Genomic DNA, 53,317 nt, shown 5'->3' with positions numbered 1-53,317 from the left:
GAGGGGTGCGCGGCTGGTCTGGTCGGTCATCACATCACGCCCTCGGACAGCGCCATGGTCTCGGCGTCACTGCCGAGCTTCGGGATCGTGTACGAACGCTTGCCCTTGGTGATCCAGGTGAGCCACGCGATGAACAGGACTACGGCGAGGGCGACGCCCGCGTAGTTGAACGACTCTGCGGTGATCGGCGAGGCCTGGGGCAGGCAGAAGACGACGGTCAGCACGCTCACGTAGCCGACCGAGATCCAGCCGAGCGGCTTGCTCCAGGCGCCCAGGTGCCAGGGGCCCGGGGTGAACTTCTTCGGGTGGCGGCGCCGCAGGTAGACGGGGATCACGTAGGCGGGTGTGATGCCGATGACGTTGATCGCAGTGACGGCGGCGTAGGCGGTCGGCGAGTACAGGCTGGGCAGTGCCAGGAGCAGCGCGATCCCCACCGACAGCCACACCGCGGGGATGGGGGTCTTGGTGCGGCTGCTGACGCGGCGCCAGGTCGCGGAACCGTAGAGGGCCCCGTCCCGAGAGAACGCGTACACCATGCGCGATGCGGCGGCCGTCTCCGCGTTCCCGCAGAACAGTTGCGCGACGATCACCACGAGGAGCAGGCCCTTGGCCACGCCGGTGCCCAGGACGTCGATGAAGATCTGTGCGGGCGGCACGCCGGTGCTGGTACCCAGGGTGCCCGCGTAGTCCTCGATCGCGAACAGCAGGCCGGCCAGCAGCACGAAGCCGGCTGCCCAGGACCAGGCGATGGCGCGGACGATGCCCTTGGGCGCTGCGATCTGTGCGCCCTTGGTCTCCTCCGACAGGTGGGAGGAGGCGTCGTAGCCGCAGAACGTGTACGCGGCCAGCAGGCAGCCCAACGCGGCCACATAGACGGGGTTATCGAAGCCGGTGCCGTTGTTGAAGTGCGTGAACACGAAGTCCGCGCTCTGCCGCTCGCCCGGCGCGAAGGTGAGCAGTCCGACGATCAGCGCGACACCGAAGAGCTGCCACCACACCGAGATCGAGTTGAGGACGGTGACCAGGCGCACCCCGAGCGTGTTGAGGGTGCCGTGCAACAGCAGGATGCCGGCGAATATCAGCATCGTCGTCTCGGGCGTGGGCACCAGACCCCACTGCAGGTTCGCGAACGCCCCGACGAACAGCGCACACCCGTAGTCGATCCCGGCGATCGCGCCGAGCAGACCGAGCAGGTTGAGCCAGCCGGTGACCCAGGCCCAGCGCGGGCCGCCGAGGCGGTGGGCCATGTAGTACAGGCCGCCCGAGGTGGGGTAGGCGGAGGTGACCTCGGCCAGGCACATGCCGAGGATCAGCGTCATGAGGCCGATGCCGACCCAGCCCCACAGCATGACGGCGGGGCCGCCGGTGTTGAGGCCGTAGCCGAACAGGGTCAGGCCGCCGGCCAGGACGCAGATCACGCTGAAGCTGACCGCGAAGTTCCCGAAGCCGCCCATACCGCGCTTGAGCTCGGGCGTGTAGCCGTGCCCGCGCAGCGCGGCGTCGTCGTCGAGCGGACGGCGGCTAGTTGATCGTCTGTGCGACATCAGGCACCTCGGAGGAGAAGGAAGGGGTGGAGGGGGAGTGAGTGGCGGCAGCGTCATCAGGGAGGCCCTTGGTGATGAACGTCAGGCTGCTGAAGGGGCTGAACATCAGCGCGAGTAGAGGCGGGTAGCCGGTCCTGCGCAGTTCGGCCATGCCTGCCAGTACCTCGCTAGTCGATCGTCTGAACAGCACCGTGAACCTCCGGCGAGGAGGGAAGCGGGCAGAGCGTTCGTGTGCTGACGGATGCGCTGTAGGAGAGGCCCGGAAAGATCAGGGACACGCCGCCGGCCAGGTGCAGGGCCAGCGAGATACGGAACACGCAGCGGGCGGCACGGACCGGCTTGCGCGTGAGGCGTTGTAAGTGCAACGGGGAATTCCTTTGAACGGGTCGAAGGGGATGTGACGGCGGGCCTGGAGGCCGCGAGCGGGATGTGGAGGGCCTCGGATGGTCATCGGCGGCTCCGGTCTCTGAGGGCAGGGCGGCGGGCTTTGAGGAATTCCTCGCTCCATTCCTCCGGCGTATGGGCGACCTGGGACCAAGGAGCGGTGGTCACGTGAGGGCCGATCGCCTCGAACACCTCAGCCGCGCGGCCGACACCCGTGGCCGTCAAGCCCTGGGCGAGGTGGTTCAGATCGAGCAGCGACCTGGTGTCCGGCTCTTCCTGCGCGGGCTGGGTCACCTTGAACCAGTCCTCCAGCGCTCTGCGTGCGTAGTGGGCTTTGTCCTCGGTGGACCAGTACGCGAGCACGCTCAGGGTCTGTCGCTCCTCCCACTGCTTGCGGTACTGATCAACGAACGCGTACAGCGGCAGAACCTTCAGCGGGGACCCCACGGGGGCTCTGGCGGCCACCCACTGCGCGAAGGTGATCAGCTCATTGCCACGGGCACGGAAGACGGCGAGCATCCGGTGGAACGCCTCCCGGTTGTTGGGGTCCCGCTCGTTCACCTCGCGCCACAGCCTCCACGGCCCCATCGGCAGCATGTCCTTGCGTTCCAGCCAATTCATCGGGCTGTGCGGATCCCGCCAGTCGGTGTCCGCCTGCGCCAGAGCCATCCGGCTCAAGTGCGCCACGGGGCTCGCCGGCCACAACTCCTCAGCAACGTCACACGCGTACCGGGCCCCGAGGACGGCCTGCTTGAGATCCCGCCCGGACACCCCTTTGCGGTGGGCGACGACCACGCTCTCGGACCGTTGGCGGGCCCGCATCTGCCATGCGAGGTAGTTGTTGGGCTCCTCCTCGCACCACGCCGCAATGGCACGCGTTCCGACTGCGCCGCGGCCGAGGACCTGACTGCGGCTGCACCACAAATCCCAGGTATTCGTGTCCTGAAGCAGCGTTTTCGTTTCGAGCCACCGGCCCAGTCGGAGGTCTTCCAGAGCGCGACTCAGGTCTGCGTCCCGGCCGGCCGGGTGAGGAATCGCCAAGTTCATGTCACTTCTGACCATCGGGGCGCCCCTGCTTCGAACGAGGGGGGTGAAGCAGAGAGGCGCACTGGCCTGGTGCGCGTAAGAGGGTCATGGGGGTTGAGTCCTCAAAACAGGGGGGTGGAGAGCCGCCGAGCGACAACCCAGAGAGCTCTGATCTCTTGGGGGAGCCAGAGGTGAACGGCTGTGGCCCGGCGGCCGACTAGTGAGTGCCGCCTGACACGGGCGGGCCGTACCTGATCCGTGCTTGGACGGTCTTTGTGGTGCCGTCCTCCGAGACGAACCAGCTGAGTTCGCCGCCGAACCGCTGCACTCGGGCGAGACCCGAATCCTCTGCGGCCAGCGCTCTCTCGAAGTTCGGAAACCTGGGGCTCAGGTCTGTCACGTCGATCCGCAGCGTTTCGTCTTCATCAACGGACAGGACGAGGCCGATTTCTTCTCCGGGAGGACGCACCCCGTTGTGGCTGACGGCGTTCTCCACCAGCTCGTGGACAATGCGAACCGCCTCGTCCTGGTCCCCGCGCCAACTCGCAGCCGCCAACCGGGTACGCGCGAACATCCGAGCGCCCAGCGCGGTATCTTCCGTGATGACGAGGCACTTCGGCCAAGACTGCGGACGATGCGCCATAGGCAAGGCGGGACCGGTGGAGCCTTCATCCGGGATCAGGGCCGGCGCCGGGACGTGTTCCATATCGATCCTTCTCAGAAGGTGAGGGGGCGCCAGTGCGTGGTGTATGGATTACTGGGTTTCGTTGTGGAACAAGGTGACCCAGACGTCTTTGCCGCCATCAGCCGCCGGCGTCACGCCGTATTCGTCGGCGTACGCCGCGACGAGGTGCATGCCTCGTCCGTCCTCGGCGTCGAGGGAAGCGAGTGTCATGCGGGGAGGAGCCGGTTCCGTGTCGTGGACGCACAAGAACAGCCCGTCTCCGGGAACACGAGTCAGCACGAGACGGGCACTCGGGGCCCCGGTGTTCCCGGAGGGCGGGACGTGCTTCACGACGTTCGTGAGCAGTTCGGACAAGGCGAGCCGGGCCCGATCAACCAGTGGTTCGAGGTCCCACAGGCAGACGAGTTCACCGACAATCCGTCTCGCGCCTCCCACCGCTTTCGCAGTCACGGCGAAATCCATCTCGAACGTGCCTGGGGTGCTACGTGCCATGGCGGTCATACCCGTCGCTGGCGAGGTGTGCCGTTCTAGAAGTTCGGTCATCTCTCAGATCCACTTCGGTCTGCAAAACCTCTCCATCGAGGCCTGACAGCGGTGTGTACTGGTGTGGAGCCGTTCAGCAACTATTCAGTCAGGCCGTGAGGCCCGCGTGCACATCCGGATGCGGACACTTGAGGAATCCGCATCGCGAGGCGAGGAACCCCGATGCCACAGCCAGAGAAGGCGCTCACTCCAGATGCTTCACCGCGGGAATGGTTCGGTGCCGAACTGCGGTACTGGAGAAAGCGGAAGAATGGACTCCGGGCTGCGCAGTTAGGGCCGATGGCGCAGGTCAGCCCTTCAGTCATCTCAAAGATCGAGAAGGGTAGTTATCGCTGTCAGCGCGAACTCGCAGAGCGTCTAGATGACGTCCTGGAGACGGGCGGCGTGCTCGTCCGGGCCTGGGGGATGGTCTTCGGCGATGCGGATAAAAAGCAGCCTGATGCGGATAACGGCTCCTTCGCCCCCCTGGAAGGAACCATTCAGGTCCACGCGGGCCGCATCCTGGGCAGAGACCCCTCTGCCTCACGACCCAGGAGCCCCGACGTGGACCGACGTAAATTCTTCGTCACCGGCAGCCTTGCAGTGATCGCACCGGGTGAACTGGCGAACCTCGTGGCCCCCGCATCACCCCCGGATCTCCCGCGGGTGATCAGCCTTCGCGAGATCGAGCAACTGCACTACGCCGCCAACGCTCTCCACGTCGCAGACAACAAGCACGGCGGCGGCGGCCTCGTCAGCATCATGGCGAGCCGCAGCATGGAGTGGGCAGTCCGCTTGCTGTCCGTCCGATGCCCCGAACGGTTCCAAGCCTCGTTCCTCTCTGCCATTGCCCGACTAGGCATAGTCGTCGGCGCCTCACACTTCGACGCCTACGCGCACGACGACGCCCGCGTCGCGTTCAAAGTCGCCTCGGAATGTGCCACCGAGGCCGGAGATTGGCACTTGCGCGCCAAGACATACAGCTTCCTCGCGCGCCAAGCGATCTGGATCGGCGATCCCGACACGGGTCTCACCTACGCGGACACCGGCCTGGTGCGCGCAGAGCGGCTGACGGCCACCGAGAGGGCCATGCTGCACAGCGCCCGTGCCCGAGCCTTCGGGAAGCTCCACGACGTTCCAGGCACGCTCACCGCGGTGGGCCAAGCCGATGACGCTTTCGCCCACTCCGATCCGGCCAACGATCCGCCATGGATGGCCTACTACGACAGGGCGCAGCACGCCGGAGACACCGCTCACGCCCTGTACGACATCGCCATGCACATGCGTCAGGACCCGGGCCAGGCCCGGAGGCGTTTCGCGGACGCTGTCGCAGGCCACGACGGAACCCAGTGGAACCGCTCACGTGCGATCTCCTGCACCAAGCTGGCGTCACTCACCATGGCCAAGGGCGACCCCGCAGAGGCCGTACAGATCGGGCATAGAGCCCTCGATGACGCGGGGCTCCTCACCTCCCGCCGTGCAGCCGACGATCTCAGAGAGCTCGGCCGGCATGCCGCTCAGCACCGCACTCTCGAACCGGCCGTGGAACTACGTCACAGGATCAAGGGCATTCTCCAGACATGACGAACCCCTCGGCTCCTTCTCGCGCAGCACTGGAAAGGGCCTGCGCCATCGCGGGCTTCGACCCCGCTGAAGCCCGTGCCATCCGCGTCGCCGAAAACGAAATCTGGCGCCTCCCTGACCACGTGATCGTACGAATCGCGCGGGCCGGGCAAGGGGACGCTGCGGCCCGCGAGGTACGCGTGGCACTGTGGCTGGCTGACAATCAGGTCCCTGCCGTCCGACCACTGCGCATCGACCAGCCGGTGGACGCGGACGGCCAACCGGCCACGTTCTGGGAAGAACTTCCGGAACACGAGGCCGGATCAGTCCTCGACGTGGCCACGCTCCTGAAACCACTGCACGCACTACCGATCCCCGACGACCTACAGTTCGGCGAGCTCGACCCATTCGTGCGGGTCGCCGACCGAATCGACGCAGCAACGTCCCTGTCCGACGACGATCGCGACTGGCTGCACCAGCGCTTGGAGGACCTTGCTGCACGGTGGCAACGCCGCCCCAAGGGACTGCCCGAATGCGTCGTGCACGGTGACGCGTGGGTGGGGAACGTCGCCCGTACAGCAGAGGGGTCGATATTGCTCGACTTCGAGCGCGTCTCTGTCGGTCCTCCAGAGTGGGATCTCGTGTCCACCGCGGTGAAGATGACGACGACCGGCGCCGTCTCGCCCGCCGAGTACGCCCAGTTCTGCGACGTCTACGGCACCGACGTGACGTCTTGGGAGGGCTACGAACTGCTCGCAGGAGCACGCGAGTTGCGGATGACCACGTATGCGGCTCAGCACGCCGCCACGCGGCCGGAATGGCGCGCTGAGGCGCAATATCGTGTCGACTGCCTGCGCGGTCACGCCGCGTCACCTCCCTGGCGCTGGAAGGGCATCACGTAGTCGACGTCGACTCTGAAGTGGAGGTGCGACAGCGAATGCCTTGGCGACGATCATGTCGGTGTTCGGGCTCGCCCGGAGGCCGTGAGCGGTGAACTTCTGGTTTGCGATATAGGGGGTACCGGCCCGGTCTGCGAGCAGTTCCACGCGGTCGTTGAGCACGCCACCCTTCATGTGGTCACCGTGTTTGACGGCGAGCTTGCGGGACGCGAGATTGCCCTTGACCGTGCGTGTGTAGAACGCCGGATGCTTGGGATCATCTGCGCCCAGTTCCTTCAGTCCGGGGCTGAGGCCCGATGGCGTAGGCATACGTCCACGACCTCGGCATGCCGAATTCACCGGCCGCTGGGCGTCACCTTCTGGCGGACGACGATCACGGGCATCTGCTGGGACCGCCCTCTGCCATGGGGCGCCGTCCGCCGCCGTGTTCACCCGCATATCCCCGTCACAGTCGAACTCACGGACGCGCTGAGCAGCTCACACGTCGAAAACGTAACGCGGAGGGGCAGTTCGACGTACAGGACATGAGGGCTGGCTCGCTCTCGTCGCAACGAGGAGATGCCCCTCCATGAATGTCCGACTGCCCGTGTCCCTTCAGACGTCCTCCCTGTCCGTCCTCATCCTGTCCCCGGTTGCGGACGCCGCACACGATGCTGCGCACGAGACCGCGGCCCGGTTCCGGCACGGTGTGTACTCCGTCCCCTGCACGAAGTGTCACGTCCCGGCCGGCGAACTGTGCCTCGCCCGGCGGACCGTGCATGCCGCTCGCCGAAACCTGTACCGGCAGAACCCGAAGTCCACCGGCCTGGTGCCCCTCCTCGTCGGGCGCGGCCGATGAGAGCCCTTGCTGTCAAGGCTCCGGCCCGGCCCGAGCGGTCCGGCCGCCTGGTCGTGCCCTCCAGTGCACCGCCTGCCAGTTGAAGACGGCGTATGAGCAGGTCGGAAGTGATCTGCAGACCATCGCTCACCACAAATCGAGTGCACCGAAGGACTGCAACCGATGAACACCACTGTTGCCGAAGCCCTCGACAGCGTCGCGCTGGAACAGGTCATCGCACTGATCGCATGCGGCACACGGCCAGGTCAAACGCAGCCCTGCGACCGCCACCAGGGCCGTTCCCTGATAAACATCGCCTCGCACGGCACGGTCGACGCGCTCGCCGCGGCGATATGTAGTCACCGGGGGCAGTGCCAGCCGTGCACGGCCAAGGCCGCCGAAATCATCCGCGTCTACAACCAGGGGGACCATGTGACCACCGCCGTTGCCCCGCCGCGCACCGCGGTGGCGTTCGATCTGGAGGGCGGCCTCATTAATGTCTCGACCATCCGGAACCTGGCCGGGGACGCGTTCGCGTTCCACGCTGCGATGCTCGGATGCCCGCCCAACCCTCACGTCGTGGAGGCGGCCCGCGCGGCGCACGAGAGCGGGACTGCCGTCCTCATCATGACTGGTGCGGACCGGCGCCTGGAGCAGCTTGTGACTGTGTGGCTGGGCCGCAACGGGGTGTCCTCGACGCTCTTGTTCATGCGCGGCCGCGGGGACCACCGGCCCGGCGCTGTGGTGAAGCGGGAACGACTGCTCGCCGTGCACCGCCGGTTCTCGGGTCTGACGGTGTGGAGTGCCGACCCGAGTGTGGCCCGCTTGTCGGAGCGGGATGGCATCGATGTCAGGAAGCTGCGCGGCTACTGGGGTGAGACCCGGTGAACAGGCTTGGAGCCCAGGAACTCACCGCTGAGGAGCTGTCCCGACTCCTCGGCAGCGAGTTGCCGCGGACGCTGCCCCTGGGAGGCTGGACCAAGCAGACGCTGCACTGCCAGGTGGACGCGATCGGGCCGTCCGACATGCACCCGGACCTGGTGAAGGTCGAGCAGGGCTGGCGGTGCCGTGGCTACGGCACCGTTCCCGACTACACGCGGTGGGACGGCTACCACCACAACGAGGAACCGAAGTTCGTGCCGTGCCCGGTATGCCGTCCCGGCGAGAGCCCGAACAGCCTGTGTACGGCTACCGTGCTGCACGCCGTCGGCGGCCGGATGAGCTGCGCCCTGGTTGCGGGGCACTACGACGAGGCACGGCACCCGAGGACGGGCGACAACGACGACCCGGGCGGATGGCATCAGACGGCCCCCGCACCCCGCGGTGGGCTGCGGATCGTGTGGAACGACAAGGCGGACGCGGCGACACCGCACGGCTGAGAACGGCCAGACCACTCCTCGCACTTCTCGTCGAGAACCCAGCAGATCCTCAAGGTGTCGCTGCAGTTCTCGACCGGTTCGTCGGGTCCGCCGTTCGTCCCTGCAGCCGGCCGTCCCGGCTCCGTCCCGTGATCTCGCCCCGCAGCCGCTCATCGACCCGCTCGCTGCGTGCATGTTCGGTGGGGGAGTCGGAGCGGGGGCAGTTCCTCATCGAGCTGAGCCAGGTCGTCGCCGCGGCGGCCGGCATCGGCGGGGCGGTCGCCGTGTTCGCGCTGCTGCTGCTCGTCGCGAAGAGGTCGCCCGGCAAGGGCGAGACGGTCCACATCACGAACAGTGACCGGTGGGGAGACCGCTCCCGCACGAGCGCTTGACCTGTAGATCCGAGGGGCCTGGCCGCTGGTCGGGGCCCTTCTGCATACTTGCCGACTTGGGGTCCGCCCTGTTCCTGAGCAGCAAGAAGAACGGCAAGTGATCACAAACCGATAACGGTCCGGCAGGTCGGGACGAGGCGTCGCCTATCAGGTTTGAGGTGTCGGCTTTCGCGGATCTTCACAGACGGTCAAGCCGACTATCCCGTACGGTCTGGCAGGTCGGGGGCGTGGCGTCGCCTATCGGGTTTGAGGGAATTTTTTGTCGACTTTCTCGACCAACATCCCTTACCCGCGCGGGTCTTCACAGACGATCAAGTCGACTGCCCTATCTCGTCACGCAGTTCGGGCCTGGCCTAGGCCACAAGAGGTCGTATCCTGGGATTTGCTTCGCCTCGGAAGTGATCTGACGAGTGTGGAAGAGGCCCCAGCGCACACGCCCGGGACCTCTCCAACGCCCGTCAGGGCGCGAGTGCGAGGAGACGCAATGTCAAAACCCGATGCCCCCGGTGAAGAGCCGGAGCCGCAGGAGCCGGAAGATCCCGGCGAAGGCGGCGGGGCGAAGGAAGAGACGGAGCGTCACCGCAGGAAAAGCCACTTCAAGTGGCTCAGGGTCGTCATCATTACGGCGTCCACGTGGATCTTCTGGCTGATCGAAGAACCGGTCAAGGAGCGAATCCTCGACGGACTGTCCAGCTGGCTCTCCTGAAACGCAAAACGACCCGGTGACCGCCGGGCCGCTTGCTACTGCGGTGACATGAACAGAAGGGTCGTCCGATTCCCGAGGTCTCAAATCTGGGGATCGGGCGGCCTTTCGCACTTCATATTGCTCGCCCTCCAGGCTAGCAGCCATGCTGCATTTTCCTAACAGGTCCTAGCATGTCCCGCCTGACCTGCTGTTATTTGACCACCCACGAGCGCACGGACCCACAGAACGAGCGTGGGGCCCGCACGGTGCCCCACGGTGTCTACCGGCGGGGAAGTCGCCTACGTCCTGAGTCGGGCTGGTCGGCGCGTTCCACAGTCACCTGGTGGCCTTCCTGTGCGGCGAGGAGCAGTTCGTAGACGACGCGTTCCCCTTCGCCGCGCATGCTCAGTTGGCGGGTGCCGTTCGCCACGAACGCGGGGTGCGCCCGAAGCGGAGGCATCAGCACGTCCAGGAGCGCGGCGCGGCCGCCGCGGCGCGGGGCGTACGGAGCCGGGAGCACGTCCAGGACTCGGTCGAGTTCGTGCAGGGCGCGCGGGGTGGTGGGGACGGCTGTGCGGAAACGGTTGCTGATGGTCGGATTCAGTTCAGGAGGCCGCGGCGGCGCGGCGGGTTGATGGGCTCCGGCTCGTACACGGTGAGCAGGGCCGCGTCGGCACGGTCGGGGGACTTCATGCCGCGTTGCTTCATGGCCTTCTTCGACTCGACGACGGAGTGTCCGGCGCTGTTGGAGCCCAGGCGTGGGGTGGAGAGCTGGATGCCGGTCTGCCGGTCGACCCGCAGCCGCAGCCGGCCGAGGCCGGTCGACGGGTCCGGCTGCAGAAGACCGCGGGTGGCGAGCCACATCTCGTCGCGCTTGCGGTACGGGCGCATCTGGGCGCCCGGGTCGTCCTGTTCGGGCGACTCGGACACCATGACGCCGACGATCTGCGCCTGGTGGCGGCCGGTGTCGGCCCAGCGCTTCAGCATCGACACGACGCCGTGGCCGATGCCGTTCTGGTCGACCTTGACGCGCACGGCGTGCGGGGAGCGGAGCGCGTCGGCGAGGAGCTGCGCGGCCTTGATCTCCTCCAGGACTTTCTCGGCGAGCAGGACCTGGTCGTCGTTGATGGTGCCGGAAGAGTGATAGCGGGTCTCGATGGCGTCGCCGGCGATGCGGGAGATCACGAACTCATCGCCTCCGTCCGCCGCGACGTCGACGCCCAACCTGACCCAGGCGCCTTCCTTCACGGTGTGGGTGGCGGTCTCCTTGTCGATGCCGAGGTCGCAGATCCGATGCCAGCCGGGCCCGGTCGGGTCGTCGCTGGTCTGCGCGGACTCCACCCACGTGACGGGGATGGTGAGGCCGCCCCCGCCCTTGGGGAACTTCGCGTGGACCTTCGCGATGACGTACGGGTGGTCGGGCCCGTACTCGCGGATCGTGCGGTCCACCCATTCCTGGTCGGGGAGGTGGATGGCGAGGGAGTGCGCGGGCACTCCGTCGGGGCAGTCGTTGCAGAAGGGGACCCGCTCACGGGTGATGGCCGGGGAGTCGAAGGTGGCGATGGGGATGGTGACGGTCGTCGGCTCCTCGGGGTCCTCGCCCTCCTCGCAGAGCCCTTCGAACCAGCTCCGCGGGTCGTCCATGGCCGGGTTGCCGATCGCGAGCATCCGCGCGTCGCCGGTCAAGAGGTTGTTGGTGCCGTTGCCGATCATGCGGGCGATACCGCCAGCCTCGTCGACGACGATCAGCAGCTTCGGGGTGCCGTGGATGCCCTGCATGGCCGCTTCGTCGTTGTCCGGCGCGGTGAAGCCGTACGCGACGAGGACGTCATTGCCCCACTGGTCAGGCATTTTCCACTGCGTCGTGTCGCAGTACCCGGGCAGACCGGCGCGGGCGACGGTCTTCCTGATGTGCGGCCACAACTGGTTTCGGACCTGCCGGAACCGGGTCGCGGTGGTGACAATGACCATCGTCCCGGGAGCGTTGACCGCTCCGGCCCACGCGACCAGGCGCCCGGCGATCCACGTCTTCCCCACGCCGAAGCCAGCCGGGACGGCGATGCGCTTGTGGAAGGGGACCGCGTCGACGATCTCCCGCTGTTTGCCCCAGATCGATTCACCGAGGACGTCCTCAATGAACCCGGACGGGGTGTCGTGCCACAGCCCGTACAGGGAGCCGGTGGCCCGCTCGACTTCCCGCATGACGTACGGCCGCTCGCGGGCGCTGATGGTGTGCTTGAAGGCGTGGCGGCGGTCGGCGGCGGGGGCGCGCAGCAGGATGTCGGCGACGTTGGAGGCGTCCCGGGAGACGACTCCGGGCCGACGGGCCCTCTGCAGTTCCTGGCGGGCGGGAGCCACGCGAGGACTGGAGGCCGGGGGCTGCGTGCGGGGCATGGGCGGAAGGTGCCGCCCGCAGGGATCTAGTGTCGCGGCCTGGCCGGGGTCCATGCCCAGACCGCGGCCAGACCGCGAAGTTCCGGCAGTCGCATGATCAACGTGCCGCCCGCTGCCTGTTCAGGAGCAGCGCCCGTGCCGGAAGTCTGTCTCGGGGTGACGGTCCTGCCCCGGGGAGGTGGATCAGGACCGTCACCCCGATTGGGGGGCCTGGCTGGAGTGTCTTCCCCTGGAGGATCTCGGGGCGCAGAGCCAGCCGCACCAGTAGTACGTCGAGGGGCCGGTTTCTGTTACACCTTGCCGTCGGTCGGCGGCCGCATGGTCCAGGTGGTCGCGAAGGAGACCGGGTAACTGCGCGCGTACGGCTCGCGGAGGGCCTGCCTCATGGCGCGGTCGAGGTCATCCGGCGTGAGGGTCGCCGGCTTGGCCGCAAACGCCCCCGCGGACTCGGGCGCGACCCCCTCGAACCAGGAGCGCCGCCGCTCGGTCCACCTGCGCATGGACTCCCGGGCCGCCTTCTCCCGGCGGGCGACTTCCGCCGTGCTCATCCAGCCCTGGGAGGTGAGAGCGAACACGCCGACCCCGCCGTCTGCGGCGGCGTCCCAGCCGAGGGCCGCCTCCAGCCGCTCGCCCTCCGCGAGGCACTCGGCAAGAAAGCGCAGAACAGCGCAGCGGAGGCATGCACAGGGCGCAGCCGAGGGCTTGGGAGTCTCGACGGTCGACGCCTGTACGGCGGCCGGCGCGATGTAGTTCGTGACGAGGTCCTGCTCCTCCTCGGCCCGGAAGATGGCCCGCCGGAACAGCTCGACGTCGAGTTCCTCGGCCTGCTTCTGCTCGCTGGTGAGCTGGTACCAGTACGGGAGTTCCCTGCCCTCCCCCTCGGAGATGAGGCGCTTCACCTCGTAGTGGTTGCGGGTGAGGTTCGGCGGGAGCATGGCGCGCATGGGCCTGGGTGACGTCGTCATGGTGGGGGGAACGCCAGACGGCCGGGTTCTGTGACACCCCTGCTCTGCCGCTGCGCCTTGTCGGCGCCGAGCTCTAGCAAGCCCAGAGACGCGCCGATGCCTGAGCGAAGCGAAGGCATCGGATCACTACTTAATGGTGGTACTTGATCTTATTACTAAAGGGGCCCAGTCCTCCGGAAACCGGTTTTGCGGCGACCGGGAAACCGGCGCCCGGGAAATGGGCTCCGGTGACCGGGGCCCAGAAACCCGTCTCCGGTTTGACCAGCGCGGATGCAAAACGACGACCGGCCCCGATGATGCTGGGGCCGGTCGTCTTGGAACGGGTGGTGGCTACAGGCCGCGGCGTGCGCGGGCCGCGTCCCGCTGCCCGTAGACCAGGCGCCGCTCGATGCCGGCGTGCTCGGCGATCCGGTCAGGCTTCCAGCTGTAAGGCGGCTCCGACAGAGCGAACACCGACTCCTGCATGACCCGCACGGCGACATTCCGGCGGGCCCACGCCGCGTGGACGGGCGGGGCGGACTTGAGGAGCTGCCCCTCAGCGTTCTCGACCCGCTCAATACCCGCAGCTTCGGCGGCTTGGGCGAGTTCCTCGCGCGAGCCGGTCGGCAGCTCGTCGACGTGCTCCTTGGAGCCGAACATGACGGTGGCGAGCGCTTTTCGGTAGCCCGACCTCGTCAGGCCGATGGTCTTGGCCAGGCCGATGCGCTGCTCGTAGAACCACAGGTGCGCGAGTGCCAAGTCCCGCTCGTCGAGGTGTAGCGCGATCTCGGCGTCGGCTTGGTTGACGATGGCGGCGGCCTTGATGATCAGGTCTTCCGGGCGTGCGTGGACTGCGGCCTCGGGTCGTTCCAGGCCGAGGTCTTGGAGGACCTGCTTCTTGGAGGTCTCGTCGATCTGGGCGTAGTCCGGGGCCGGGATGCGCGGGCCGTAGGTGATGCCAGCCTTGGGCATGGTGGCTGTTCTCCGTCCAACTGTGGCGCGGTCTGTGCGCCGTGGCGGCGACTGGGGCAACCCCATGCCGCCTCATCGCGAGAATAGTATACCCAAGGGAATTGATTGTCGGGGGTGCCGTCCCGGCACCGGCACTGACCTGCAACGGAGCACGGCGAACGCGATGCCGCCGAGAACCAGAACGTAGCCATTCCCGTCGTGCACGCTCTTTTGCCCGGGAGCTGGGTTCCGGGGAGTGTCGGTCGTGGCGATCCGGCCGACGGCGAAAGCCGGGCCCTGCGGGACCTGTGCCGCCCACAGACGGAACGGGCCAAAGCCCAGCCAGCGGGGGAACCATACGTGGCGCCTCACCGTCGCCCCCACGAGAGCAGGAAATCGAGCAGCGCGTCGAGGGCACTCTCGAAGACGGTGGCGATCCACCCCGGCCCGGACCCAGTCGGCGCGTGCGCGCGGCGGGCGCGCTTGCTGCGCTTGAGCGAGACGTGCGCCCCTCGGCCCCGGGCGGCCCACAGCCGGCGCCTCATCGCGCGGTCTTCCTGTGCAGGTCACCGTGGCGTTCCCGGCTCGCACGCAGTTCGGCGCGGGTGGCGAGCTTGGCGAACATCAGCGTGCGAGAAGCGACCGTGACGATGCAGCCGATGCGGCTGTTGCCGCCGAACACCCAGCCGGTCGACACCGGCACGGACTCTACGGTTCGCCAGCCGCCGATCGTGTACCGGCCGAACCGGTGGCCGAAGTCCCGGAACCAGGAACGCGTGGTGCCGCACGGTCCGCAGTACACCCCGAGGGCGAGGGTGTACCCGAGGAGCGTCGCGGCGACGCCGATGATCCTCTCGCGACCGTTGACCGGGTAGCGGATGACAGCGGCATGCAAGCGGTACTCGTTGCGCCACCCGGAGAGATACCACTGGGCGGTCAACGGGAAGAACACGCGGGCGCGGCCGGGGGCGGTCATCGGGTGACCGCCGTCATCGTGTAGCGGAAGCCGTCCGGGGTGAGCCGGTACTCGCGACCGTCCGCGTACTGCACCAGGACCTCGCCGGGCAGCTCCGGCCGGCGGACCTTCCAGCCCGCCGCGTAGGACTCCCGCGGGTTGTCCTCGAACCAGCCGTTGCACGTCGTGCAGGCCAGCAGCAAGTTGTGCGCCTGGTTGATCCACTCCTCCCGGGCTCCGCCCATGCCGCGGTTCACCCTGTGGTGGATGGTCAGGCCGTCCCGGGTCCCGCAGCGCACACAGGTGCCGCCATCGCGGTCGTAGACGATCGCCTTCACCGTGTCGGTGGGGCCGGTTCGCCGTCGTGCCTTCACAGCACTGGTCTCCTAGCCTGCCCCGGGCGCCGGGCCGCGGGGAGCGCGGTCCAGGTGATCGCGTCCGGGGCGAGGCGGGGAGAGTGGACGGCGGCCGCGGCTTACGTCGCGTGCCCCAGGTGGTGGAGTACCGGCCCGGCCGGAGCGGTCAGGTACTCGGCGAGGTGCTCAGCCCGCTCCCGGCTGATGACCGCGGCGGGCATGGCGTCCGGGACGGCGCCGGCCGGGAGCTCGGGCAGGCCGGTCGCGAAGAACCCGATGTGCCGGTAGTCCAGGCCCCGCACGCGGCTGAGGAGCAGCTCGGCCGCGGCACCGTCCCACGGGCCGACGGTGTGCAGCGGCGACAGCGTGCGGTACGAGAAGTGCATCCGGTTGGAGAGATGGTCGTGGCCGGTCCGGGCGAGCACGGGTCGGGTGTCGCGGATCCGGCCCGGCGACAGCCGCACGGCCGGGTCGTCGACGGCGTGCTCCGCGAAGTCGGCCACGAAGTCGGCCAGGGGCTCCAGGTCGCGGATGGTGCCGCCGTACAGCGGGGCGGCGACACCGCGGAGCCGTCGGGGCCGCTCGTCGACACGGCGGGTCAAGCCCCTTGTCCAGACGCGGATCCCGCTGTCGAGGTCGTGCGAGAAGACGAACTCACCGCCCTCGTCGACGGGCGCAACGAGGACGTGTGTAGGCGTGGGCATCGAGGAGGTCTCCTCATCGGCGGCGGAGCGCGGCCGAGGACCCGGGCGCGCACGATCAGCCCGGTCGGAACGGGCTGTATCCCCGCCGCTGCGGGGCCCAAGAGGGGGAGTCCGACAAGGTCTCCGCGGACGAGCCTACCGAGGACGGCGGGCGGCGCGCAGGTGCTGCGGGCCGAAGAACCGGAGCTCCCGGCCGGCCGCCGCGGTGTCGAGGCCGCGGAGGACGTCCTGGGCGAAGCCGCCGGGGGTATCGACCCACAGCGTGTACGGGGTGCCGGTGCGCAGGTACGACAGGACCATCAGGTCACAGACGATGTCGTCGTCGAGGCGGGCGAGGAGCGCGCGCCGCACGGGGCGGGGGTCGCGGCCAGGTGTTCGAGGTGGTCCAGGCGGACGAGCCAGTCGGGGACGGACGACGTCCGCGTGCACAGGCCGGAGTCGACCACGTTCCGGGCGCGGACGGCGAGCGAGGCAATCCGGGTATGGGGCGGCGCGGCGGTCGTGACCATGGCCGCGGACCGTAGGCAGCGGCCCGCTTAGCGTCGTGCCGTGAGGTGACGTGATGAGGAACGGCAGCTCCGGCCGCGTCACGTCACCTCGTGGAGAGGCGGGCAAACAGGCTGCTCCCGGCCGGTCGGCGCAGCCCGAAGTGCCGTTCGGACTCGGCGTCGAGGTACTTCCGGCCCGCGCGCAGGAACGGCATCTCCAGGCCGCGGACGGACTCGTCGACCAGGCCGGCCGGGGCGTCGACGTCCAGGCCGTCGACGAGCCGCGCGCACGCGTCGAGGAGTTCCTGAGCGGCCGTCTGGACGTTCCGGTCGCTGTCGAGCATCACCACGCCCTGGCGGAGCCGGAGAGTCTTCAGGTGCTCGTGGGCCGCTTCCTTCTGGGCGCGGCGGGCCGCCAGAGGCAGGACGGGCCACGACTCGAAGATGTGGCCGATCTGCTGGGCGGGCTCGGCGAACTCGGCGTACGACTGCACACGCCGCTGGTGGGTCTCGCTCCAGGCCGCGCCGTCCTGGACGTACTGTCGGGCCGCGGCCGTGCCTACGCGGGTCCGGAAGTGCACGGCGGCCCCGCCCGCGGCGGTGACGGCGAGCGCAGAGATGAAGGCGGTGGTGGCGTCCATGCCGCCATTCTGCCGCCCGGCACTGCTAGCCGACAGACGGCTTCCGCCCCCTCATCGGCGCCCAGAACTGGTCCAGCTCCTCATCGGAGGCTCCGAAGGGCATCACCTCCTGCACAAGGTGCTCAAGAGCAGCTTTGACAGCGCCCAGCGTGTACGCCTCCCGAAGGTCGGGGCGGTCGGGGTGCTGGGCGGCGGCCTCTTCCTCGACCATGAGCAGACAGCGTTCCGCGCGGGCGACAGACGTACCGATCACCACACGGCGTGCGTACTCTGCCGCTACGACGTCTTCGCTGCTGTCAGTGTTCGTGTCCTGTTCCGAGGTCTCCACAACTGTGCCAACGAGGGCAGGACCGGGCAGGTGACGTGACGCGGCAGGGATTCAGGAACTGCGTCACGTCACCTCGGGCCGGTCAGGCTGTGCGCTGCTCGGCGAGGGCCCGCTCCAGAGCGTCGAGGATCGTCACGATGTCCTCGATCTTCACGTAGGAGATCGCGAACGAGGTGAGGCCGTCGGCGAGGACGTCGATGTAGTACTCGGCGTACGTCGACTCGTCCTCGTAGCTGTACTGGCCGGGCTCGGCCTCAGCGAATCCGCCCGGCCCTTCGGCGAACCAGTCGGCGCCCCACACTTCGAGCATCGCCTTGCCGACGGCATCCTTCGAGACGCCGTCGAACTCGATCGTGGCGCGCCCGTGGTCGTCGAGGCACGCCTTCCCCGATCCCTCGCCGGGCTTCTCCCAGCGCAGGGTCGGGCCGAAGCACTGGCATTTCTGGGCGGGGGTGAGGGCGGGGAACGCCGCGGTGAACGCCTCCTGCGCTGCGAACTGCTGCTCGTCCCAGCTCATCCGCCAGTTGTCGAGTGCCTGCATCACGTGCGGTCGCACGCTGCTCCCTTCGACCCGGGGTGCGGGGTCACCAGGTGGCGACCACGGGGCGCACCCAGGGCGGAACGCACCCTGCATGATGTGAAGTTTTTGTGTCTGCCCCCGGAGTGCCGGGCAGTCACTGCGGGCTGGCCGGGGATGACGCGGGCGGGGACGGCTCCGGCCCGCTGGTGCGCGGGGCGCTGGGTGACGCCGTGGGCTTCGACCCGCTCGACGAACCACGGTCCTCGGTGATCACGACCGCAACGATGGCGCAGACCACGAGCAGGGAGAGAACCGCCAAGGTGCCCAGGAGGCACAGCAGGCGTCGACACTGCGGGCAGGGAGTGCGCAGAGGGCACGGGTTGCCTCTGTGGCAGGGGGCAGGCTCGAACATGGGCATTCCTTCGGTGCGGGGACGGGAAGGCTGGAGGGTGTTCTCCTCGGACGTCTTGCGTCGCGCCGTCACCGGGCCCGGACCGGCGGGGCGGCTGGAACCTTCACCAGCGGGGCCGCCGGGCCCTTGGCGGCCGGGGCCTTCGGCTGGTTCGGCACGGTCTTCTGCCCGCTGCTCCCGGAATGGTTGGTACCCGGGGCCGTGGCGCCCCCGGAGCCGTACGGCAGGCACGTCGCGGGGTTGATGCCGTCGGCGACGTGTCCCGGGCACCTCCGGGTCGAACGACCGTCGCCTTCGTCGATGCTGGAGACCAGGAGCGCGAACAGGACGACCGCGCCGAGCACGACGACGCCGACGGCAAGGGCGGTCATCAGGGCGGACGGGCGGCTGTCGGACCTTGGGAACGTGCTCTTCACGGCGGGGCCTTCCACGCGGAGGGGTGAGGCCGCGGATCGTGGAGGCCCGGCGCGCCTTGCGTCGCGGGCTGTTTACAGTCGAAGGCGTGAGCGAGATCGAGGAGCCACAGCCGGCCCGCCCGTGGCGCCCCGAGGACGGGCCCTATCCGGAGGTGTGGACCTGGCCGGACCGCGACTGTCCGGCGCTGCGAATCTGGTCTGCCGGGGCGTGGCGGTACGCGGCGGTGCGGGCCCGGCAGAACTTCCCGGACGGCACCGTGCGCTACCAGGTCGAGGTGGATCTACGCGGGGACACGACAGTCACGACGCTCACGTACGCGTGGCCGCAGCCCGGACTGCGGAAAGGGCACGGGAGCAGCGTGGAGCCGTCCAGGACGGCCAACGAGGATCACCAGGGGGGAATGGCGCAGGCGCCGCCCCGCAGGGCGTAGACGGCGCCGCAGGGGCGCTCAACTACCGGACGGTGCAGGGGACAGCAGCGGCCGGAGGTAGCGAGCCAAGATGCCGTGGCCGCCGCGCGGCGGCCTGTCGTCGTGCTCCGCAAGAGCAAGCCGGGCCAGCCGCGCGCCCTCGCGAGTCAGCAAGTAGCCCCGGCGGGCGGGACGCTGCTCCTTCTCCGGATCGATGTTCTCGTCTACGCCGGTGATCCAGTGCGCCTTTTGCAGGTACGCCAGTTCCTCGTACAGGGTGCTGCTGAGGACCTTCGCCGAGTCCATGATCGCCATGGCGTAGTGCACTTCTTCTGGCCTCTGCAGGAGCGCACGAAGGATCTTCACCGTTTTCGGCGTTAAGACCACGTCCTGGTCTGCCGCCTGCTCGGGGTCCCGGTTGTTGTCCATGACCCCGAGCATTCCAGACGGCTGACGCCTACAGGTAGGCGTCGACGAACTCGGCGGCCTCGACGCGGCCGTGCCCGTCAGCAACGGTGAAACCGAGGACGCGGACGCGGACGCGGCGGCCGTCGGCGAGGACAGTGGTGCCGACGGCTCCGGCCGGGGCGGCGGCACCGCGGAAGCGGTGGACGCCGCCGGGGCCGAGGAACACCTGGGCGTTGATGATCTTGTATATGCGGGTGGTGCGGGCAGCCATAATGTGGCCTCTCGAAGCGGGTGGGGCGCGCCTCGACGCGAGCGGCCCTCACCCCCTCCGTGCGCTCGGACCTGTCTGGACAGGACCGGCCGCGTATCCATTCTTCAGGCGGTCTGTTCGACGTCCTTGCGCGAGAGGGGAACCGCGCCGTCGGCGTGCTTGAGTGCCTGGCGGGCGGCGACCAGAGCCGCGCCCTGGATCCCGCGGCTGTGGCAGATCCCCCACCACTCGTGCGCGGTGACGATCGCCGCCACCTTGAGCAGGTCCGCCCGCAGCTCGTCGTACGCCGCGGCGTCGGCCGGGTCCCAGCCGGGCGAGGGCTCCCGACCCTTCCTCTCCGGCTTGCCCCGCTCCTCCTCGGCCGGCCAGCCCGGGTCCGGCTCACGGGACCAGGGCAAACGCTTCTGCATGGCGTGGATCTCGGCGTACAGCTCGGCGGCCCGACGCTGCGCGGCGACGAGCTTCTCGGGGAACTTGTGCGGGTCGAACGGCTGCTCCTCGGCGGGGGCCTGCTCGGCGGACGGGGCGGGTGTGCTCATGCTTCGCAGCCTAGTTCGAGGGCCGGACATGCTCCGGCTCCGGTTCGTTGCGCATCGCGGCGTCGGCGCGCGCCAGGGCGTCGGACACGGCCTCTCCCACCGGTTCCGGGTCGTAGACGGTGACGGTCGGGGCGAGGCGCTCCACCAGGGCGGCGGCGAGATCGTGGCGCAGCCGTCGTTCGTACTCGGCGCGCATGCGCGGATCTTCGGCGATGTGCTGCCAGACGGCGCGGTCGATCGACTCCTGAGCCGTGACGGCCTCTCCGTCCACGGTGACCGTCGCGGTGAGGACGACGAACGGCCCGAAGGTGAGGAAGCGTCCGCCCTTCGCGAAGGGGGGGCATGTCGGGGGTGCTCATGCGCGGGGGAACGTCGTCCGGCGGCGGGTTGTGACGGGGGCCCGGTGCCGTCGGGGTACCTGGGCGATCCAGTACGGCGGGCGCCGTCGGCCGTCGTCGAGGAGCTGGGCGATGCGGTGGAACGCGGCGGCCGCATCCCTGCACGTCGTGGCGATGTTGGTCATGCCGAGAGGAACGGCGGGCGCAGCGAGCTGTTACAGCGGCCGCGCCGCTCCGGGCGCTGGGCGGGTCACATGAGGCGCTGGGCGTTCTCGTCGCGGTACCCCGGCTCTCCGGGGAACTGGCCGCCTACGTCGGGCCACAGGACTTGCCATACGGGCGGCTGCTCGCCGAGGACGGCTCGCATCTGGGGAAAGTCGCTAGTGTCGTCGACGGGTCGCAGGCGGACCACGTGGCCGTCCAGGACGCGGTTGAGGACCGTGCCGTCGGCGGGGTCGATGTCGTCCGTGACGAGCTGCTCGGCGGCGTTGTTGAGGACGGCACAGGCGAGGGTCGCGGGCAGGCCGGTGAGGGCGAGTTCGTAGGCGCGGCCGGGCCGGACGCCGAGGCCGACGGTGTACGCGAACTCGTCTTGCTTCCCCTCGGGGTCGAAGATCCACAGCACGTCGTGGCTGTGGCCGGTGCCGGTCTTGGCAGTGGTCTCGGACATGTGGCGCTCCTGGAGTCGGGTGCAGGGGCGCGCACTGCACACGGGCCCGACCGCTTGCGTCCACGAACGGCGGCGGCCCCCGCCGGTGGGCGGGGGCCGGGCGGCTGGTCAGGCTGCCGTGTCGAAGTCCTCGGCGTTGCCGTCCAGCTCGTCCATTCGGTAGAGCTGGAACAGGTAGTCGGCGGACCGCGCCTCGCCGTCGACGCCGAAGAACTGGGCGAGCACCAGCGCCGCCATGAGCGGGGGGACGACGTCGGCGAGCTGCTGGAACACGCTCGTGCGGGAACCCTGGCCCGGGTAGGTGGCGCGGAAGCCGACGAGGAGACCGGCCTCGTTAGAGGTGAGGCGCAGGCCGTCAGAAACGCGCTTCCAGGTGCGGGCCTTCCCTGTGAGGCAGTTCGAGGGCTTGTCCGCGCTGAACTCGTTCCCGCCCTTGGCGCGGCCGGTGGCCGGGTCGACGGGACGGACGCCACGGGTGTTGATCCGCTCGCCCTCCTTCCAGCCGAGAGCCTGCGCCATCGTGGTCTGGCGGACGTTCTCGGCGGGCTCGGGCAGGTACGCCAGGCGGCGGAAGGCGAGGAAGAACACCCGCTCGCGGCGAGAAGCGAGGCCGAACCGGGAGGCTTCGAGGATGCCTTGCGTGCTCCAGTACCACTCTCCCTCTTCCTGGCCGCCGCGCAGCTCCAGGCGGATGTCGTCGAGGATCTGCTGAGGCAGTCGGCTGGACTGCTCCATCGCGATGAACTGGAGCGGCGCGCCCGCTGCCTGGAGCCCGAATGCCCAGAACAGCAGCTCGGCCATGAGGCCGATTCGGGCGTCGGTGAGCGGGGCGAGCTGGGCGCGCAGGTCGTCCCAGGTGAGACCGGAGCGCGGGGCGAATCCGTCGTGGTAGCCGAGTTCGTCGCAGGTGTCGCAGCCCTCACACCAGTCGTCGAGTTCGTTGCCGGGGAGGAATCCGCCCGCCTCGGAGGTCTGGGCGAGGACTCGGCACAGGACGTCGATGTTGGCCTGCTCCTGGCCGGAGTGCTTCCCGGCGGGGGAGAACGAGGGGCACGGCGGGGAGACGATCAGGCCGCGCACGTGGCGCAGGGCGTAGTGCTCGGGGTCCAGGGTGGTGATGTCGGCGCAGATGCGGAAGTGCCCGGCGGCGGTGGCGGTGGCGCATGCGTCCTTGGAGAAGTCGATGCCGCAGGAGTCGACCGCCACCCCGAGGACGGCGGCGATGCCCTCGGACCAGCCGCCGGGGCCCGCGAACAGTTCGACGATGCGGATGGGGTCGCCGGGCAGCGGGTCGAGGAGCCAGCGGCCGGGGAACGGGGCGGCGGCCGTGTCGAGGACGGCGAGGACCTTGGGCGGGATCGGCATCCCGTTCTTACGGGACAGGGTGGCGACGTGGACGGCGGTTGCGACCGCTGGGGGCAGGATCCTCATCTGGTGCTCCTCTTCTTCGCTGGTTCGCCGGTGGTTGCTCTCCACCAACACCACGAATGGTACACCCATGGGAATCTAGCGGGGTGTGAACAGGGAAAATGCGCAACCCATTCCCATGGGTTGCGCATTCTCGCTGGTGGTCAGATGAACGCTGCGGCGCGCGCCTCGCCCTCAAGCACTGCGGCGGCGGCCTTGACGTCGGCCCCTAGGTCGATCCCGGCACGCCGGAGACCTTCGAGGAGTTCCAGGGCCGTCGGGTCGTCGCCCCGGTCGTACGCGGCGATGTGCCCGGCGACCTTCGCGCGCAGCGTCGCGAGATCCGACTCGGCGGCCAGGAGGCGCAGCAGGATCCACGGCAGTGCGGTGTCGCAGTACCGGCCGAACGCATGGGCGTCCAGGACGCCACGGCGGCGCCGGTCGTGGATCTTGGCGGCGTCCAGGACGAGATCCGGTGACGCCTGATGTCCCGCGCCGAGGAGAGCGGCGACGGCGGCGAGTTCCTCGGGGGTGGCGGGCTTGAGCACGTCAGATCACCTCGCCGGGCGCAGAGGCCGACTCGGCGTCGCCCTGGTCGCTGTGCACGGTCCGGCCGGCCGGGGCGAGCGGAATACCGAGCGGCACGCGCCCGCCGTCGCTCTGCGCCTTGATCTCGTCGGCCGACCACAGCTCCTCGGGCAGGAAGTCGAGGAACGTGTACGGCGACACGTCGTCGATGCGCTGAATCAGACCGAGGACGTGGCTCGGGCTGCGGGGGTCGACGGAGCCCCACAAGGCGGTGATCTCCTCCGGCACGGCCGGGAGCGGCTCAGGGTCACCCTGTGCCCACTCGTCGAACTCGTGCAGGATCTCGCCCGCGCTGTCGCGGATGGAGTCCAGGAACACGGACTCGTCGTCGGGGTCGACCGGCCGGGACAGGGCCAGGTACGCCCCGGTGGGGAACTGAACGTGCAGCGTGTGACTGATCAGTGGCAGCGTCGCTTTCGCGGCGGCGTGCGCCTTGGCGATGGCGTCGTCCAGGGCGGAGACCGGGGTCAGGTCGGGAGCGCTCACGAGAAGGGTTGTCCTTCCAGGGACAGGGCGCGCCCCGGGCCGGCCGGGGCGCAGCGGGTCAGCGGGTGACGAGCGGGGCGAGCGACACGAGGAAGTCGACGCCGACCCCGTGGATGTCGACGGACACCGACGTCGTGTCGTGCGCGCGGGCGATCGGGTCGAGCGCGGGGGCGACGTGCCCGTACGGTCCGGGTCCCGCTCCGAACGCCAACCCCTTCCCGTCGTGCTGCTCGACGTCCGTGTGCCGGGCGAGCACCTGGGCCATGCGGCGCTCTAGGCGTCCCCGGATCCCGGACGGCACCACCGGGCGCCCCGCAGCGGCGGGCGGCAGGAAGTGGGCGACGGCCCGCTCGACGGCGCGCGTCGGCCCCTGTATCTGGACGCTGCACACGGGGTTCGTGCCGTGCAGGGTGGCCGAGTAGCGCAGCCCGCTCGACGCCCAGGTGACGCCGGACGTGTTCACCAGCAGACCGGCCCGCTCGTACGTGGCCACGCCGTGGGCGCGCATCGCGGTGCCGATCTCGTACAGCAGCTCTCGGCGCGCGCGGGCACCGTCCTCGATCGTGCGGGCCGCCTCGTCGTCCATGACGGGCAGCACCAGGCGCAGCACGTCGGCCGCGATCACGGCCGGAGCCATGCGGGCGATACGCCGGTCAGGGCGAGTCGGGAGACGTCCGGGGAGCTGCCATCCGATCTCGGTGTCCCAGGCGCGGGCCACGATGACCAAAGAGCGCGCGCCGTGGACGATCCGCGCGGCGGGGGCAGTCGACCACCACGCTTGGTGCGGTTCGGCCGTCCACGCCCGGCCGGCCCGGGGCGGCAGGAGAGCGGCGACTTGCTCGGCGAGGGTCAGGGACGGGGAGGCAGCGGGCGCGAGGGTGGCGGTGGGCGAAGTCATGGTGTGGGGCCTTTCGAGGGGGCCGCGCCCCGGGCGAGGGTCACGGGGCGCGGCCGGGCGAGGAGGGGTCAGATCAGGTGCGCGGCGGCGGTGAGCAGCAGATCGGTACCGAGTCCGCCGATCTGCGCGGCAACGTGCGTGCGGTCGTCGACCTGGTCGGTCGAGTCGTCCTCGGACGGCAGGATCACGAACCCGTGCGGGCCGTGCTGGGGCCGGAACTCGACCTCGTTGCCCTTGACTGCGACGAACTGCGGGAACCGCTCCGTCAGATGCCACGTGAAGCCCGTGGAGACGTCAGGGAGGACCGGGCCGTCGTACGGGGGCAGAACGTGATCCAGGAACCCGTACAGGCCGCTGACGGGGCCCTCGTAGGTCACGGTGAACGTGCCCGACGGGCCGAGCGACAACACGTCCCACTCGCGGCCGTTGACCACCCACGAAAGGTGCGGGCCGTCCAGCCGGGTGCCGACGCTGGGATACACGCTGTGGAACAGCAGCGCGTACCCGATATCTGCCAGGTCTGCGCCCTTGCGTGTCAGGGCCTGCAACGCCCCGTGCTGCTGGATGGTGCGCGCGGCCGTCTCGTCATCGAGGGCGGGCAGCACGGTGCGCAGCACGGCCATGGCGAGCACGGCCACGGCGCCGGGGTCCCCGGCGTCGGCGACGGCGTCCGGGGTCATCGCGAACGGGAAGTCGTCGGCCCGGTCGGCGTACACCTCAACCCGGCCGGCCTGCTCCACCACGATCAGGGAGCGGCGGCCGTCGGTGACCTTGGACGTCGCCGCGTAGGGGCGAATTGCGTACGGGGAGGGAAGGACCCGCCACGCTGCGCCCTGGCGGGCGGGGAGCGCGGCGGCGAGCGGGGGAGCGGTCTCGGCGTGGCTGATGGCACTGCTCACGGGGTGTTCCTCGCTTCGTTGGTTGATCCGGCGCGGTGCTCTCCGGCCGGTATTGGGTGGTGCGGGTGGTGCTTGCGTCGCGTCCGGGGCCGCACGGGTGAGGTGCGGCCCCGGACGGGTGGGTCAGTCGTTCGGGTCGTAGCCCTCGGCCTCGTCGATGAGACGCCCGCCCTCGTCCTTCACGTACTCGTCGTACGCGCGATCCACGGCGGCGGTGTGGCTGTCGACGTCGAACTCGCAGGCCCACGCCATTCCGTCGGCGTCGTCCTGGGCGTCGACAAGGCCGTCGATGGTGGCCTGGTCGCCGTCCTGCACCTGGCGGGACTCCTCGACCACGAGGTTCCCGCCGTGGTCCCAGCGGCCCAGCAGCAGCGTTGACATTGGAGCGTTCCTTCCGGCCTTACGGCGGTGGTGGTGCGCCGCGCCCCCGGGGCGACTCGTACGTCCAACCCCGGGGGCGCAGCCGTCTACAGGCCGAGGGAGAGCACGAACAGGGCGAGCGCGTTGCCCCACTCGCGCATCTCGTCCGGGTTGCTGGGAGCGCCCTCGGGGAGGCGTTCGGCGGGTACGAGGTACTCGTCGCCGGTGTGGCGGTCCTGGATCATCGGGTCGCCGGTGGAGCCTTCACCGTCGACGTACAGGCGCAGGGACACGCGGCCGTCGGTGGTGAAGATCAGGCCCCATGCGCAGAGGTAGCCCGACTCTGCGTTCCAACCGGCCCCGAGGGTTCGGGCGGTGGCACGGGCGTAGTCGGAGAGGGGATAGGTGTACTCCTCGCCGGGTCCGGGGGCGTACGGGGCCGGGGCGGGGGCGGGGGCGGTGCTCTCGTCGTGGCCCCGGCACTCGGACGACGTGGCGATGTGCTCGGAGATCCACGCCTTCGCGCTCTCCGTGTCTCCGGCGGCGAGGAACACGGCGGCGAGAGGGTCGACCTCGTTGCAGGACAGGGCGGAAGCGACCTCTTCGGCGGTGCAGGCGCTGTTCCATGCGGAGACCAGGCGGGCGACGGCGGCAGCGGTAAGCACGGGGTCGGGCGTGATCGTGGTCATCAGGGGTTCCTCGTTTCGTGGTTGGGCCCGGCGTGCTCTCGCCGGGTAGTACGCCGGGCGGACGGTTCCTGTGACACGTCCGCCCGGCGGGGCTGGTCAGGGCTGGTTGCAGGGGCGCATCTGGTCGGCGTAGACGGCGGTGGCGAGGCGCATGTGCTTCTGCCAGACGGTGAGGACGTCACGCATCCAACCGTTGACGTCGGCGTCGGCCCGCGCGGTGTCGTCGTGGAGCTGCTCCAGGGCGGCCCGGAGGACCTTCTCCTTCTCCTTGTCGTGGTCGCTGATCGGGTTCAGCGGGTCGGGGAACGGCAGGCTGCGGCCGGTGATGGGCGCTGTGACGTACTCCGTGATGTCGGCGGGGATGCGGGTGGCGGGGGTGTCGAACGCGAGGTTCTCGACGACCCACAGTTCTCCGGCGGCTTCGGACGGCATGTCGTGTCCGGCGAGTCCGGGGATGGTGAGCGGCTCGTAGGCGTCGAACGCTTCGGCGGCGGCCAGGAGGTGGCGGGCGATGTCGCCGAGGGTGCGCAGGGACTCGGGCGGGGCGAAGCGGTTACGGCTGACGTCGGCGATGGCGCGGGCACGGTTGGCGGCGGCGCGGTACGGGGCGGTGGGCGTGGCGTTCATGGGGTGTCTCCGGCTGTGTGTGCGCGTGAAAGGTCGGGGGCCGGGGCGCGGCGGGGTGGGCCGCGCCCCGGCGGTCAGGGGGCGGCTCAGGCGGCGGCGAGGAGCGCGGCGCGGATGACCTTGTACTCGGCCTTGCGCGGGGTGTACTTCGCGGCGATCTGCGCGACCTGCTCGCGGGTGTAGCGGAAGGCGGTACGGGCGTGCCGGAGAATGCCCGTGGCGGTGCGGCGGGTGCGGTAGCGGTGGCCCTTGACGCCCGCGCGGCCTACGGCCTTGGCGAGAGCGGAGGCGACGGCCTTGGCGTTCTCGCGGGCGGCGCCGGTCGCGGCGGCGTGGGTGAACAGGGAGCGGGCGCCGGTGCGGACACGGCGGGCGGCCTGTGCGGTGGAGCGGCGTAGGGCGGAAGCGGCGCGGTGGGCGCGGACGCGGGTCCGGAGGGTGGTGGCTGCGCGGTGGCTGCGGGCACTGGCCATGTGGTGCTCCTCGTTCTTCGTTGGTTTGTCGGCGGTGCTCTCCGCCAACAAGAGAAATAGTACACCCATGGGAACACCGAGGGAACAACTATCTCTCAGCGATCTAGATTTCCGCAGATGAGAACGCGCCCTACCCTCCATCTGAGAGCGGGCGCATTCCGATTGGTCTACCATTCTCGACAATCAGAACAGGGCGTCGTCCTGGGGTACGGCGGGGCCTGCCTGCCTGCGGGGGCGGGTGGCGCGGCGGCTGGCCGGCTCATCCCCGAACAGGGCGTCGGTGCCGTTCGCGTGCGGTGCGGCCTCCACACGGCGGACGACGTCGCGGGCGTCCACCAGGGCGAGCGGCGCGCCCTGGTCGAAGTCGGCCGTCCGCATGCCCTTCCAGTCCCGCCCCGCCATCACAGCCACCCCTCCGGCGCCGCGCCGAGGATGAAGGCGGTTTCCGTGATCCCGCTCTCGTGCCCGACGAACACGACGTCGGGGTGATCGCCGAGCACCTGCTCGCACGGGTCGCCCTCGGTGCCATCGCGGCGCACCACCACGGTCAGCGTCACGTACTCCGGCTCGGGCGTCCCCTCCTGGTGGCGCGCGACGATGTCGGCCGGTATCACGGCAACCGGCGCGTTCCGCCGCTCCAGGACGCAGGGGTCCCCATCCTCGGACGGGTGCAGGCACACCAGCCGCGCGACCGCGTCGACAAACTGCTCGGCCTCCTCGCACTCCTCGCAGTCGGTGCACGGGTTGTCGGGCAGGGTGCACGGGGCGGCGGAGTACGGGCCGGGCGTGGGCACGCTCGACCTGTCACGGGAGAACGTGGCAACAACTAGGTCGCCGGGCTCCACGTCCACAGCGGGGACGACGACGGCCTGGTCGAGGTCAAGGCCGCTGGGCAACGGCTCGTAGTCGTCAGTGGTCGGCCGGTCGTTGAGGGTGTAGGCCACGCCGTCAAGGGAGCGGATACGCATCAGAGATTCCTTCGGTGTCGGGGGCCGGGGCGCGGTGCTGCGCCCCGGCGAGGAGGGGGAGCTGTCAGGTGCGGGGGCGGGTGTCCGGCAGCTTGCCGACGGCGGCGGCCACGCCGAGGCGGAACCACTGCGCGCGCTCGCTGCCCCAGTCGGCGCGGACGAATTCCGGCACCTCGAACCCCAGGTGAGTGCGGGGCACGCCCGGGTGCGGGTCGACCGGCTCCGGCTTCGGCCACGGCGCGGTGATCGTCTCGGCTACCTCGTCCGTGGGCCGCCCCACGGTGTGCTCGCAACCGGACCCCTCCGGGCCGATCAGTCCCCAGTGGTCGCTGATCCCCAGCCAGGCGACGCGCCACGTCTGCCCCTCGTGCTCAGCAACCAGAGTGACGCGGGTGTTCGGGGCTGGGCCGGTGATGCGCACTCCGGTGCCGTAGAGGGCGGTGTCGAGGGCGCGGCGGGCGTAGGCGGGGATCTGACGCGGAAGGACGGACATGGGGCTCTCCGGGGCGCTGTAGGGGCCGGGGCGCAGCGGGGCGCCCCGGCGGAGTGGTTGGGCGTGTCAGGCGGTGCGGGCGGCCTCGGCGGCGGCCTTGGCGGCGAGGCGGGCCTCAACCCACGCGTAGATGAGCGCGGCACTGACCTTCCCGGCGGCCTCGCCGGGCGTCGCGCCCTTGTCGATCGCGGCGAGGTAGAGCAGTCCGGACGCCTCCACGGCGGTGGGGCGCATGAACGTCTCGACGAGCTGTTCGAGGTCCAGGTTCGGGAACTCCCCGTGCAGCGCGCGGGCGGTGGACGCGGCAATCCGGCCGACGGCGTCGCCGAGCTTATCGACCTGGGCGGGGGTGAGGGGGGCAGTGGTCATGGTGTGCGGCGCCTTCCTTGGCGGGGGAGGAGGCCGGGGCGCAGAGCTGCGCCCCGGCGAGGTCGGACCGGCTGGCTCAGGGCTGGTTGTGCTCGAACCACTGCGCATCAAGGGCGAACAGGGCGGCGGCGAACTCCTCGGTGCCCGGTACGGCGTCGATGCGGGACAGCAGCGTGCGACCGGCCGCGACGGTGTGCGGGGTGCCGTCGTCGTCCGTCCAGGCGTACGCGGGGCGCTCGGCTACCGTCGCGCACACGTCGGCGAACTCGACCTCGCCCCGGCACGGCTGCGTGGCACCCGTCTCGTTCTCGTCCACTCGGCCGTCACGGTTGTCGTCGCCCATCAGGTCGGCGCGCCCGTCGGCCCATCCGTCGTTGTACGGGGTGACGGTGTCCGTGCGAGGGGCAAGGTCGGACGGCGTGGCGTCGGACGCGGTGAGGGCGCCCAGGCCGGCCAGGACGATCACGGCGGTACCGGCGGCGAGCAGGGGCGCCGGGCGGGGGCGGCGGGCCAGGACGCGGCCGAGACGCGGGAAGCGTTGCATGGGGTGTTCCTTCGTTCGCTGGTTGGCCCCGGTTGCTCTCCGGGACGACATGGAAAACAGTACACCCATGGGAATCTTTTGCAACCCTCGCGCACTCAAAAGCGCGAGAACGTACAGATAGAGAGCCTTTAAGCTACGCGCGGCGACTCCACGGATTCCCGTGGGTTGACTATTTCTACGGGAAGGCTGTACGTTCAGCGGACGCCACTAAGGCGGGGTCGGGGCGAGCATCCCCGGCCGAACCAACGAACCGAGGAGCACCCCATGGCCACAGAGCCCGAGATGACCGGCATCAAGAACGCGGACGACCTGCTCGCCCTGGCGCGCGCCTTCGAGCTGAACGTCAAGATCACCACCGAAACCGCCCGGTCGGCCGTGACCCACACGATCCGCATCAGCCTCCCCGTCCCGCCCGTCTACGCCGGAACCGACCAGGGCCGCGCCATCGCCGGAACCGCCCTCACCATGACGTGGTCGAAGCGAACTACCGGGCGCGCCCGGGGCCTCTTCGTGAACGCCACCCTGGAAAGCCCCGACGCCGCGCCCCGCAAGGTGCGCACCCTGGCCGGCCTGGACTCCGCCGTCCGCGACCTCGGCCACGAAGCCGCCCGCCTCGCCAGCGAGACCGCCGCCCACCCTGAGGACGTCATCGACACCCCCCACACCCTCTACATCGGCGACGAGCCGCGCCGCGCAGACATCCCCGCCGCACAGATCCGCCGCGTCGTCGCCACGCGCCGCCTCTCCCGCCGCGCCGTGAACCAGCACCCCGAGACCGGCGCAATCCACATCGGGAACCACAGCTACGTACCCGCCGAGCACGCGGCCCCCGTCGTCCCTCGCTTCCACATGCGCAGCGTCAACGGCGCCACCCCCGAGCGCATCTCCAGCACCGAAGCTGTGGCCGAGATGAACTACGCGCAGATGGAGGGCAGGCGCCACGTCCGCGAGATGTCCGCTGGCCAGTCGCGCGCCCGCATCGTCTACAAGGACCCCGCGCGCGGCACGGTGCTGCTGCGCCCCGCCACCCCCGAGGAGTCCACCCCAGCGGCCACCCCGGCGGCCACCCCGGCGGCCACCCCCGACGAGCAGAAGGCAGCCGACATCCTTGGTGCCGGTGAGAAGTGGATCCGCCACGACTTCCAGACAGGCCAGGGAGCGCCGTACCGGACGGTGTCCCGCGAGTCCGCAGTGAAGCTGATCGCCGAACACCTGCGTTCCGGTTCGGACGTGTCCCCGTCCTCCGAGGGCGGCGTGAACATCAAGCCGACGACCGGCACGACGTCGTACCGGCTCCGGCCGTTCCCCGCGATGGCCTAGCCGTCCGGCACCGCCCGGCCGTCATAGACCGGGCGGTGCCATCAGGGCCCCTCACGCGCACGCGCGTTGAACGGTCCAGAAAGTCCATGAACCCGCGTTCGCCTCTCTCCTGGGGCGACGTAAGCCGCGTTCGCGCGGCCCCTTGTCCGGCGAGAGCACGCCGGGCCAACCACGAAGCGAGGAACCCCTGATGTTGACTGCCACGGAGCGCGCCGAGGCCATGGCGCTGCAAGTCCTGATCTCTGCCCGGCTGCACAACGGCCGTGTCGTCACTCACGACCTGGTGGACGCCGTGATGAGCCGGGACGCCGACACCGAGCAGGGGAAGGCGAACAAGGAGACCGTCCGCCGGATCATCCGGGCGCGGGCAGCGTCAGAGTTCGTCCGCGTCATCTTCACCGAGGGCGAGCGGTATTGGGCGATCCGGGAGCAGCTCCACCACATGAGCCCGGACGAGGTTCACGCGCTCCGCGACAGCATCTCCGACGGCGGCGACGCCGACCCGCGCGGTGACGACCGTGCGCTGATCGACGCGATCTCCGTACGCCTGTCGAACCGGCTCTCCCCGCGCCGTCTGGACGGCTGCAAGCCGGTCTCAGTCCGCCTGTGGCGTGAGCCTCGCCCCCGGCCGGCCGCCCCGATGGGGACGGGAGCGGCAGCACGGTTCGAGACGCTCATGGACGACGTCGTCACGGACCCCGACGCGAACTCCCGCATGTTGCGCCTGATGGAGGCTGCGGAGCTGTGGGCGACGCTCAAGGGGCACGCTCCCGAGGTGCCGGACGGGTTCCCCCTGGCGATGTGGCAGGCGACCACCGACAGCGCGCGGGCCAACCGGCCGGTGATGGACGACATCGTGGCGCGCGCGGTGCGCATGTGGCAGGAGCGCGGGCGTGAACTCGCCGTTGAGCGCAAGGCGGCCGAGTTGCTCGGCGACGGGGAGCACTGGGTGAAGCACTTCCACGTGTTCGGCGGGCAGCCCCGGGTTGAGCGGGTCGACCGCGTGTCGGCGCTCGGCACGATCGTGTGGGCGCGTGGAGAGGGCTGGCAGTGCTACCGCGCCGAGGCGGGCGGCGTGAACCTGGAGTCGACGACTGGGGAGTCGTCCTATTGGCTGGAGCCGGTTACCGAGGAGCGTCCGGCCAGCAAGGAGACGACTCTGCCCGACACCGTTGAGGCCCGTCGCCGCGCGGCGGGGTTCGCTGCGAAGTGGTGGGCGGAGCAGAACACCGGGGAGCCCACCGACGCCGCCCTGGCCGCCGTGTTCGCCCACACGGTGAAGCCGCCGAAGCGTGAGGCGTACCCGCTCATCCGCGAGGCCATCACCGCACTCACGCCCCCAGCCGCCGCCGCGCCCCTGTTCGCCGCTCTCGCCGCCCGTGAGGCCGCCGACGAGGCCGCCGACCTGACACCGGCCAGGCTCCACCGGCTCATCAACCACCTGGAGATCCTGCCGCTCGCCGCGCCCCCCGCGCTGCACGAGAGGGTGCACGCGGCCCGCGACACCGCCGAGGGCGTGTGGGAGTCCCTGCGGGTCGCTCGCAGCCTGCCCGCCAAGACGGCCGCCCGCAGTGCCGCAAAGGACGCCATCGCGCGGGCCCGCGCCGCCATCCTGGCCGTCCAGCCGCACGCCAGCCGGATGCACGGCACCGACATGCCGCACACCGCCGACAGCATCCGCGCCGCCGTGTTCGCCTACATGCACGTTGGGGCCACCCCCGACGAGACCGACGCCATCGAGAGCGGCACCGCCGAGGTACGCGTCGACTGCCGTCCCGACACGGGCACCGGGTGGATGATCACCGCCCGCATCATGGCCGGTATCCGGGACGTCGGCTGGTTCCTCCCCGCGCACCCGCCCATCGTCGTCAAGTTCCGCAGGGTTGACGGCCGCACAAGCCCCGCCGACAACGCGCGCAAGGTGATCGGCTCCATGCTCCGCGTGGACGTCCCCGTCAAGTACAAGGACGCCGCACGCCGCTGACTCGCCCCGGCGCCGCCCGGCCGGCATGGGTCGGGCGGCGCCCCCGTAAGCCCCACACTCCCGCTCTCTCGCCCCGCCGTTGCTGTCCTGGCCCTTAGGGCGCTGGGGCGCTGCGGGGCGCTCTCAGGAAGGCTCAAGCCGTCGTGTCCCTGCCTCCGTGGCTCCGTGTCCGACTCCCCGGAGATTCGGCCGCCCCGTTCATCGCGTTCACCGACGAGGTTGCCGAACTGCTGGAACTGCCGCCCGCGCCCCCGGCCGAGGTGTACGAGCGCCGGTACGACACAGACCGCATCTGGATGGTGTGGCGCTTCACGAACGGTGGTGCGTCGCTGTTCCTGGAACGCCCGTACGCGGAGTTCCAGGAGGGCGTGACCATCACGGTGCAGTGGCATCAGTCGCCGGACCCGAAGGTGGTGGCTGCGATGGTCCGGGCGTACGTGCGCCGTGGACGTCGTGAGCAGCAGCGGCCGTGCTGGCTGGTCCGTGTGCTGGGCGGTCGCTGAACCAACCCTGTGTTCCCCCCGGTCCGCCGCTTGTGGCGGACCGGCCATAAGCGGCGGAGAGCAGCCGTCGCAACCAACGAAGGAGCAGCGCGTGAGCGCGTACGTAGAGATCCCTCGCCCGTACGAGTCGGCCCCCGGCCGCTTCACTGTCGACCTGGCGTTCCCCGCGGCGTCGAAGCGTCGGGCGAAGCAGCACCACGACGTGGCATGGGCCCTGGCCGGCGTCCACGGCGTGGAGGCGGCGACCCCGTTCAAGCTGAACCCCCGGTGGTCGTACTACAAGGAGATTTGCGGGACCGATGAGCGGTACGGCGGGCTGGATGACCGGCGTCTGACGGTGCAGGGCGGCCCGCGGGAGTTGTCGCGGTACCTGGTCGCGCTCGTGCGGGTCGTGGACGAGGTGGAGTCCCTGGCAACCCGGGCGGTTCGTGTGGTCGGGGTGTGGAAGCGCTCCGTGGCCGCTGAGCCGTTCCTGGAGTACGAGGATGCGTCGACCATGCGCGTGCGGTCACGGGAGTTCCGGGCGGACGTCCTGCGGGCCCTCGTGCAGGGTCTCGGCGCCCGTCGGCGGCCTGTGGGGGAGCGGGACAGTGTCCGGCCGCTGTGGGAGCAGCCGGGGGTTGTCGCTGAGGAGGTACGGGCCGGCGTGGGCGGTGTCGACGTCGAGCGGGCCGACGAGGAGGCCGTGAGCGTCCAGGCGGCGCGCATGGTCCCGGCGGCCGTCGTCGAGGCGGAGCGTCTGGTCGTCGCCGCGGCGGCCCGGGTTGAGGCGGAGCGCCTGGAGGAGGAGCGTGTGGAGCTGTTCCGTGACGCCGGAGAGCGGATGACCCGGGCGCAGGATGAGGCGGAGGCCGCCAGGGTCGCGCAGCACGGGCAGATGGGTCTCTTCCCGGAGGCGGAGGCCCGTACGCCGTTCACGGTGCCGGAGCAGATGCCGCAGAGGCCGCGCCGGGCGCCTGTGCGCCGCGGTCGTCTGCGTCCGGAGACGCGGGCAGCTCTCAGCGGGGCAGTGCGCGTCATCCCCAGGGGGGCCGCGGAATACGTCTGGCCGGACCTGACGGCGTTCCGGGCGCCGGTGAGTCCCGACGGCCGGCAGTACGCCCGCGCAGCCTGACAATCCCAGCGAACCATCAGACCCCGAGATTCCGAGAACGGTAGACCGTAAGGAATCTCGGGGCCTAAATATGCTGCTCAAAACGAGAAACCCTTCCCAAGATTCCCATGGGTGCACTATTCTTTGTGTTGGCGGGAGAGCAACCCGCCAAACCAACGAAGGAGGAACACCCCTATGACCGTTGCCCTGACAGTGAGGCCCCTGGAAGCGCTCACCGAGCAGTACGGGCCGATGCGTCCGGTGGTGCACCACGCGAACCCGATCGACATCCCCAGCGAGCAGCAGGTGACCTACACCTTTGCCCTGCTCGCCGGGAAGAAGTTGCGGGAGTCGCTCATCAAGAACGGCCGCTTCGTCGACCTGGCCATCGACTTCGTCGAGTACATCGACCCCGTCAGCCAGTTGAAGCGCTACGCCGTCCACTACTGGTCGTTCGGGCGTGAGTGGGCCAGCGACCATGAGCACCGCGCCGTGGCGGAGGCCGCGTATGAGGGCGCCGTGCGCGCCGAGTTCGCGAACCCCACGCTAAGGCTCGGCCTGCGGTTCTCGCGTGGTCTGGCCAGCTTCTACGACGTTACCGACGTCATCTGACCGAACCGGTCCCTCACCGCCGGGGCGCGACCGTACGCGCCGCGCCCCGGCACCCTTCCCCAGCTCGCCAGACTTCACCGAGGAGAACTCCGTCATGACCCGTGCCGCTTGGGACGCCCCCGCGACCGACTACCAGACCCGCCTCTTGCTCTCCGCCCTCGACGACTCCCAGCGCCGCATCCCGTCCGACGCCAAGACCCGGACGCTCCAGATCATGCTCAAGCGCGAGTGGGTCCAGGCGCGCCGGATTACGTCGACCCTGGCGGCCGTCGAGTCGGGCGCGACCGAGTACGTGCTCACCCACCACGGCGTGAACGCGGCCAACCGGGAGGCCACCGCGCAACTCGCCAAGATGTACCCCGTCGCCACCCCGGCGGTCTACGTGCCCGAGGAGGGCGAGGAGCACCGGGACATCGTCGTCGTGATGTCCGAGCCCGCCGCGGACGGCACAGTCGAGGTCCACAGCGTGAAGCACAACGGGCCCGTCCGCGTACCCCTGGCCGGACTCCAGCAGCTCCCCCCGCTTCCCCCGGAGCCCGAGGGTGAGATCACCGACTGGTGGGTGATCACGGACGCCGAGGGCGCCGAACTCGCCCGCGTCGAGGCCGAGGACGACCCCGGGGCGCGAAAGGCGGCTATGCGTCACGCGTCGGTCGTCGCGACGGTCCGCCGGGACAAGGGGTTCGCCGTACGACGGCTGCGTACCTCCGAGCTGTCCATCCCCGTCGGGGAGCTGCACGGACTGCCCCGCATTTCTCCGGTTGTGGCCGCGCCCGCCCAGGTCGACCGGTGGAGCGTCCAGGACCGCGAGGGCAACGAGGTCGCCGCGGTGGAGGCGACCAGCTACGACCACGCCGTCCAGGTGGCCGACCAGGACCCGAAGGTGCGCGCCGCGGAGCCCGGGTCGGGCGGACTGGTCTACATGCGGCGACGGCCCGCCCCGGCCACTCGAACCATCACGGTCCGCACCGAGTTCGACGGCCGGTCCATCCCGACCCGGCTGAAGGCGGCAGGAGCCCCCGGTCAGATGAAGTACAGCAACACGGCGGGCGCCCTGCGCTGGGTCCTGCCCGGCGGCGAGGAGCTGACCCCGGGCCAGGCCGCGGAGCGGTTCCTGAGCTGACCCTCGCGGGCCCGGGGCACGCCACGGTGCCCCGGGCCTGTCCTCCGCCCGTCTCCGTCCGCTCCGCACCCTTGAGGACCCCGTTCATGGCGATCGCGACCTTGTTTGACCTCCCCGACATCCAGACCTTCCAGGAAGCCCCCGCGGCCGTCATGCCGGCGAAGCCGAAGCGGAAGGCGCGGACCATCCACGCGTCGGTGCCGCTCTCGCCGTCGACGACCGTTCCGGACGAGCTGATCAGGGACGCGGACTGGATAGTCGTCTCCAGCTCCGGCGGCAAGGACTCGCAGGCGATGCTCTCGTACGTCGTCCGGCGCACGAAGGCCCTGGGGATGCTGGACAAGGTCGTCGTCGTGCATGCGGACCTGGGCCGTGTCGAGTGGAAGGGCACCCGCGAACTCGCCGAGGAACAGGCGCTCCTCTCCGGGGTCCGCCGGTTCGAAGTCGTCCAGGCCGAGGGCGCCGATCTCCTCGCGCGGGTCGAGATCCGCTACGGGAAGCTCAAGGCGAAGGTGCAGCGCGAGGCGGTCGAGCGGGGCGAGGATCCGGCCGCGGTGAAGGTCCCGCCGGCCTGGCCTTCGAGTTCAGCACGCTGGTGCACCCCTGACGCCAAGCGGGGCCCGATCCGGAAGCTGTACACGCGGCTCACCGGGGAGCTGTCGCACCTGGGGCGTCCCGTGCGGATCCTGGAGTGCATCGGGCAGCGGGCCGCGGAGAGCGATCAGCGGGCGAAGCTCGCCGAGGTCGAGATCAACCGCGGGGCGAGCAACGGGAAGCGGCACATCACGACGTGGCGGCCGATTCACGGATGGAGCGACACCCGCGTCTGGCGGGAGATCGCAGAGTCCGGGCTCCCGTACCACCCTGCGTATGACTGGGGGAATCACCGTCTGAGCTGCGTTTTCTGTGTCCTGGGGTGCACGAGCGACCTGGTGAACGGTGCGCGGCAGGTGCCGGAGCTTGCGGCCGCGTACGCGCGCACGGAGGTCATCGTGGAGGCCGATTTCAAACAGGGCCTGTCGATGCGGGAGATCATCCGCCGCGCCGAGGTCCTGGAGGCGGAGCAGGGACCGGCCGCGCGGCCGCCGACGGGTACGGCGATGTCCGGGTACGTCGGGAAGTCGTCGACCGCCCTCTACCGGGGCCGTCTGGCCCTGCAGCGCAAGCTGTACGGCCTGACCGCCTGAATCGCGCGGGGGCCGTTCTGGTCGGCGGCTCTCGCTTATTCGCGCGATCCCCTATCCCTCAAATTCCTTTGGGTATACTATTCGTGGTGTTGGTGGAGAGCAACCACTGACGAACCAGCGAAGCGAGGAACACCATGTCAAATGCCGTCCTCTTCGACGTCCCCACCTCTTCGATTAATGGTTCCCCCAAGGGAAAACGTCCCGCGCCGGTGTTCGCCGAGCGTCGGTGGTTCGCCGACCTTGACCGGGTGACGTACCTGGGCACGCACCAGCCGTCTTGGCTGGCGCGCGAAGAGTTCGGCAACGACTGCATCCCGCTGTGCGTCTCCCACGGGCGTCTCGACGGCCGCAAGACTCTTCCGCGGGCCGTGACGCCGTGGATGCTCGACTCCCGCGGATTCTCGGAGCTCTCGCAGCACGGCCGGTGGACGATCTCCCCGTACGCGTACGCCGCGGCGGCGCGCCGGTACTACGACGAGATCGGCCTGATGGACATGTGCGCCATTCAGGACTGGATGTGTGAGGACGAGATCCTCACGAAGACCGGCCTCACGATCGAGAACCACCAGGTCAAGACCGTCGCATCGTTCCTGAATCTGATGTCGCTCGATGCGGACCTACCGTGGATGCCCGTAATTCAGGGCCGCACCCTCGACGACTACCTGCGATGCATCGACATGTACGACCAGTTCGGCGTGGATCTCACGCTCGAACCGGTCGTCGGGATCGGCTCCGTATGCCGCCTGCAGCAGACTGACGAAGCCGCGCGGATCATCGAAACGATCTGGTCCATGGGCATTCGCCTTCATGGCTTCGGATTCAAGTCGACAGGTCTGCGCCGGGTCGCCCACCAGCTCTACAGCAGCGACTCCATGGCCTGGTCGTTCAACGCCACCAACAGGGCCCCGATGCCCGGGTGCGTGGGCCGACACGTGCACTGCGGCAACTGCCCGAAGTACGCCATCGCCTGGCGTAACCAGCTCCTCAACTCGCTGCCGGACGACCCGCAGCTCCTGCTCACTGCCTGATTCCCGAAGTCGTCCGGGGCGTCCGTCGTGGGCGCCCCGGCTCTCACCCACGCAAGGAGACCCCTGTGTCTGCCGTACTCAGCAAGCTCACCGACCGGTTCGACAAGGTCCGCGAACTGGTCGACGTCGCCGAGATGTACGCCACGGACGGCGCCCCCTTGTCGGCGATGCAGAACCTCGTGGACGCCATCGCGACCATCCGCAGCGTCATCGAGCCTGCCCCGGACGAGGACCGGCAGCCCATGCCGCTGGAGCGGCTCGTGGAGACCGTGGAGGGTGCGCTGCACCGCCGGAAGCCCGAACAGGTAGCCGCCGTGCCGTGGGTCGCCGAGGCGATCGGGCTGCACGAGCCCGCCATCCGCGCCCTGGGCGAGGTGGCGGCCCTGGCCGAGCAGCAGTACCGGGCCGCACTGGTCGAGTGGATCAGCCGCGACTGGACGTGCCTGTGCGTCGTGAGCTGCGCCGAGGACCCGGCGACCGCATGCAGCCTCTCGGGCCGAAGCCACGTCCACCCGGCGATCCCCGGCCAGCCGGGCGTCTACGGGCCGTGCCCCATGCACCCCGACGCGCCCGGCGACCACTAGCAGGCCCTGCTCCTGGGAGCCGGGGAGCACCGGCCCCCACCCCGAAGGAAGGAACCGCGCCCCATGCCCCGTGTCACTCGCTCCCACACGATCCGCCGCCACCTTGTCGACGGCGGGCTCGTCGACCTCGGCCTCGACTACGCGCAGCAGGAGGCAGGTCCCGACGGCCATGACACCGACGGGTTCTCGCTGCGGCAGCAGTACGACGAGGCCGGAACGCTGGTCGTCGTGGCCGGCGCGTACGGCCCGAACTGGCTGCGCACCCTGTCCGAGATCAGCGGACGCTTGGAGCAGCCGTTCGTGAAGTGCGTGGTCATCGCTGAGGCGCCCGTCGTCGCCGACCACGAGGTAATGGCGCGGTGGGCGACGTCCGCGGAGTTGCAGGCCCGCCGCGCGTCCGCGGAGCTTCGTCAGGCCCCTCTCAAGGCCCTGCTTCGCCGCCAGGAAGCCGAGCAGCGCGCCGCCCAGGAGCGGGAGGACCTCGAAGCCGCCGGTCAGTCCGTCCTCTTCTGACACAGCTTGCCCGGTCGTGGCGTTCCCCCAAGCGTCACGGCCGCCCGGCCCCGCGCACAACCCCGTCCTACCGGCAGGAGATACGAGATGACGCAGTACGAGCGCCTCATGGCCGAGGCTATCCCCACCGGCAGGTTCGGGAACTCCGACAGCCAGACCCGCAGGACGTCGGCGCCGCCCCCGTCGCCGGAGCAGCAGGCCGCCCGCCGTGCTGCCCTGGCGGGCGCGCAACAGGGCTGGCGTCTGCAGGACGAAACCTCGCAGCGCAAGCGCGCCCGGTCCGCCGTGAAGTCCGCCGAACGGACCCGCGAACGCGCGCAGTCCCGTCCGCGCCACCTGCGCATCGTGCCCGACCCGAACGACACCCAGGCCGCTTGACCACCACATGCCCAGATAGGCAACGCCATGCGCTGGAAAGTCACGCACCGCCGCCGCAAGCCGAACTCCGGCCGATGGAAGGCAGACGAGCACAACTACCGGATGGCGCACCGTGGCCGGTGAGTCGGCCGGGGAACACGCCGAGGTCTGCCAATGGTGGGACGACGACCCCCGGACCGGCGTCCCGTCAGAGCGCTCATATGGCCTGACCCAAGGCGTAATGCCCCCTTGGCGTGGCGTCTCCGCGCAACTGCACATCCTCGCAGGAGCCGGTGGCAGTGAGTCAGCACCCGACCACTTTCGGTGATCAATGCGGGTGTGTGAGCTACGCGAAGACAGGGTCATCACGGCTTGATGAGGTCGCGAAGGGTGGGGACGCAGGCACCGGCACTCGTGATCCCGGTGATGACAGCGGCAGCTACGGGGGCGCCGGTGAAGACGGTCAGTCCGCCGATGACGAAACCGAACACGGTCGCGGCAAGCAGCACAACGGCGGTGTGCACGGACAGGAACGGTTCCCCTGAGGGGTTCTGGTTTGTGGTCATGCTTCGACTCTGACCGACAGAACGGCTGTGACCAGCACCGATGGAACACATCTGATGAAACCCGATCGACGACCGCGCAACGCCGCACAGTGGTGGCGGTCGACCGAACACCCGAACTGTTCGGCACTGTTCGGCACTGTTCGGCCCCCGGACCACTAACCTGCTTTATCCGTACGAGGACGGGAGCACGAGGGGGAGTGCCCGGTGGCCGAGGAAACGTATGAGGGTCTGCTGCAGGAACAAGCCAGCCGTCTGAAGCAGCTGCGAATTGAGCGGGGCTACCCGTCCCTGCGCGACATCCAGAGCCGTGTGCTGAAACTGTTCGCTCAGGAGAGGGCGTCCCTGCCGATCGCCACTCAGAGCGCTGCCTTCAGCGGCAGGTACGTACGTCAGGACAAACTGATGTGGCTCGTCCGGTGTCTCATGTCCTGGGACGTGTACGGCGATGACTGCCCCCCGCCCGGACGCAGGGACCCCGCCCTTGATGAATGGCGTGTCCGCTGGAGGCAAATCACCTCCGCACAGCCCCAGCGCCGCAAGCCCACAGCCGCACCGACGGGCACGGAGGCGGAGACACCGACGGGCACACCCACGGACACGGAGGAGCCGTGGTACGGGTCTGCACCCCTGAACCGGGACGCACCAACGGCGAGGCCGAATTGGTACGGGTCTGACCCCATCGCTCCACCGTATACACCGACCGACACGGACACAGAGACGGATGCCGAGACGCCGGGGTATAGGAGTGCACCTCCCGGGTCCGGCCAACAAGTGCACTTCATCTGGCTGCTCGACTGCTCCCACCCGATGGACGGTCAAAAAGTCGCCCAGCTCAACTTCGCCATCAACGAAGCCCTGCCGGATATGCGCCAGGTCGCGAACGACAACCCTGCGGTGAAGCTCAAGGTCCGGGCAGTGACGTTCGGCGCCGGCGCTCGATGGATGATGAAAGAGCCGACCGATATCCAACGCCTGGAATGGCCCAATGTCACCGTCGATGCCAACAGCGAGGGCTGCGACATGGGCACGGCTTTCCGACTGGTCGCCCCCGCCCTGATGGTTCCACCAATGCCCTTCTGTTCACCGCCACCGGTGTTGGCGCTGGTCTCCAACACGACGCCAACAGACGAATGGCGCTCCGGGCTGCGCGAGCTGATTGCCACCCCATGGGGCGCTAAAGCGGTTCGCGTCGCCATACCCGTCGGCGCCGACGCCAACCACAGCGTGCTCCAAGAGTTCTTGGGAAATCCGGAGATAAGGCCACTGGACCCCAACAGTCCCAGACAGCTTGCTGCAGCCATCCGCTGGGCGGAGACCGAGGTATCAAACGATCGCGAAGTGCGCTAAATTCGGCTCCGCACACCATTCGTGCGAGACCAGAGGAGTGAATGGGCGCGGCCCAGCACTCTGGAGGAGGTCCGGCGACACGGGTTCGAACTACGTAACGCGCCCACTGATGGGTAGCTCAATAGCAGAGCAGAGCACTGTTAATACTCAGGCTGCTGGTTGGCGTCCAGCCGTGTCAGCTATGTATGGAGAGGGCGCATCTCTACGGCTCTGCGTCCCTTACTGCGACTGGTGCGACGTGCCGCGTCGCACGGACAGAAATCACCTGTCCGACTATTGCGGCTGCCGCTCCGCCTACCGCCCCCACAAGGTAGGCGACAGCCTTAATGATCTCAGCCGCACTGTTGGCGCTTGTGGACGGCTCCGTTGGGTCGAACGGCGGGGGAATCGCCACAGCCGTCTCACTCGGTTCCGTGGCACCGGCCGGCGGCGGCAGATTGTACGTAGGGGTTCCATTTCCGGGGGATGTCGGCCTCACTGTCCCGGCCACCGTGGGAGACGACGAGGCTTCACCAGTGCCGTTGAATGGTGTATTGAGACTCGTGATCGGGAAGACCAGCACGGCCAAGACCACCGCGCCGAAGATCGCGAAACCAATCCATCGTATCCGGTGACCTAACCTCTGCCTCTTTGTGATCTTCCAGTTTATATCCCCCATATGATGAAGATAGGGCTCCCTTCTCATGAACAGGAGGGGGCTCGCCATACGCGCCCACCTGTCCGACCCCGCCACGACGGTCCTGAGGGGCTACTCAGCGACCGCGCTCCATTCCGCCTTTGTCAGGGGCGGTTCGATGAGTTGACGCTTGAGGGGGCCTCGTGCCGTCGCGATCAGGATGCTCGGGCGCAGCAGGACGGGTATCCCGCGCTGAAGTGACGTCACATCGGTGACAGCGCGGGCGACACGACCGTTTCCGGTAGCAGTGAGCATGAGCCGAGCGACGTACCGGGCGGCCAGTCTTTCTCTGAGGGTGGGGCCGCTGTCCGTCGCACCGGGGTAGAACACGTCTTGTCCAGTGGCCAGGTCCCATGCGGTGGCGACGGTGCGGCCGATGGCCTTCTGGACGCTGGCCGCCAGTCCGGGGCTGTCCAGGCCGAGGCGAGCCACGGTCTTGTCCAGGGCGACGGCGCTCTGGGCACTCACTGACATGCCATGTCCGTAGATCGGATTGAACGCAGCAACGGAATCGCCGAGCGCTACGAACCCTTCGGGCCAGTTGCTGATCTTCTCGTAGTAGTACCGGACGTTCGCAGTGGTCCGGGTGAGCGCCACGTCGGTCAGGGGTTCGGCCGCGGCGAGGAGTTGCCCGATGACCGGGTCGCGCAGGCTCAGGGCGAAGTCGCGGAAGCCGTCAGTGTCGACCGTGGGCTCACCGCCGCTGGTACCTGAGAGGGTCACCAGCCAGCGGTGTCCCTCGATGGGCATGAGGACTCCGGCCCGGCCCGGTACCGGCGCCCGAGGGTCCGCCTGAACGTTGACCACAGGAAACTTTCCGTGCGCCCCGACGGGTGCGCGGTAGACACGGCTCGCATAGACGAGACCGGAGGCCACCCTGCGGGTCGCCGGCTTCGAGGTCCCCATGGACGCGAGCCATTCAGGGGCGCGGGACGCGCGGCCGGTGGCGTCAACAACGAGACCAGCTCGAAGTGTGCGCTCCTTCCCGTCGCGGCATCGGATGCGTGCTCCGGTCACCCCACGGGTGGCTGTCGCTTCGAGGCCGAGAGCTTCGGCGCCTTGTATCAGCTTGATGCGTGGAGAGCCGAGGACTTCCTTGCGGACGGACCAGTCGAGGAGGTCCCGGCTGGCAAGGACCATGTGGTGGGACTCAACCCAGCGGCGGAACCAGCCCTGAGCGCTCAGCGCCACCATGTCGGTCGGCACCGCGAGGTGCCGGGCACCTTCCGCTGCGAGTCGAAGGGCCGTGCCGGGCAGGAGTTGCTCGATGGCTTGGGCGCCGCCGGACCACAGCAGGTGGACGTGCCGGGCCTGGGGGAGTCCCTTGCGGGGAGCAGGCCCGTCCGGCAGGACGTCGCGTTCAACGATCGTCACGTTCGAATACTTCGACAAGGCTTGAGCAGCGAGCATGCCGGCGAGGCTTCCGCCGAGGACGACCGTTGACTGCAGGCCGTTGATGGGGGAGGAGTGTTGAGTCATCTGGGAGGCACGCTCTCTTGCTGGACTGCCAGGCGTTGGCGGATCGTTTCGGCGGAAGAGGGGTCGCGAAGGGCGAGGGACAGGGGTTCGAGGTTCTCGAAGTCCTCAAGGCTCTGACCGATCGAGCCGGTGCTGTTACCGGCACCGCTGTGTGACTCGTTGGCCATCGTGTCGAGAGCGTTGATCATGTCGACGACCGCGCCCAGAGCCGCCGCTTCCTGCTTGGGAAAACCCCTGGCGAGCGCTTCCTCGCGGGCACGGGCGCGCAGACCTGCGTCGAGATACGGGCCCAGTTTCAGGATGCTGTCGTAGATCGCGGACTGACGCTGTACGACGCGCAGCGGCCAGGGGGACCAGGCGCCGATGCGGACACGGCTTGCGTTGGGGCTGGTGGCACGCAGCGCGCGCCACAGCGGGCCCAGTTTCCGGTACCTGCGGCGCTCGTTCCTTTGTTCCTGAAGGTACGGGCCAGCGTGGGGTACGAGGAATCCGGCGGCGATGAGCAGAGCGGAGAGCACGGCGATGGGCGGGGCGACGAGAGTGCTCAGCCAGTCCAGGTTGTTACCGTTCCATCGGGCGACGACTGCCGTGGCCTTGGTGGCGGTGAAACCGAGGTTCATTAGGTAGCCGCAGCCCAAAAGGACCAGCCCCGCGCGCAGCCAGCCTTGAACGTGGCCGACGTAGGTCCAGATCAGTGCTGAGGTAGCCACGACGGCGACAAAGTGCCCGCTCAGGTACAACACAATGTGTTCACGCATGAACGGCGTGTTTGCGTAATAGGTGTCAAGGTCGCGAATGCGTTCCACAGATGCATCGGCAAGGACGAACGTCGTCCATAAGCCTGCGATCACTAGAATGTAAGAGATAACGACCAGCCGCAGGGCGAACGTACGCTTCCTTGACGGATCGACGAGCCAGACGATGACCAGCAAAAGGCAGGAGCTGCAGAACGCCGAGACCATGGTGTAGCAGATAGGGGCAGAGATGTTAGGGACACCAGTGGCTTCGTTCATGCGGTGGATGTTCCGCGGGTCCAGAAGAACGAAGACCAGGCAGGCCAGCAGTAACAAACCTCCCACCGCGCGCAGTTGGATGTCGCGCCAGAACCGGAACACGGATGGAGCCTTGATCAGAAAGGCTATTCCGAGTAAGGTCGCGGGAATTGCGTATGTGAGGGTCTCTAAGGTAGTGGTCATCACTGACCGCGGTATTCGAGCGAGGCTGACATGCGGTTCTCGACTGTGTCGGTTCGCAGAGGATCGCGTGCATGCGGGCCCCTCAACCAGGTGCGGAAACTCTGAGCGACCTTGAGCCCGAACCTCTCAGCGTCGTTCTCGTCGTCCTCGGCGAACCCAGTACGCGCGGCAACAGATAACAGCCTCGGCGCCAACGCTTCCCAGTCGGGTTCGCCCTCGGACAGCATGCGTGCAGCCATCGCCGCCCCGCCGGCGTCATGGGAGCAATGCCCCGCCTTCTCATGCCACAACTCATGCCCGAGGATCACCAACTGGTGCTCAGGGCTCGTCCGCTCCTCGATCACAATCAAGGACCTGTCGCCGAAGTCGAGGACCAGCCCCGAACCTGTATCTTTCGGAAACGCCGCGAGGCGCAACATCACCGGCTTGCCCTGCAACTTACTGACAGCCGCGCACATCGCTTCGAACAACTCCCGCGGCTCGGCCGGTAAATCAACCGACTCGCTCACCACGTTGGTGATGTCAGCGAGGAACTTCCTCATCTGTAATGCCGAGCCGATCACGACTGATCCTCCATGTTCTGCTGCAATACGTCCGCGATCAGCCCGGCGAAGCGCTTGGCTTCCTCCCGGCTCAGAGGCTCGCCCCGACGGGCAACGCCCACAAGACCGAACCTCTCCTTGAGAGCGGCGAGCGGATCGTCGAGATCCGCCTCGGTCTTGTGCTCGGTCTGGAGATACGGCTGCAACGCCCTGTTCAGCGCTGCAGCAGGTGTCTCGGTGAGGAAACCATCGGGCACCCCGAAATAGCGACTGAGTTGATGCCCGTGCTTCATGCTCGGCGTCTTCTCCCCGAGCACCAACTGCCGCGCCCAGACGATGGAGACGCCGATGCCGCCGGCGATGTCCTTCGCCATGGCGGTCACAGCATCCTTGTCGTCGTAGTCCTTGCCGTTCTCGGACAGACACCTGCGGCACAGGAGCTGGACACGCTCGCGGATCCGCGTGTCTATGTCGTCATCGCCGAGGTCCTTGCCGTCGAGAAGGGCCCGAACATCCTTCGCCGACGAGATACCTGTCGTACGCGATAGGTCCTCGGCATCGAGGACGAGACCTTGCTCGGCGATGCGAGCCAGAGTCTCTTGGAGAGGAGCGAGGGACTCACTCACCGTTGTGCTCCCGGGTGTTGAGGGTGTGGTTGTTGTGCTGCGTGACGACAGTAAGCGTCCGCAGCGTCCCCCGCCCACGTTTCGAGAAACGATCGTTGAAGAATTTAAACGATCGTTGACAGTCGCCGTTTGGGCGTAGCAGGATTCCCGTGAACCCGGAGCGGGATCATCCGGAAGAGGCAAACGGCGCGGACGGTGCATCCCTCAGCTCGTACCAGCTCCAGGGGTACTAGCGGCACCCCGCAATGGCCAGGAGTAAGGACTCAACGACCAGTGAAGCAAGGTCTGTTCTGCCCAACCGCGCCCGTGCGCCGGCGACACGAGAGGTGCAACATGGCGCGACAAGCGCACTAAGCAACCGCTTAACCCGCCCCGTCGGTACCCCAAAGCCTGCCGTCGCGCACTCGCCCCACGCACACCCATCGAACCAACAACTGACTCCGTGCCATTCAACGAGACGGACAGCTAGTGACGATCTCCGACGCCAGGCCACCGCTCCAGCACGCCAGCCCGCAAACAACCGCGCCCGCGCGACGCGCCAACGCACCCCAAGGGCCACCAGACACAGAGAACTCAATCGAGTTTCGACTTGGCCCAGAACACACCCCCACCCAGAGCATGCGCCGCGCCCGCGGGTTCGCCACCATGATGATGCCGACGCTGCTCGCTGATGCACTCAATGCCAACGTTGTTGAAGAATCGACGCTCGCTGTATTGACCGAACTCGTCGACGTCACCGCCCGACACCGCGCCAGCACCGACCTGAGCGGCCGGATTTCGTACGACGGGGAACACGTCCTGATCACCATCGGAGAGATGGACCAACCGCTACCCGACTCCCACGAGGAGCCGGGCCTGTTCCTTGTGCGACGCCTCACTGACGAGACTGGCCAGTACCGCGGTGACGAAGCCGGGTATGTGACCTGGGCGTCCGTGCCGGTCTGAGTGAGAGGCCAGAGCCCCAAGTAGCCTTGAAGGCCAGCGCGCCGGCAACAAGCACGGTAAGCACCGGAATGTCGATCTTCTCCACAAGATCCACACCGCGGCCTGGCACCCCAGATGTGGCCAGGGCTGGGTTGAGAGGGCGTGTACGACGCTGTCACCAGCCCCAAGCGAGCTCATGTGACGGGCCAACCCGCGCTTAGGTTTCGTCACCGTCCTCGGGAACGTCGACGGTGATGCTCGCAAGGTTCGCCTCTCGATGCTTTGCGCCGAAGCCGTCCTCAGGGATCAGGTACTTGTCCGGTGGGAACTTCCAGGGCAGGCACCAGGTCATGGCCTTGCCGCGCATCCCGTTGTCGCGCGTGACGACGGTGACCTGGCGCGGTGCGATGGCCTCCTGCAAGTGGGCCGCGCGGGCCACGACTTCGGAGTCGTTGTTCGGCAGGCGCCGGTGCCCAAGCTCGTCGCGTAGGACCTGGACCTCGGTCTCGTCGTGCAGTTTGAAGCGGCCGTCGGTGGACAAGCCCTTGAGAACGTCGCTCAACAACTCGTAGACCCCGCGCGCCCGTTTCTTGATCTTCTCGCTGCCCTCGGAGTAGGACTTACTGTCGATCTCCTCTACCACCACGTGCGGGATCACCAGCGTTGCCGGGCCATTCCCGCACACCCGAGACCACGGGATCTTGTCGAAGCGCTGACAGTGCAGCAGAGTGTTCGCGTCCACGACCAGCACACGCCGCCGGTAGCTGCGGTAGTCCTCCATGCTCTGCCGCATCTGGTTCTGCAGCTCCATGAAGTACGTCGCCAGTTCGTCCAGCTCCCAGTGCAGCAGTGCCGCGGTTCGGTAGGGCGTCAGGGGGCTGTGCACGATGTGGCTGTAGTGCTCGCCGCGCAGCCGCGCCGGCACCGCCGGGTCGGCGAAAACACCCGCCAGTTCCCGGGCGCTCGTCGCGGTCCACTGGCCGTACTGCCGCAGCGTGACCACCAGTTCGGGCCCGGCCAACTGCGAGGGCTCCACGCCCGCCAGTAACGTCTGGGCGAAGGTCGGGATGGAATTGCGGAGGTTGTTGAGTCCGACCTGGACCAGGTCGTCGAGGAACCTGATCGCCTTCTCGCAGGTGACCCCGGGCCGCAGCAGCATGGACGACTTCCTTGCCTCTCGGGCTGCCGCACCGTTGCGGGCGACTTCGCCAGCCATATCGTGGCAGCCGCTCCCGGCAGGCGGCCACCGAGATCCGCGAGTCTGCCGCTCGGTGAACCCGCAAAGGCCATCCTCCGTAGTCGATTCCACGGTCCCTGAACTCGCGGAACCCGGCTGTAGAGGGGGAACCCGACGAAAGCTCCCAAGATGATCAGGACTTCCTCGCTGGCCGTGGAGTGCCGTAGCCATGTTTTGCCGCTGAGGTAAGGGGTATTCGCCACCGAAATTAGTTGGCGCGAGTTCCGCTCTATAAGTAGCCCTGTGTTTCTGCCTACTTGCCGCTTCGGGAGGGTCGGGCCTCCCTGTCGCCGAGCTCGTTCGTGAGCGTGAAGGTGGGGTTGGGGGCCGCTGCCGGACATGCCTCGGGTGAAGCCGTTAGCGTCTATCGCAGGTTGAAATGGAAGAGGTGAGCCTTCGTTTGGCCGTCGGCGGTAATTGTCGGGCAGTGCCTTGTTTGGGGGTGCGCGGTGGCCTGGTGCAGAGCACGGCCCTGAATTCCTTAGGTGCTCCGTCCGGGAATTCTCGACGCGACACCGAACGTCAAAGGCATGTGACGCACGTCACAAAGGGTGTCCACATGTTGGACACTCTTGAATTGATCGACTGTGCGGTGACGACACCCTCGCCCCAACTCCTCGAAGGGAGGGAGCTGCTTGATAACTGTCGGCGTCTCATGTGGTATGTCGCCAACCCGTCGTGTGTGACAGGCCAATGAGAAGCCCTATCCAAGGGCCCTATCTGTGGGGTCTTGTGGCGTTCCGCTGATGGTGCGGGTGCTCAGTAACTAGGGTCCAGCGCAAGAAGATCGGGTGCCGGAGGTGGGCGCGTGCGGGTACGCGTATGGACAGCAGGAATAGTCACGCTCGCCAGCCTGGGCATAGGACTGGCGATCGTGCTGGCACTGGCGGGAAACGCCGCCACGTCCACTCCACACTGGCCGTGGCTGCTAGACGAGCTCCGGCAGCACCCCTGGTGGTCGGTCGGCGCCTTCGGGCTGCTGGCGATCGTGGCAGGCGCTATAGCGGCCTGGCTGCAGGCACGTCCCCCCGCAGCCCTGAACGACCCCCCGCCACCCCCGCCCGTAACCGTCCCGGACTGGTTCGTCGACCGCACCCAGACCCGCACCGCAGCAGCCGCAGTGTGTCGTAGGACATCCGCCGTCGGCATCACCACCTCCCTATCCGGAGCGGGAGGTTTCGGAAAGACCACACTGGCCACCGCCGTATGCGCCCGCCAACGCGTTAAGTGGCACTTCCGCTCTCGCCTCCTCCCCCCACTCCGGCCCCGCATCTACTTCGTCACCATCGGCCGAGACGTCCGCGGACGGGCGGCCGTGGCAGCCAAGGTCGTCGAGGCCACCCGATACATCACTGGCGACACCACAGAGTTCGACGACCCCGCTCTAGCCGGCGCCCACCTAGGCCGACTCCTCGACAAACGCCCCCGCACCCTGCTCGTCCTTGACGACGTATGGGAAGCAGAACAACTCGAACCCTTCCTCACGGGAGGTCACCGCTGCGTACGACTGATCACCACCCGCAACCCCACTCTGCTACCCCCCGGCACACCACCCATCCCCGTCGACCAAATGTCCCTAACCCAAGCCAAAGCTGTACTGACCTGGAATCTTCCGCTACTGCCCGAACCTCTGGTGAACGCCCTGCTCAAGGCAACCGGCCGCTGGGCCCTGCTGCTACGCCTGACCAACCGCCTCATCGCCAACCAGTGCGCTTCCGGCGCCGACCCCACCGTCACCGCCGAGCAGATCCTGCAACGGCTACGCGGCAACGGCCCCGCCGCTGTAGACGATCCCAATACCACCTGGAACCTGGACGACCCGCGACTCCGCAACCAAGCCGTAAAGGCCTCCATCGAGGCCGCAACCACCCTGCTACCACCCGACGGCCCGAACCGCTTCACTGAACTCGGCATCTTCGCCGAGGACGAGTCCATCCCCATCAGCGTCATCCACCGACTGTGGCAGGCAACCGGCCAACTGACGGAGACCCAGACCCGCAGCCTGTGCCTAGACCTGGAACGCCTATCGCTGCTGACCCTCGACCCGCGTAACGGCGGCACGATCAGCCTGCACGACGTCATCCGCGACTACCTGCGCAGCGCTCTCGGCGCTACGGGCCGCGCCCGCCTCAACGGGCTCCTCATCGACGCCATCGCCGCTACCCTGCCCCCGGCCCACCCTCTCGTTCCCACCGCACCCCACCCCCAACGCGCCTGGTGGGAACTGACGGATGGCTACCTCCTCGACCACCTCATCGATCACCTCCTCGCAGCCGGACGTATCCCCTCCGCCGAAGCTGTCGCGGCTGATCTGCGCTGGGTGGAGACCCGCCTCGCCCAACGCGGGCCATCCGCCCCCTGGACAGACCTCACCCGCGTCGACACCCCTCATACCCGCCCACTCGCCCGCAGCCTCGCCCAGACCGCCCACCTTCTCACCCCCACCGACCCACCCCGCACCCTCACAGGTGTCTTACACACCCGCCTCGACACATACCCGCACTGGCAACCCCAGATCACCGCACGCCAACTCGATCCCGCCCAACGCCCCTGCCTCACCAATCAGTGGCCTCTGCCTGATGCCCCTCCCCCAGCCCTATATCGCATCCTTATCAATCCCGACAGCCCCATCGACCCGATGATCTCGGTTGCGATTGCGCCGGATGGTACCTGGCTTGCGACCACCAGCTTGGAAAACGAGGTGCGGATCTGGGAGCGGGCGACCGGAACTTGTATCGCAACCCTCACCGGCCACACGGAGGTGGTGACCTCGGTGGTGATCGCGCCGGATGGCACTTGGCTCGCGACCACCAGTGCCGACAGGACGCTGCGGATCTGGGATCGGGTGACCGGAGCCTGCACCACCACCCGCACCGGCCCGACGCGCTCAGTGGTGGTTGCGCCGGATGGCACTTGGCTCGCGACCACCAGTACCGACAGCAAGGTGCGGATCTGGAACCGGGCCACCGGAACCCTCACTCTCACCATCGCTGGCATCGTGCGCGAGGGGCGGTCGGTGGTGATCGCGCCGGATGGCACCTGGTTTGCGACCGTCAGCGATGGCATGGTGCGGATCTGGGAGCGGGCGACCGGAATGTGCACAGTCGTCATTGACGGCCGTCCCAGCACGGTGGACTCAGTGGTGATTGCGCCGGATGGGACCTGGCTCGCGACCACCAGTGCCGACAGGACGGTGCGGATCTGGGAGCGGGCGACCGGGACCTGTATCGCGACCCTTACCGGTCACACCGGGGTGGTGAGGTCGGTGGTGGTTGCGCCGGATGGGACCTGGCTCGCCAGCGCCAGCGATGACGGCTCGGTGTGGATCTGGGAGCGGGCGACCGGGACCTGTATCGCGACCCTTACCGGTCACACCAGGGCGGTGATGTCGGTGGCGATTGCGCCGGATGGGACCTGGCTCGCCACCGCCAGTGCCGACAACACGGTGTGGATCTGGGAGCGGGCGACCGGGACCCGTATCGCCATCCTTACCGGTCACGCCGGGGCGGTGATGTCGGTGGTGATCGCGCCGGATGGGACCTGGCTCGCCACCGCCAGCGATGACGGCACAGTGCGGATCTGGGACCGGGCGACCGCTGCTCAAGCTGCCTTGCGCTTCGGTCCCACCGGGGCGGTGAGGTCGGTGGTGATCGCGCCGGATGGGACCTGGCTCGCCAGCGCCAGCGATGACGGCTCGGTGTGGATCTGGGAGCGGGCGACCGGGACCCGTGCCGCCATCCTTACCGGTCACGCCGGGGCGGTGATGTCGGTGGCGATTGCGCCGGATGGGACCTGGCTCGCCACCGCCAGCGATGACAGGACGGTGCGGATCTGGGAGCGGGCGACCGGGACCTGCATCGCGACCCTTACTGGTCACGCCGGCCCGGTGTGCTCGGTGGCGATTGCGCCGGATGGGACCTGGCTCGCCAGCGCCAGCGATGACGGCTCGGTGTGGATCTGGGAGCGGGCGACCGGGACCCGTGCCGCCATCCTTACCGG

The 53,317-nt window shown here is 68.7% G+C and carries 69 protein-coding genes and 1 tRNA gene (1 of these 70 cut by a window edge); 23 read left to right on the top strand and 47 right to left on the bottom strand.

Annotation, left to right across the window (positions count from 1 at the left end):
* The 6 genes from ACZ60E_RS33270 to ACZ60E_RS33245 all read right to left on the bottom strand — a co-directional run.
* Positions 1-30 carry the beginning of a glutamine synthetase family protein gene (locus tag ACZ60E_RS33270; protein WP_469445277.1) on the bottom strand. 1,374 nt of this gene lie to the left of the window's left edge, so only the first 30 of its 1,404 coding nucleotides appear in the window; its start codon is at positions 28-30; its stop codon lies off the left edge, out of view.
* Entirely contained in the window at positions 30-1,544 is a 1,515-nt protein-coding gene (locus tag ACZ60E_RS33265) for an amino acid permease (RefSeq protein WP_469445275.1), read from the bottom strand. The genes ACZ60E_RS33270 and ACZ60E_RS33265 overlap by 1 nt, the downstream gene beginning before the upstream one ends.
* Complete coding sequence (locus ACZ60E_RS33260; protein ID WP_469445274.1) at positions 1,522-1,695, bottom strand: hypothetical protein; 174 nt, start codon at positions 1,693-1,695, stop codon at positions 1,522-1,524. Before ACZ60E_RS33260 ends, ACZ60E_RS33265 begins: the two co-directional genes overlap by 23 nt.
* A gap of 296 nt (positions 1,696-1,991) precedes the next feature.
* Positions 1,992-2,723 carry a hypothetical protein gene (locus tag ACZ60E_RS33255; RefSeq protein WP_469445272.1) on the bottom strand — a complete coding sequence of 244 codons (732 nt, stop codon included), beginning with the start codon at positions 2,721-2,723 and terminating at the stop codon, positions 1,992-1,994.
* 448 nt (positions 2,724-3,171) lie between these two features.
* On the bottom strand, positions 3,172-3,660 hold the full coding sequence (locus ACZ60E_RS33250; protein WP_469445270.1) for an ATP-binding protein: 489 nt from the start codon (positions 3,658-3,660) through the stop codon (positions 3,172-3,174).
* 48 nt (positions 3,661-3,708) lie between these two features.
* Positions 3,709-4,182: an ATP-binding protein gene (locus tag ACZ60E_RS33245; protein WP_469445268.1), complete on the bottom strand. Its 474-nt coding sequence runs from the start codon at positions 4,180-4,182 to the stop codon at positions 3,709-3,711.
* A gap of 162 nt (positions 4,183-4,344) precedes the next feature.
* On the opposite strand from ACZ60E_RS33245, the gene ACZ60E_RS33240 reads away from it, so the two are divergent.
* A complete protein-coding gene (locus ACZ60E_RS33240) occupies positions 4,345-5,745 on the top strand; it encodes a helix-turn-helix domain-containing protein (protein WP_469445266.1) in 1,401 nt (466 codons plus the stop codon).
* On the top strand, positions 5,742-6,626 hold the full coding sequence (locus tag ACZ60E_RS33235; RefSeq protein WP_469445264.1) for a phosphotransferase family protein: 885 nt from the start codon (positions 5,742-5,744) through the stop codon (positions 6,624-6,626). Before ACZ60E_RS33240 ends, ACZ60E_RS33235 begins: the two co-directional genes overlap by 4 nt.
* Here the strand turns inward: ACZ60E_RS33235 and ACZ60E_RS33230 are convergent.
* The gene (locus tag ACZ60E_RS33230; protein ID WP_469445262.1) at positions 6,594-6,932 is read right to left on the bottom strand and encodes a hypothetical protein; all 339 of its coding nucleotides are present in this window, start codon (positions 6,930-6,932) and stop codon (positions 6,594-6,596) included. The genes ACZ60E_RS33235 and ACZ60E_RS33230 overlap by 33 nt on opposite strands.
* Positions 6,933-7,191: 259 nt before the next feature.
* Here ACZ60E_RS33230 and ACZ60E_RS33225 point away from each other — a divergent pair, with 259 nt between their 5' ends.
* The 5 genes from ACZ60E_RS33225 to ACZ60E_RS33205 all read left to right on the top strand — a co-directional run bounded on the left by ACZ60E_RS33225 (position 7,192) and on the right by ACZ60E_RS33205 (position 9,896).
* A complete protein-coding gene (locus ACZ60E_RS33225) occupies positions 7,192-7,461 on the top strand; it encodes a zinc finger domain-containing protein (RefSeq protein WP_469445260.1) in 270 nt (89 codons plus the stop codon).
* Between the two features lie 162 nt (positions 7,462-7,623).
* Positions 7,624-8,328 (top strand): HAD family hydrolase, encoded by a 705-nt coding sequence (locus tag ACZ60E_RS33220; protein WP_469445258.1) that lies wholly within the window; start codon positions 7,624-7,626, stop codon positions 8,326-8,328.
* Positions 8,325-8,819, top strand: a complete 495-nt coding sequence (locus tag ACZ60E_RS33215) for a hypothetical protein (protein ID WP_469445257.1) — start codon at positions 8,325-8,327, stop codon at positions 8,817-8,819. Before ACZ60E_RS33220 ends, ACZ60E_RS33215 begins: the two co-directional genes overlap by 4 nt.
* Positions 8,820-8,947: 128 nt before the next feature.
* Positions 8,948-9,190 (top strand): hypothetical protein, encoded by a 243-nt coding sequence (locus tag ACZ60E_RS33210; protein WP_469445255.1) that lies wholly within the window; start codon positions 8,948-8,950, stop codon positions 9,188-9,190.
* 484 nt (positions 9,191-9,674) lie between these two features.
* On the top strand, positions 9,675-9,896 hold the full coding sequence (locus ACZ60E_RS33205) for a hypothetical protein (RefSeq protein ID WP_469445253.1): 222 nt from the start codon (positions 9,675-9,677) through the stop codon (positions 9,894-9,896).
* Positions 9,897-10,155: 259 nt separating this feature from the next.
* Here ACZ60E_RS33205 and ACZ60E_RS33200 read toward each other — a convergent pair whose 3' ends face one another.
* The 14 genes from ACZ60E_RS33200 to ACZ60E_RS33135 form a co-directional block, all read right to left on the bottom strand.
* Positions 10,156-10,395, bottom strand: coding sequence for a hypothetical protein (locus ACZ60E_RS33200; RefSeq protein ID WP_469445251.1), 240 nt, complete (start codon positions 10,393-10,395; stop codon positions 10,156-10,158).
* Between the two features lie 80 nt (positions 10,396-10,475).
* Positions 10,476-12,269: a hypothetical protein gene (locus tag ACZ60E_RS33195; protein WP_469445249.1), complete on the bottom strand. Its 1,794-nt coding sequence runs from the start codon at positions 12,267-12,269 to the stop codon at positions 10,476-10,478.
* Between the two features lie 290 nt (positions 12,270-12,559).
* Positions 12,560-13,234, bottom strand: coding sequence for a hypothetical protein (locus tag ACZ60E_RS33190; RefSeq protein WP_469445247.1), 675 nt, complete (start codon positions 13,232-13,234; stop codon positions 12,560-12,562).
* Between the two features lie 330 nt (positions 13,235-13,564).
* Complete coding sequence (locus ACZ60E_RS33185) at positions 13,565-14,185, bottom strand: hypothetical protein (protein ID WP_469445246.1); 621 nt, start codon at positions 14,183-14,185, stop codon at positions 13,565-13,567.
* Positions 14,186-14,532: 347 nt separating this feature from the next.
* Positions 14,533-14,709 carry a hypothetical protein gene (locus ACZ60E_RS33180; RefSeq protein ID WP_469445244.1) on the bottom strand — a complete coding sequence of 59 codons (177 nt, stop codon included), beginning with the start codon at positions 14,707-14,709 and terminating at the stop codon, positions 14,533-14,535.
* Positions 14,706-15,140 (bottom strand): hypothetical protein, encoded by a 435-nt coding sequence (locus tag ACZ60E_RS33175; protein ID WP_469445243.1) that lies wholly within the window; start codon positions 15,138-15,140, stop codon positions 14,706-14,708. Before ACZ60E_RS33175 ends, ACZ60E_RS33180 begins: the two co-directional genes overlap by 4 nt.
* The gene (locus ACZ60E_RS33170) at positions 15,137-15,493 is read right to left on the bottom strand and encodes an HNH endonuclease (protein ID WP_469445240.1); all 357 of its coding nucleotides are present in this window, start codon (positions 15,491-15,493) and stop codon (positions 15,137-15,139) included. The genes ACZ60E_RS33175 and ACZ60E_RS33170 overlap by 4 nt, the downstream gene beginning before the upstream one ends.
* A gap of 101 nt (positions 15,494-15,594) precedes the next feature.
* Positions 15,595-16,179, bottom strand: coding sequence for a hypothetical protein (locus tag ACZ60E_RS33165; protein WP_469445239.1), 585 nt, complete (start codon positions 16,177-16,179; stop codon positions 15,595-15,597).
* A 135-nt stretch (positions 16,180-16,314) separates the two neighbouring features.
* The gene (locus ACZ60E_RS33160; RefSeq protein ID WP_469445237.1) at positions 16,315-16,530 is read right to left on the bottom strand and encodes a hypothetical protein; all 216 of its coding nucleotides are present in this window, start codon (positions 16,528-16,530) and stop codon (positions 16,315-16,317) included.
* Positions 16,479-16,688, bottom strand: a complete 210-nt coding sequence (locus tag ACZ60E_RS33155; protein WP_469445235.1) for a hypothetical protein — start codon at positions 16,686-16,688, stop codon at positions 16,479-16,481. The genes ACZ60E_RS33160 and ACZ60E_RS33155 overlap by 52 nt, the downstream gene beginning before the upstream one ends.
* An 83-nt stretch (positions 16,689-16,771) precedes the next feature.
* Entirely contained in the window at positions 16,772-17,308 is a 537-nt protein-coding gene (locus ACZ60E_RS33150; RefSeq protein ID WP_469445233.1) for a hypothetical protein, read from the bottom strand.
* A gap of 25 nt (positions 17,309-17,333) precedes the next feature.
* Positions 17,334-17,636 carry a hypothetical protein gene (locus tag ACZ60E_RS33145; protein ID WP_469445232.1) on the bottom strand — a complete coding sequence of 101 codons (303 nt, stop codon included), beginning with the start codon at positions 17,634-17,636 and terminating at the stop codon, positions 17,334-17,336.
* Positions 17,637-17,718: 82 nt separating this feature from the next.
* The gene (locus ACZ60E_RS33140; RefSeq protein ID WP_469445230.1) at positions 17,719-18,192 is read right to left on the bottom strand and encodes a hypothetical protein; all 474 of its coding nucleotides are present in this window, start codon (positions 18,190-18,192) and stop codon (positions 17,719-17,721) included.
* A gap of 444 nt (positions 18,193-18,636) precedes the next feature.
* Positions 18,637-18,984 carry a hypothetical protein gene (locus ACZ60E_RS33135; RefSeq protein ID WP_469445228.1) on the bottom strand — a complete coding sequence of 116 codons (348 nt, stop codon included), beginning with the start codon at positions 18,982-18,984 and terminating at the stop codon, positions 18,637-18,639.
* Positions 18,985-19,070: 86 nt separating this feature from the next.
* On the opposite strand from ACZ60E_RS33135, the gene ACZ60E_RS33130 reads away from it, so the two are divergent.
* Complete coding sequence (locus tag ACZ60E_RS33130) at positions 19,071-19,415, top strand: hypothetical protein (protein WP_469445226.1); 345 nt, start codon at positions 19,071-19,073, stop codon at positions 19,413-19,415.
* A gap of 18 nt (positions 19,416-19,433) precedes the next feature.
* Here the strand turns inward: ACZ60E_RS33130 and ACZ60E_RS33125 are convergent, their stop codons facing one another.
* From ACZ60E_RS33125 to ACZ60E_RS33030, 20 genes are all read right to left on the bottom strand, one after another.
* A complete protein-coding gene (locus tag ACZ60E_RS33125) occupies positions 19,434-19,823 on the bottom strand; it encodes a PadR family transcriptional regulator (protein WP_469445224.1) in 390 nt (129 codons plus the stop codon).
* A gap of 28 nt (positions 19,824-19,851) precedes the next feature.
* Positions 19,852-20,073, bottom strand: a complete 222-nt coding sequence (locus tag ACZ60E_RS33120) for a hypothetical protein (RefSeq protein ID WP_469445222.1) — start codon at positions 20,071-20,073, stop codon at positions 19,852-19,854.
* A 104-nt stretch (positions 20,074-20,177) separates the two neighbouring features.
* Entirely contained in the window at positions 20,178-20,612 is a 435-nt protein-coding gene (locus tag ACZ60E_RS33115; RefSeq protein ID WP_469445220.1) for a hypothetical protein, read from the bottom strand.
* A gap of 10 nt (positions 20,613-20,622) precedes the next feature.
* Positions 20,623-20,883 (bottom strand): hypothetical protein, encoded by a 261-nt coding sequence (locus tag ACZ60E_RS33110; protein ID WP_469445218.1) that lies wholly within the window; start codon positions 20,881-20,883, stop codon positions 20,623-20,625.
* Positions 20,884-20,967: 84 nt separating this feature from the next.
* Positions 20,968-21,135 (bottom strand): hypothetical protein, encoded by a 168-nt coding sequence (locus ACZ60E_RS33105; protein WP_469445216.1) that lies wholly within the window; start codon positions 21,133-21,135, stop codon positions 20,968-20,970.
* 65 nt (positions 21,136-21,200) lie between these two features.
* Positions 21,201-21,620 carry a DUF4262 domain-containing protein gene (locus tag ACZ60E_RS33100; protein ID WP_469445214.1) on the bottom strand — a complete coding sequence of 140 codons (420 nt, stop codon included), beginning with the start codon at positions 21,618-21,620 and terminating at the stop codon, positions 21,201-21,203.
* A 108-nt stretch (positions 21,621-21,728) separates the two neighbouring features.
* Positions 21,729-23,051, bottom strand: a complete 1,323-nt coding sequence (locus ACZ60E_RS33095) for a DNA cytosine methyltransferase (RefSeq protein ID WP_469445213.1) — start codon at positions 23,049-23,051, stop codon at positions 21,729-21,731.
* Positions 23,052-23,191: 140 nt separating this feature from the next.
* A complete protein-coding gene (locus ACZ60E_RS33090; RefSeq protein ID WP_469445211.1) occupies positions 23,192-23,575 on the bottom strand; it encodes a hypothetical protein in 384 nt (127 codons plus the stop codon).
* Position 23,576: 1 nt separating this feature from the next.
* Positions 23,577-24,101 carry a hypothetical protein gene (locus ACZ60E_RS33085; RefSeq protein WP_469445209.1) on the bottom strand — a complete coding sequence of 175 codons (525 nt, stop codon included), beginning with the start codon at positions 24,099-24,101 and terminating at the stop codon, positions 23,577-23,579.
* 58 nt (positions 24,102-24,159) lie between these two features.
* On the bottom strand, positions 24,160-24,999 hold the full coding sequence (locus ACZ60E_RS33080; RefSeq protein WP_469445207.1) for a hypothetical protein: 840 nt from the start codon (positions 24,997-24,999) through the stop codon (positions 24,160-24,162).
* A 68-nt stretch (positions 25,000-25,067) separates the two neighbouring features.
* Positions 25,068-25,898: a hypothetical protein gene (locus ACZ60E_RS33075; RefSeq protein ID WP_469445205.1), complete on the bottom strand. Its 831-nt coding sequence runs from the start codon at positions 25,896-25,898 to the stop codon at positions 25,068-25,070.
* 123 nt (positions 25,899-26,021) lie between these two features.
* The gene (locus ACZ60E_RS33070) at positions 26,022-26,279 is read right to left on the bottom strand and encodes a hypothetical protein (RefSeq protein ID WP_469445204.1); all 258 of its coding nucleotides are present in this window, start codon (positions 26,277-26,279) and stop codon (positions 26,022-26,024) included.
* Between the two features lie 86 nt (positions 26,280-26,365).
* Positions 26,366-26,947 (bottom strand): hypothetical protein, encoded by a 582-nt coding sequence (locus ACZ60E_RS33065; protein WP_469445202.1) that lies wholly within the window; start codon positions 26,945-26,947, stop codon positions 26,366-26,368.
* A 96-nt stretch (positions 26,948-27,043) separates the two neighbouring features.
* Entirely contained in the window at positions 27,044-27,574 is a 531-nt protein-coding gene (locus tag ACZ60E_RS33060; protein WP_469445201.1) for a hypothetical protein, read from the bottom strand.
* Between the two features lie 86 nt (positions 27,575-27,660).
* Entirely contained in the window at positions 27,661-28,047 is a 387-nt protein-coding gene (locus ACZ60E_RS33055; protein ID WP_469445200.1) for a hypothetical protein, read from the bottom strand.
* 183 nt (positions 28,048-28,230) lie between these two features.
* Complete coding sequence (locus tag ACZ60E_RS33050) at positions 28,231-28,449, bottom strand: hypothetical protein (protein WP_469445198.1); 219 nt, start codon at positions 28,447-28,449, stop codon at positions 28,231-28,233.
* On the bottom strand, positions 28,449-29,015 hold the full coding sequence (locus tag ACZ60E_RS33045) for a hypothetical protein (protein ID WP_469445196.1): 567 nt from the start codon (positions 29,013-29,015) through the stop codon (positions 28,449-28,451). The genes ACZ60E_RS33050 and ACZ60E_RS33045 overlap by 1 nt, the downstream gene beginning before the upstream one ends.
* Before the next feature lie 64 nt (positions 29,016-29,079).
* Positions 29,080-29,508, bottom strand: a complete 429-nt coding sequence (locus ACZ60E_RS33040; RefSeq protein ID WP_469445195.1) for a hypothetical protein — start codon at positions 29,506-29,508, stop codon at positions 29,080-29,082.
* Between the two features lie 66 nt (positions 29,509-29,574).
* The gene (locus ACZ60E_RS33035; protein WP_469445193.1) at positions 29,575-29,877 is read right to left on the bottom strand and encodes a hypothetical protein; all 303 of its coding nucleotides are present in this window, start codon (positions 29,875-29,877) and stop codon (positions 29,575-29,577) included.
* Positions 29,878-29,953: 76 nt separating this feature from the next.
* Entirely contained in the window at positions 29,954-30,421 is a 468-nt protein-coding gene (locus tag ACZ60E_RS33030; RefSeq protein WP_469445191.1) for a hypothetical protein, read from the bottom strand.
* A 264-nt stretch (positions 30,422-30,685) separates the two neighbouring features.
* On the opposite strand from ACZ60E_RS33030, the gene ACZ60E_RS33025 reads away from it, so the two are divergent.
* From ACZ60E_RS33025 to ACZ60E_RS32975, 11 genes are all read left to right on the top strand, one after another.
* Complete coding sequence (locus tag ACZ60E_RS33025; RefSeq protein ID WP_469445189.1) at positions 30,686-31,741, top strand: hypothetical protein; 1,056 nt, start codon at positions 30,686-30,688, stop codon at positions 31,739-31,741.
* Between the two features lie 190 nt (positions 31,742-31,931).
* Positions 31,932-33,725 (top strand): hypothetical protein, encoded by a 1,794-nt coding sequence (locus ACZ60E_RS33020; protein ID WP_469445187.1) that lies wholly within the window; start codon positions 31,932-31,934, stop codon positions 33,723-33,725.
* Between the two features lie 143 nt (positions 33,726-33,868).
* Positions 33,869-34,228 carry a hypothetical protein gene (locus ACZ60E_RS33015; RefSeq protein ID WP_469445185.1) on the top strand — a complete coding sequence of 120 codons (360 nt, stop codon included), beginning with the start codon at positions 33,869-33,871 and terminating at the stop codon, positions 34,226-34,228.
* Positions 34,229-34,319: 91 nt separating this feature from the next.
* A complete protein-coding gene (locus ACZ60E_RS33010; RefSeq protein ID WP_469445183.1) occupies positions 34,320-35,342 on the top strand; it encodes a hypothetical protein in 1,023 nt (340 codons plus the stop codon).
* A 174-nt stretch (positions 35,343-35,516) separates the two neighbouring features.
* Positions 35,517-35,933, top strand: coding sequence for a hypothetical protein (locus tag ACZ60E_RS33005; protein ID WP_469445181.1), 417 nt, complete (start codon positions 35,517-35,519; stop codon positions 35,931-35,933).
* Positions 35,934-36,027: 94 nt separating this feature from the next.
* The gene (locus ACZ60E_RS33000) at positions 36,028-37,056 is read left to right on the top strand and encodes a hypothetical protein (protein WP_469445179.1); all 1,029 of its coding nucleotides are present in this window, start codon (positions 36,028-36,030) and stop codon (positions 37,054-37,056) included.
* 86 nt (positions 37,057-37,142) lie between these two features.
* A complete protein-coding gene (locus ACZ60E_RS32995; protein ID WP_469445177.1) occupies positions 37,143-38,243 on the top strand; it encodes a phosphoadenosine phosphosulfate reductase domain-containing protein in 1,101 nt (366 codons plus the stop codon).
* A 134-nt stretch (positions 38,244-38,377) separates the two neighbouring features.
* A complete protein-coding gene (locus tag ACZ60E_RS32990; RefSeq protein WP_469445176.1) occupies positions 38,378-39,271 on the top strand; it encodes a deazapurine DNA modification protein DpdA family protein in 894 nt (297 codons plus the stop codon).
* A gap of 65 nt (positions 39,272-39,336) precedes the next feature.
* Positions 39,337-39,855: a hypothetical protein gene (locus ACZ60E_RS32985; RefSeq protein WP_469445174.1), complete on the top strand. Its 519-nt coding sequence runs from the start codon at positions 39,337-39,339 to the stop codon at positions 39,853-39,855.
* 63 nt (positions 39,856-39,918) lie between these two features.
* Entirely contained in the window at positions 39,919-40,368 is a 450-nt protein-coding gene (locus ACZ60E_RS32980) for a hypothetical protein (protein WP_469445172.1), read from the top strand.
* An 87-nt stretch (positions 40,369-40,455) separates the two neighbouring features.
* The gene (locus tag ACZ60E_RS32975) at positions 40,456-40,746 is read left to right on the top strand and encodes a hypothetical protein (protein ID WP_469445170.1); all 291 of its coding nucleotides are present in this window, start codon (positions 40,456-40,458) and stop codon (positions 40,744-40,746) included.
* A gap of 344 nt (positions 40,747-41,090) precedes the next feature.
* Here ACZ60E_RS32975 and ACZ60E_RS32970 read toward each other — a convergent pair whose 3' ends face one another.
* Positions 41,091-41,291 (bottom strand): hypothetical protein, encoded by a 201-nt coding sequence (locus ACZ60E_RS32970; protein WP_469445169.1) that lies wholly within the window; start codon positions 41,289-41,291, stop codon positions 41,091-41,093.
* 771 nt (positions 41,292-42,062) lie between these two features.
* Between ACZ60E_RS32970 and ACZ60E_RS32965 the strand changes: the two genes are divergently transcribed.
* The gene (locus ACZ60E_RS32965) at positions 42,063-42,638 is read left to right on the top strand and encodes a vWA domain-containing protein (protein WP_469445168.1); all 576 of its coding nucleotides are present in this window, start codon (positions 42,063-42,065) and stop codon (positions 42,636-42,638) included.
* A gap of 110 nt (positions 42,639-42,748) precedes the next feature.
* Positions 42,749-42,817, top strand: a tRNA-Asn gene (locus tag ACZ60E_RS32960).
* A 569-nt stretch (positions 42,818-43,386) separates the two neighbouring features.
* On the opposite strand, the gene ACZ60E_RS32955 is transcribed toward ACZ60E_RS32960, so the two are convergent.
* Genes ACZ60E_RS32955 through ACZ60E_RS32940 form a run of 4 tightly spaced genes read right to left on the bottom strand, consistent with a single transcriptional unit; the run spans position 43,387 to position 47,157 of the window.
* The gene (locus tag ACZ60E_RS32955; protein WP_469445166.1) at positions 43,387-44,793 is read right to left on the bottom strand and encodes an FAD-dependent oxidoreductase; all 1,407 of its coding nucleotides are present in this window, start codon (positions 44,791-44,793) and stop codon (positions 43,387-43,389) included.
* Positions 44,790-45,989 carry an MAB_1171c family putative transporter gene (locus ACZ60E_RS32950; protein WP_469445165.1) on the bottom strand — a complete coding sequence of 400 codons (1,200 nt, stop codon included), beginning with the start codon at positions 45,987-45,989 and terminating at the stop codon, positions 44,790-44,792. Before ACZ60E_RS32950 ends, ACZ60E_RS32955 begins: the two co-directional genes overlap by 4 nt.
* Positions 45,989-46,552 carry a toxin-antitoxin system, toxin component gene (locus ACZ60E_RS32945; RefSeq protein WP_469445164.1) on the bottom strand — a complete coding sequence of 188 codons (564 nt, stop codon included), beginning with the start codon at positions 46,550-46,552 and terminating at the stop codon, positions 45,989-45,991. The genes ACZ60E_RS32950 and ACZ60E_RS32945 overlap by 1 nt, the downstream gene beginning before the upstream one ends.
* Positions 46,549-47,157, bottom strand: a complete 609-nt coding sequence (locus tag ACZ60E_RS32940) for a hypothetical protein (RefSeq protein WP_469445162.1) — start codon at positions 47,155-47,157, stop codon at positions 46,549-46,551. Before ACZ60E_RS32940 ends, ACZ60E_RS32945 begins: the two co-directional genes overlap by 4 nt.
* A 468-nt stretch (positions 47,158-47,625) precedes the next feature.
* Between ACZ60E_RS32940 and ACZ60E_RS32935 the strand changes: the two genes are divergently transcribed.
* Positions 47,626-48,102 (top strand): hypothetical protein, encoded by a 477-nt coding sequence (locus ACZ60E_RS32935; protein WP_469445160.1) that lies wholly within the window; start codon positions 47,626-47,628, stop codon positions 48,100-48,102.
* A gap of 196 nt (positions 48,103-48,298) precedes the next feature.
* Here ACZ60E_RS32935 and ACZ60E_RS32930 read toward each other — a convergent pair whose 3' ends face one another.
* Positions 48,299-49,240, bottom strand: coding sequence for a PIN domain-containing protein (locus tag ACZ60E_RS32930; protein ID WP_469445158.1), 942 nt, complete (start codon positions 49,238-49,240; stop codon positions 48,299-48,301).
* Positions 49,241-50,126: 886 nt separating this feature from the next.
* Between ACZ60E_RS32930 and ACZ60E_RS32925 the strand changes: the two genes are divergently transcribed.
* On the top strand, positions 50,127-53,317 hold a 3,191-nt coding region (locus ACZ60E_RS32925; RefSeq protein ID WP_469445156.1), incomplete at its 3' end, for an NB-ARC domain-containing protein.

The sequence above is a fragment of the Streptomyces sp. NPDC102514 genome (genome assembly GCF_055584525.1).
This window is presented reverse-complemented; position numbering and strand designations above follow the sequence as displayed.

Excerpts from the sequence above, each read along its gene's own strand:
- ACZ60E_RS33265 (WP_469445275.1), bottom strand. The coding sequence starts at position 1,544 with ATGTCGCACAGACGATCAACTAGCCGCCGTCCGCTCGACGACGACGCC.
- ACZ60E_RS33260 (WP_469445274.1), bottom strand. The coding sequence starts at position 1,695 with ATGGCCGAACTGCGCAGGACCGGCTACCCGCCTCTACTCGCGCTGATG.
- ACZ60E_RS33250 (WP_469445270.1), bottom strand. The coding sequence starts at position 3,660 with ATGGAACACGTCCCGGCGCCGGCCCTGATCCCGGATGAAGGCTCCACC.
- ACZ60E_RS33245 (WP_469445268.1), bottom strand. The coding sequence starts at position 4,182 with ATGACCGAACTTCTAGAACGGCACACCTCGCCAGCGACGGGTATGACC.
- ACZ60E_RS33240 (WP_469445266.1), top strand. The coding sequence starts at position 4,345 with ATGCCACAGCCAGAGAAGGCGCTCACTCCAGATGCTTCACCGCGGGAA.
- ACZ60E_RS33235 (WP_469445264.1), top strand. The coding sequence starts at position 5,742 with ATGACGAACCCCTCGGCTCCTTCTCGCGCAGCACTGGAAAGGGCCTGC.
- ACZ60E_RS33230 (WP_469445262.1), bottom strand. The coding sequence starts at position 6,932 with ATGCCTACGCCATCGGGCCTCAGCCCCGGACTGAAGGAACTGGGCGCA.
- ACZ60E_RS33225 (WP_469445260.1), top strand. The coding sequence starts at position 7,192 with ATGAATGTCCGACTGCCCGTGTCCCTTCAGACGTCCTCCCTGTCCGTC.
- ACZ60E_RS33220 (WP_469445258.1), top strand. The coding sequence starts at position 7,624 with ATGAACACCACTGTTGCCGAAGCCCTCGACAGCGTCGCGCTGGAACAG.
- ACZ60E_RS33205 (WP_469445253.1), top strand. The coding sequence starts at position 9,675 with ATGTCAAAACCCGATGCCCCCGGTGAAGAGCCGGAGCCGCAGGAGCCG.
- ACZ60E_RS33195 (WP_469445249.1), bottom strand. The coding sequence starts at position 12,269 with ATGCCCCGCACGCAGCCCCCGGCCTCCAGTCCTCGCGTGGCTCCCGCC.
- ACZ60E_RS33190 (WP_469445247.1), bottom strand. The coding sequence starts at position 13,234 with ATGACGACGTCACCCAGGCCCATGCGCGCCATGCTCCCGCCGAACCTC.
- ACZ60E_RS33185 (WP_469445246.1), bottom strand. The coding sequence starts at position 14,185 with ATGCCCAAGGCTGGCATCACCTACGGCCCGCGCATCCCGGCCCCGGAC.
- ACZ60E_RS33180 (WP_469445244.1), bottom strand. The coding sequence starts at position 14,709 with ATGAGGCGCCGGCTGTGGGCCGCCCGGGGCCGAGGGGCGCACGTCTCG.
- ACZ60E_RS33175 (WP_469445243.1), bottom strand. The coding sequence starts at position 15,140 with ATGACCGCCCCCGGCCGCGCCCGCGTGTTCTTCCCGTTGACCGCCCAG.
- ACZ60E_RS33165 (WP_469445239.1), bottom strand. The coding sequence starts at position 16,179 with ATGCCCACGCCTACACACGTCCTCGTTGCGCCCGTCGACGAGGGCGGT.
- ACZ60E_RS33155 (WP_469445235.1), bottom strand. The coding sequence starts at position 16,688 with ATGGTCACGACCGCCGCGCCGCCCCATACCCGGATTGCCTCGCTCGCC.
- ACZ60E_RS33150 (WP_469445233.1), bottom strand. The coding sequence starts at position 17,308 with ATGGACGCCACCACCGCCTTCATCTCTGCGCTCGCCGTCACCGCCGCG.
- ACZ60E_RS33125 (WP_469445224.1), bottom strand. The coding sequence starts at position 19,823 with ATGGACAACAACCGGGACCCCGAGCAGGCGGCAGACCAGGACGTGGTC.
- ACZ60E_RS33120 (WP_469445222.1), bottom strand. The coding sequence starts at position 20,073 with ATGGCTGCCCGCACCACCCGCATATACAAGATCATCAACGCCCAGGTG.
- ACZ60E_RS33115 (WP_469445220.1), bottom strand. The coding sequence starts at position 20,612 with ATGAGCACACCCGCCCCGTCCGCCGAGCAGGCCCCCGCCGAGGAGCAG.
- ACZ60E_RS33105 (WP_469445216.1), bottom strand. The coding sequence starts at position 21,135 with ATGACCAACATCGCCACGACGTGCAGGGATGCGGCCGCCGCGTTCCAC.
- ACZ60E_RS33100 (WP_469445214.1), bottom strand. The coding sequence starts at position 21,620 with ATGTCCGAGACCACTGCCAAGACCGGCACCGGCCACAGCCACGACGTG.
- ACZ60E_RS33095 (WP_469445213.1), bottom strand. The coding sequence starts at position 23,051 with ATGAGGATCCTGCCCCCAGCGGTCGCAACCGCCGTCCACGTCGCCACC.
- ACZ60E_RS33080 (WP_469445207.1), bottom strand. The coding sequence starts at position 24,999 with ATGACTTCGCCCACCGCCACCCTCGCGCCCGCTGCCTCCCCGTCCCTG.
- ACZ60E_RS33070 (WP_469445204.1), bottom strand. The coding sequence starts at position 26,279 with ATGTCAACGCTGCTGCTGGGCCGCTGGGACCACGGCGGGAACCTCGTG.
- ACZ60E_RS33065 (WP_469445202.1), bottom strand. The coding sequence starts at position 26,947 with ATGACCACGATCACGCCCGACCCCGTGCTTACCGCTGCCGCCGTCGCC.
- ACZ60E_RS33060 (WP_469445201.1), bottom strand. The coding sequence starts at position 27,574 with ATGAACGCCACGCCCACCGCCCCGTACCGCGCCGCCGCCAACCGTGCC.
- ACZ60E_RS33055 (WP_469445200.1), bottom strand. The coding sequence starts at position 28,047 with ATGGCCAGTGCCCGCAGCCACCGCGCAGCCACCACCCTCCGGACCCGC.
- ACZ60E_RS33050 (WP_469445198.1), bottom strand. The coding sequence starts at position 28,449 with ATGGCGGGGCGGGACTGGAAGGGCATGCGGACGGCCGACTTCGACCAG.
- ACZ60E_RS33045 (WP_469445196.1), bottom strand. The coding sequence starts at position 29,015 with ATGCGTATCCGCTCCCTTGACGGCGTGGCCTACACCCTCAACGACCGG.
- ACZ60E_RS33040 (WP_469445195.1), bottom strand. The coding sequence starts at position 29,508 with ATGTCCGTCCTTCCGCGTCAGATCCCCGCCTACGCCCGCCGCGCCCTC.
- ACZ60E_RS33035 (WP_469445193.1), bottom strand. The coding sequence starts at position 29,877 with ATGACCACTGCCCCCCTCACCCCCGCCCAGGTCGATAAGCTCGGCGAC.
- ACZ60E_RS33030 (WP_469445191.1), bottom strand. The coding sequence starts at position 30,421 with ATGCAACGCTTCCCGCGTCTCGGCCGCGTCCTGGCCCGCCGCCCCCGC.
- ACZ60E_RS33025 (WP_469445189.1), top strand. The coding sequence starts at position 30,686 with ATGGCCACAGAGCCCGAGATGACCGGCATCAAGAACGCGGACGACCTG.
- ACZ60E_RS33020 (WP_469445187.1), top strand. The coding sequence starts at position 31,932 with ATGTTGACTGCCACGGAGCGCGCCGAGGCCATGGCGCTGCAAGTCCTG.
- ACZ60E_RS33005 (WP_469445181.1), top strand. The coding sequence starts at position 35,517 with ATGACCGTTGCCCTGACAGTGAGGCCCCTGGAAGCGCTCACCGAGCAG.
- ACZ60E_RS33000 (WP_469445179.1), top strand. The coding sequence starts at position 36,028 with ATGACCCGTGCCGCTTGGGACGCCCCCGCGACCGACTACCAGACCCGC.
- ACZ60E_RS32995 (WP_469445177.1), top strand. The coding sequence starts at position 37,143 with ATGGCGATCGCGACCTTGTTTGACCTCCCCGACATCCAGACCTTCCAG.
- ACZ60E_RS32990 (WP_469445176.1), top strand. The coding sequence starts at position 38,378 with ATGTCAAATGCCGTCCTCTTCGACGTCCCCACCTCTTCGATTAATGGT.
- ACZ60E_RS32980 (WP_469445172.1), top strand. The coding sequence starts at position 39,919 with ATGCCCCGTGTCACTCGCTCCCACACGATCCGCCGCCACCTTGTCGAC.
- ACZ60E_RS32975 (WP_469445170.1), top strand. The coding sequence starts at position 40,456 with ATGACGCAGTACGAGCGCCTCATGGCCGAGGCTATCCCCACCGGCAGG.
- ACZ60E_RS32970 (WP_469445169.1), bottom strand. The coding sequence starts at position 41,291 with ATGACCACAAACCAGAACCCCTCAGGGGAACCGTTCCTGTCCGTGCAC.
- ACZ60E_RS32955 (WP_469445166.1), bottom strand. The coding sequence starts at position 44,793 with ATGACTCAACACTCCTCCCCCATCAACGGCCTGCAGTCAACGGTCGTC.
- ACZ60E_RS32950 (WP_469445165.1), bottom strand. The coding sequence starts at position 45,989 with ATGACCACTACCTTAGAGACCCTCACATACGCAATTCCCGCGACCTTA.
- ACZ60E_RS32930 (WP_469445158.1), bottom strand. The coding sequence starts at position 49,240 with ATGCTGCTGCGGCCCGGGGTCACCTGCGAGAAGGCGATCAGGTTCCTC.